The sequence below is a fragment of the Massilia sp. UBA6681 genome, from assembly GCF_002454935.1.
In the GTDB taxonomy this organism is placed as follows: domain Bacteria; phylum Pseudomonadota; class Gammaproteobacteria; order Burkholderiales; family Burkholderiaceae_D; genus Telluria; species Telluria varians.
This window is the reverse complement of record NZ_DKJX01000024.1, coordinates 1-57289: the sequence shown is the minus strand read 5'-3', so window position 1 is coordinate 57289 and position 57289 is coordinate 1. Positions and strand designations below refer to the sequence as shown.

Sequence of the window (57289 nt, the reverse complement as noted above, 5' to 3'; positions counted from 1 at the left end):
CCCGCATTCGGTACAATGCGCGGGATGACCATCCTGCTTTCCACGCTCAACGCGCGCTACACCCACGCTTCCCTCGGACTCCGTTACCTGCTGGCCAACATGGGTCCGCTGCAGGCGCAGACGCGCATCCACGAATTCGTCATCGGCGCCAAGACCAGCGACCTGGTCGAACGCATCCTGGCGCACCAGCCGCGTATCCTCGGCCTGGGCGTCTACATCTGGAACGTCGAAGAAACCACCCGGCTGGTGGCGCTGCTCAAGCGCGTCGCGCCGCAGCTGACGATCGTGCTGGGCGGCCCGGAAGTCTCGCACGAGACCGGCGAGCAGGAGATCGTGCGGCTGGCCGACTACGTCGTTACCGGCTGGGGCGACGTCACCTTCCCCAAGCTGTGCGGCGAGATCCTGAACGGCCCCAAGCCGCTGATGAAAGTGCACGCCGGCGTGCAGCCGCCGATGGCGGAGATCGCCCTGCCCTATTCTTTATATAGCGACGAGGACATCGCCCACCGCACCCTGTACGTGGAAGCTTCGCGCGGCTGTCCGTTCAAGTGCGAGTTCTGCCTGTCTTCGCTGGACAAGACCGCCTGGCCCTTCCCCCTGGACGCCTTTTTGGCCGAGATGGAGTCGCTGCATGCACGCGGCGCGCGCCTGTTCAAGTTCGTCGACCGCACCTTCAACCTGAACGTCAAGACCAGCCTGCGCATCATGCAGTTCTTCCTCGATAAACTCGAGGCGAACCCGCAGGATCCGGTCTACGCCCACTTCGAGCTGGTCCCGGACCACCTGCCCGAAGCCCTGAAGGAGACGATCGCCAGGTTCCCGCCCGGCGCGCTGCAGTTCGAGATCGGCATCCAGAGCTTCAACCCCGAGGTACAGGCCCTGGTGAGCCGGCGCCAGGACAATGCCAAGGCCGCCGACAACATCCGCTGGCTGACCGAACACTCGCAGACCCATCTGCACGTGGACCTGATCGCCGGCCTGCCCGGTGAGGACGTGGCCAGCTTCGCGCGCGGATTCGACCAGTTGGTAGGGCTGGGAGCCCAGGAGATCCAGTTCGGCATCCTCAAGCGCCTGCGCGGCACCCCGATCATCCGCCACACCGAGCCTTTCGGCATGGTCTACGATCCCTACCCGCCCTACACCGTGCTGGCGACGAAGCAGGTCGATTTCCCGACCATGCAGCGCCTGGTGCGCTTTGCCCGCTACTGGGACCTGGTGGCCAACTCGGGCCGCTTCGCCAACACCACCCGCGTGCTGCTGGGCGAGGCCCCGTTCGACAACTTCATGGCTTTCTCAAGCTGGATCTACACCAAGACCGATGCGACCCACCGCATCGCGCTCGAGAAGCTGGCCAAGCTGGTGCAGGAATGGCTGCAGCTGCGCGGCATGGCGCGCGAGGAAGCGGCTGCCCTGCTGGCCTCGGACTATGCGGGCAAGCTCGATACCGCCCCGGCGCACAAGCCCATGGCCGCCGCGCCCGAACGCCAGGTTCGCCACCTGGCTGCGTAGCGCACTATGTTAGGAACCGTGTAGCAGCGATAACGATTCTCTTTTACACTGGCGCAATGCAGATTGAAAATGCGCCAATATTAACCATCCAGCATCCAGACCAGGCCTCGGGTACCGGCGCGGCCCCATCTGTCATGGCAAGCGGCGTCTGGCAGGTACATACGCTGTCGCGCAAGGGCGTGCTCAAGGCGATCACCCGCACCCTGAACACGCTCAAGAAGAACAGGCAAAGCCTCGCCTGGGACCTCTCCGGCATCGAGCGCCTCGACCACGTCGGCGCCCAGATGTTCTGGAACGCCTGGGGCAAGCAGCGTCCCGCCAGCCTGAAACTCGATCCGCAGCACGAAGAACTGTTCGGCCGCATCGAGAAGGCCAGCGCCATCAAGCTGCCGCGTCATAAAGTCAGCCCGCTGAACTGGCTGATCGTGCTGGGCGGCGGCATCCTGTCCTTTTTCGAGCACCTGCGCGGCTTCATCAGCCTGATCGGCCAGCTGATCCTGGACTTCGGCCGCTTCATCCGCCGCCCGCAGGCCGGACCCTGGCGCGAGATCTCGGCCAATATCTACCATTCCGGCTTCCAGGCGCTCGGCATCACGGCGATGGTCGGCTTCCTGATCGGGATCGTGCTGTCCTTCCTGTCATCGCAGCAGCTGCGCATGTTCGGCGGCGACATCTACATCGTCAACATCCTGGGCATGGCCGTGATCCGCGAGCTGGGCCCGCTGCTGGCGGCGATCCTGGTGGCGGGCCGCTCCGGCTCCTCGATCACCGCGCAGCTGGGCGTGATGCGCGTGACCGAGGAACTCGACGCCATGCTGGTGATGGGCATCTCGCACGGCCAGCGCCTGATCATGCCCAAGGTGATCGCGCTTGCCATCTCGATGCCGCTGCTGGTGGTCTGGACCGACGCCATGGCGCTGATCGGCGGCATGGTCTCGGCCAAGATCGAGCTGGGCCTGTCGTTCCGCTACTTCATCCAGAAGCTGCCGGACGCGGTGCCGGTGGTGAACTACACGATCGGCCTGCTCAAGGGCTGCGTGTTCGGCATGCTGATCGCGCTGGTGTCGTGTCACTTCGGCCTGCGCATCAAGCCGAACACCGAAAGCCTGGGCCGCGGCACCACCACCGCGGTGGTCACGGCGATCACCGTCGTCATCCTGGCGGACGCGGTGTTCGCCATCATCTTCAACGACGTGGGGTTCTGATGGCAGACACGAACCAGCCCACTAAGCCACGCGAACCGCAGCGCCTGAACAAGCGCCCCGAGGAAGACGTCGGGCCGCCGGTGGTCGAGATCCGCAATCTGTGGACGCGCTTCGGGCGCACCGTGGTGCACCAGGACCTGAACCTCGACATCTATGCGGGCGAGATCCTCACCATCGTCGGCGGCTCCGGCACCGGCAAGACCGTGCTGCTGCGCCAGATGCTGGGCCTGGAGCGCCCCTCGGAAGGCTGCGTGAAGGTGTTCGGCGAGGACATCAGCCAGGCCGAACCGGAACAGCTGCAGCACATGCGCAACCACTGGGGCATGCTGTTCCAGCAGGGCGCGCTGTACTCGGCCCTGAGCGTGTTCGACAACATCGCCTTCCCGATGCGCGAGCTGCGCTCGCTGCCCGAGGACGTGATCCGCGACGCCGTGCTGCTCAAGATGGACATGGTCGGCCTCGGCCCCGAGCACGCCAACAAGATGCCGTCCGACCTGTCGGGCGGGATGGTCAAGCGCGCGGCCCTGGCGCGCGCCCTCGCGCTGGAACCGCGCTTATTGTTCCTGGACGAACCCACGGCGGGCCTCGACCCCGACCTGTCGGATGCCTTCGTGTCGCTGATCCAGACCCTGCACAGCGAACTGAAGCTCACCGTGGTCATGGTCACGCACGACCTCGACACGCTGTTCGCGCTGTCGTCGCGCATCGCGGTGCTGGCAGAGAAGCACGTGCTGGCGGTCGGACCGGCCTGTGACGTGCTGCGCGTCCAGCATCCCTTCATCAAACACTTTTTCCTGGGCCCGCGCGGCCAGCGGGCGCTGGAAGTGCTCGAAGAGCGCCAGGCCCAGAACGATTCGGAGAACTGAATATGGAAAACAGATCGTATGCCCTGATGACAGGCGTCTTCACGATCGCCCTGGTGGTCGCGGCCGTGCTGGCCGGGCTGTGGCTCAACCGCGACCGCACCGAGCTGGTGCCCTACGAGATCGTGACCACCCAGTCGATCCCGGGCCTGAACCCGGAAGCCGCGGTGCGCTACCGCGGCCTGGAAGTGGGGCGCGTGGACCAGATCATCTTCGACCCGCGCGTCACCGGCCAGATCCTGATCAAGCTGTCGGTCGACAAGAGTTCGCCGATCACCACCACCACCTTCGCCTCGCTCGGCTACCAGGGCGTGACCGGCATCGCCTTCATCCAGCTCGACGACGACCGCACCGGCTCGCCGCGCCTGGCGGTACGCGACGACCAGCCGGCCCGCATCCCGCTGCGCCCGGGCCTGCTCGACATCCTGGAAAAGCGCGGCCTGGCCATCCTCGAGAAGACCGAGCAGATCACCGACAGCCTGGCCAAGATGGTCACCGACGAGAACCAGCAGACCATCGTCGGTGCGTTCGACAGCATCGGCAAGGCGGCCGACGCCTATGCCGCCATTCCGCGCAAGCTCGAGCCGACCATCGACCGCCTGCCGGCGCTCACGGCAAAGATCGACCGCAGCCTGAGCTCCTTCGACGCGGCCGCCGCCAGCATCCAGGCCACCGCCGACAACTACGACCAGCTGGCCACGCGCCTGCAGGCCCCCGACGGCCCGCTCGAGCGCCTGAACGGCGCGGTCGGCTCGCTGCAGTCGGCCACCAGCGAACTCGAACTCGAAACCCTGCCGCACGTCGTCCAGATGACCGACGAGGCGCGCGGCGCGCTGCGCGCCGTGAAGCGCACCGCCACCTCGCTGTCCGACCGCCCGCAAAGCATCCTGTTCGGCGCCCCGAGCGCCCAGCCGGGTCCGGGCGAACCGGGCTTCGTGCCACCGACCAAATGAGGACCACCGTGACCGCCACTCCGATCCGCGCCCTGTTCGCCCTTGCCGCCTCGAGCCTCCTCCTCGCGGGCTGCGCCAGCAACAAGATCCAGGAAAGCATGACCTACGACTTCGGTCCGGCAGCGCCGCTGCAGCAGGGGGCGCCGGCCTCCGCACCTGCCAATATCGCCGCGCTGGTGGTGATGGACTTCACCGGCCCGTCGGCCCTGGAGAACGAGCGCATGTTCTACCGCCTGGCCTATGCCGACGCGCTGCAGGCCCGCACCTACGCCCATGCGCGCTGGGCCAACGAGCCGCTGCAGATGCTCACCCAGCGCGTCAAGGCGCGCCTGGCGCAGTCGGGCATGAAGGTGCTGTCGGCCACCGACGCCTCCACCGGGGTGCCGCTGCTGCGCGTGGAAGTGGACGACTTCGTCCACGCGTTTTCCGGCGTGAGCCAGAGCGAAGGCCAGATCACCCTGCGCGCCTCGCTGTTCAACGACCACCGCCTGCTCGACCAGCGCACGTTCACGCGCACGACGCCGGCCCCGAGCGCCGATGCGCCGGGCGGCGCGCGCGCCCTGGCGGCCAGCACCGACGCCGTCGCAAGCGACATCCTGGCCTGGCTGGCGACGGTCGATACCCGAAAACGATGACCAAGCCTACCGTCGCCGTCGAGCAGCGCGAACGCCCGCGCGAAGGACGCGGCTCGCCGATCGCACGCGCGGCGCTGCTGGCCTACCTGCTCTTGATCATCTACGCCAGCTGGTACCCGTTCACGGGCTGGCGCAACAGCGGGGTGCCGGTATTCACCTTCCTCAATACGGTCATGCCACGCTACTGGACCGGCTTCGACGTCGGCGTCAATATCGTCGGCTACATGCCGCTCGGGGTGCTGCTGGTGCTGTCGGTCTACCCGCGCGTGCGCGGCATCTGGGCGGTGCTGCTGGCGGCGCTTGCCGGCATCCTGGTGACGCTCACGATGGAAACGGTGCAGAACTTCCTGCCCAGCCGCGTGCCGTCCAACCTCGACCTGATCACCAATGCCGGCGGCTGCCTGGCCGGCGCGCTGCTCGGCGCCTGGTGGGCGCCCGGCCTGCTCGACCGCAGCCGCCTGTTCCAGCTGCGGCGCCGCTGGTTCGCGCCCTACGCCAGCCAGGGCCTGGTGCTGGTGGCCCTGTGGCCGCTGGCGCAGATCTACCCGCAAAGCTACCTGTTCGGCCACGGCCAGGTGCTGCCCATCCTCTCGGAATGGCTGTCGCGCTGGTTCGATACCGACATCGACCTGGTCAACATGCTGCGTCCGGGCGAAGCGATGAGCGTGGAGCAGTACTGGCTCTCGGAGACCATCATCACGGCTTGCGGCATGACCGGCGCCGTCCTGACGCTCATGTGCCTGGTGCGCCGCAGCGCGCCGCGCTTCCTGCTGATGGTGGTGTTCCTGGCCTCGGCCCTCCTGGTGAAGGCGCTGGCGAGCTCGCTGCTGTTCCGACCCGATAACGCGTTTGTCTGGGTGACGCCCGGCGCGGAAGGCGGTTTCATCATCGGCATCATCATGCTCACCGGCCTGGTGTTCGCGCCGCAGGTGGCGCAGCGCCGGCTGGCGGTGGTCACGCTGGTGCTGAGCCTCATCGTGGTCAATACGGTGCCGGTCAACCCGTACTTCGTCTCCACCCTGCAGGGCTGGGTGCAGGGGAAGTTCCTGAACTTTAACGGCGCGGCCCAGTTCCTCGCCTTGACCTGGCCCTTCCTGGCGCTGTGGTTCCTGCTGCTGCCCTCGCACCGGCTGAATCGCCCGGAGCCGCGGCCCGGGGCGGCGGACGGGGAGTCTTGAACATTTGCCGTATCATGAGGGCTGGCGACCATCTATGACGAGAACGACATGAGCGACACCAACGACGCACCCTTCTACAAGCACCACGTCTTCTTCTGCATGAACGAGCGCGACGGCAAGGATGCCCGCCAGAGCTGCGGCAAGTGCGGCGCCGAGAAGGCGCAGAAGCACGCCAAGAAACGCATCAAGGAACTCGGCCTGAACGGCCAGGGCAAGGTGCGCGTCAACCAGTCCGGCTGCCTCGACCGCTGCGAGGAAGGCCCGGTGCTCGTGGTCTACCCGGAAGGCACCTGGTACACCTACGTGGACAACGCCGACATCGACGACATCATCGACACCCACCTGGTGGGCGGCAAGGTCGTCGAACGCCTGAAAATCTGATCACCCCTGCAAGCGCTTTGGATTAATGAACAAGTATTCGCACAAGTTTACCCTCGACGGCCACGCCGGCAAGATGCAATGCATCCTCGACCTGCCGGAAGGCCAGCCGCGCGGCATCGCCCTGGTGGCGCACCCGCACCCGCTGTACGGCGGCACCATGGAGAACAAGGTGGCCCAGACGCTGGCGCGCACCTTCGTCACCCTCGGCTACGCCACCGCGCGCTTCAACTTCCGCGGCGTGGGCGAGTCGGAAGGCGTGCACGACGACGGCCGCGGCGAGGTGGACGACATGGACGTCATGTACAAGCACATGACCGAACAGTACCCGGGCCTGCCGGTGACCCTGTCCGGTTTCTCCTTCGGCACCTTCGTGCAGGCCCAGTTCCAGCAGCGCCTGATCGCAGAGGGCCGCCCGGCCGAGCGCCTGGTGCTGGTCGGCACCGCGGCCGGCAAGTGGCCGATGCCGCCGGTTCCGGCGGACACCATCCTGATCCACGGCGAACTTGACGATACGATCACGCTGCAGGAAGTGTTCGACTGGGCGCGCCCGCTCGACATCCCGGTGACCGTGATCCCGGGCGCCGACCACTTTTTCCACCGCAAGCTCGGTCACATTAAGAATCTTGTCGTCGAAATGTGGCGATGACGTGACATTTGACGCTGTCGCTGTGCAATAATTAGTCCCTTCTTTCGAGGCAATACTCTCGGGTGTTGCCTTGCGCACTTCTGCATTAGCATTTTTTTACAGCGAACACTCCCATGAAAAAACTGTTAGCGGCCGTGGCCGCCAGCCTGCTGATGGCTTCGGCCAGTGCACAGACCGTGCCCGCGCCGACCGTCGCAGCCAAGTCGTGGCTGCTGCTCGACGCGACGAGTGGCCAAGTCATCGCAGCCCAAGACCCCGACGCACGCATCGAACCGGCTTCGCTCACCAAGGTGATGACCGCCTACGTGACCTTTGCCGCGCTGCGCGACAAGCGCCTGACCCTGGACACCATGGTCAACGTCTCGGTGCGTGCCTGGAAAGTCGACGCGAGCAGCTCGAAGATGTTCATCGATCCGAAGGTCCCGGTGTCGGTCAACGACCTGCTGCACGGCCTGATGATCCAGTCGGGTAACGACGCCGCGGTGGCCCTGGCCGAAGCCGTGGCCGGCGACGAAGGCACCTTCGTGACCCTGATGAACCGCGAGTCCGAGCGCCTGGGCATGAAGAACACCCGCTGGGCCAACCCGCACGGCCTGCCGGACGCGAACAACTACTCGACCGCGCGCGACCTGTCGGTCATGGCCTCGAGCGTGATCCGCGACTTCCCCGAGTTCTACAAGATCGACTCGATCAAGCAGTTCACCTACAACAAGATCACGCAGCAGAACCGCAACCGCCTGCTGTGGCTGGACCCGTCCGTGGACGGCATGAAGACCGGCCATACCGCGTCCTCGGGCTACAGCATGATCGCCTCGGCGCGCCGCCCGAACGGCAACGCCGGCGAGCGCCGCCTGATCTCGGTGGTGCTGGGCACCAGCTCGGATTCGGTGCGCACCCAGGAAAGCCAGAAGCTGCTGAACTGGGGCTTCCAGAACTTCGACACGGTCAAGCTGTACTCGAAGGGCCAGGCCGTATCGACCGTGCCGGTTTGGAAAGGTTCGGAATCGAACGTGAAGCTCGGCTTCACCCGCGACGTGCTGGTGACCGTGCCGAAGGGCGTGGCGGGCAAGATGAAACCGGTCCTGGAGCGCAAGGACCCGCTGGTCGCCCCGCTGGCGCGCAATTCGCAGGTCGGCACCCTCAAGATGATGGTCGACGGCAAGCCGCTGATCGCGCTGCCGGTGGTGGCGCTGGACGAGGTGCAGGAAGCCAGCATCTTCGGCCGCGCCTGGGACTCGATGCGCCTGTGGATGCAGTGATCCTCGCCTGAGCCCATCCGAACAGCCCGTCCGTGCGCAAGCCGGGCGGGCTTTTTGTTTGGCCGCACCGCTATAATCGTGCCATCCTGTTCACACGAAAGCGCACGATGACCCACCCGCTCCCCGCCGACCTGCACTGCCCTCGCATCGCTACCCGTGAGGGTGGGCTCGCACTGTCCCGCATCGTGGCCGGCATGTGGCGCATGAACGACTGGGGCATGTCGGTCCAGCAGCGCGTGGCCTTCATCGAGCAGTGCATCGAACTGGGCGTCACCTCCTTCGACCACGCCGACATCTACGGCAACTACGGCGTCGAAGGCACGTTCGGCGAAGCCCTGCGCGCCCAGCCTTCGCTGCGCGAGCGCATCGAGCTGGTGAGCAAGTGCGGCATCAAGCTGGTCTCCGAAAAACGCCCGCAGCACGGCATCCAGCACTACGACACCACGGCCGCCCACATCGTCGCCTCCGCCGAGGAATCGCTGCGCCTGCTGGGCACCGATCGCCTCGACCTGCTGCTGATCCACCGCCCCGACCCGCTGATGGACTTCGACGAGGTCGCCGACGCCTTCACCCGCCTGCAGCAGGCCGGCAAGGTGCGCCACGTGGGCGTGTCGAACTTCACGCGCCACCAGTTCGAATGCCTGAACCGCCGCGTGCCGCTCGCCACCAACCAGGTCGAGTTCTCGCCGATGTTCGTCGCGCCGATGTTCGACGAGATCTTCGACGGCCTGCAGGACCTGGGCATCGCGCCGATGGTCTGGTCGCCGCTGGGCGGCGGGCGCCTGTTCACCTCAGGCGACGCACGCGCGGTGGAGGTCCGCTCGGTCATCCAGGAGATTGCGGAGCGCATGGCACAGCCTTTTGCCAGCGTGCTGTTCGCCTGGATCATGCAGCTGCCGAGCCGCCCGATCCCGCTCACCGGCACCGGGCGCTTCGAGGCGATCCGCGAAGCGGTGGCGGCTACCTCCTTCCAGCTCGAACGCGGCGACTGGTTCCGCATCCTGCGCGCGGCGCGCGGGCACGAAGTGGCATAAGGCCAAAGGCAGGCGACGATGGCCGAGAGCCCGCTGAAGATCGTCGAGGGCAGCGCCCTCACCGCGCAGCAGAAGAAGGACCTGCTGAACCGGCTGGCGCGCATCGAAGGCCAGCTGCGCGGGGTGCAGAAGCTGATCGCGCTGGCCGCGGAGCCGTCGGACGTCGACGCCGTGGCCCAGCAGATGGCGGCGGCGCGCAAGGCGCTCGACCGCTCCTTCGTGCAGCTGCTGGCGGGGTCGATCCAGACCCAGGCCGGCAACGCCGCCGACCTCGACGAAGCGCAGGCACGCGCCGCCCACCTTGCGGCGATGCTCGATAAATTCGCCTGATCAGTCTTCGTAGACCAGAGGAGGCGCAATGCCGCGCCACCCCATGCGCCAGGCGATGTTCAGCAGCAGGGTCGCGGACACGTACAGCAGGAAGAACAGCACGAAGAAGCGCGTCTGCAGGACCGCCAGCAGCACGGCGCACACCGCCAGCAGCACCAGCATCACCTTGCCGCGCGGATGCTTCGAGCTCGGGAAGCGGATGGTCGACACCATCAGCGTGCCGACCGCGATCATCAGCGCGATGATGGCGAAGCACTGCGCCATGGTGGTCGCGGGATCGGGCCAGGCCACCACCACCGAGGCCACGCAGGCCGCGCCGGCGGTGATCGGCATGCCGACGAAATAGCGCGGGTCGGTGCGGCCGACCATGACGTTGAAACGCGCCAGGCGCAGTGCGCCGCAGGTGACGAACACGAAGCAGGCCAGGCCGCCCATGCGCACCAGGGTCGGGTGCGCGGCGCCCATCTGGGCAAACCCGTAGCAATACAGCAGGAGCCCCGGGGCGCAGCCGAAGTTCATCACGTCGGCGATCGAATCGAGCTGCACGCCGAAGCTGGACTGGGTCTTGGTGAGACGGGCGACGAAACCGTCGAGGGCGTCGAACACGCCGGCCAGCACCAGCAGGATCGCCGCCAGTCGATAGTCGGCGGGGGAGCCGATGTGCGCATTGTCCACCGAGATCACGATGCTGCCGAAGCCGCAGGCGATCGACAGCAGGGTCACGAAACTGGGCAGGGCGAACTTGGCGCGCGCGAGGCGCTGCCGGCTGGTGGGCTTGGTCGACAATTGATGACTCGGCAATGAGATCGATAGCATATTCTACAGGGGAGTGAAATAAGCTGGACGTCGCGCAACGCCACGGGCGTCGTCTGCCTCTCTTTTGCTCTAGAATGTGATGTCGTTCCCCAGTATTGACAGGAGTTGCAACATGAGCTACGTGCCTCGCTGGCGTTCCCTCATCGCCGGACTGGTGGCCGCTTCGACCCTGGTCGCGTGCGGCGGCGGAGGCGGCGGCACGGACGCCGTGGCGACCCCGGTCGGCACGACACCTCCGGCCACCATCGTGCCGGATACCGCGGCGCCCACCGCGACCGGCAGCATCGCCGTCGATGGCCGCAACTGGATCAATTACCGCCGCACCCAGCTGGGCGTGCCGGTCGTGACCGAGAATGTGTTGATCAACAATGCGGCGCTGGGCCACTCCGAATACCTGCGCACCAACCGCGTGATGAGCCACGACCAGGCCGCGGGCAAGCCTGGCTTCACCGGCGCCACCCTGAAGGACCGCCTGAACGCGGCCGGCTACACCATTCCGGCCAACGGCTACGCCTATGGCGAAGTGATCTCCGGCGTCACCAACGGCACCGGTTTCTTCATGGCCGAAGAGCTGGTCACCGCGATCTACCACCGCTTCGTGATGTTCGAGCCGAAGTTCCGCGAGATCGGCACCGGCGCTGCCACCTCCTCCAGTGGCTACAGCTACTTCACCGCCGACTTCGCGAGCCGCGGCGGCTTCGGTCCCGGCATCGCCGCCAATGCCGTCGTCACCTGGCCGTTCAACGGCCAGACCGGCGTGGTGCCGAACTTCATGAGCGATACCGAAGAACCGGATCCGGTCCCGGACCGCAACGAGGTGGGCTACCCGATCAGCGTGCACGCGAACATCGACGCCCCGCTGACGATGCAGACCTTCACGGTGCGCCCGCGCGGCGGCGCCAACCTGCAGGTACTGATCGTGAACTCATCCAGCACCGCCTCGCAGCGCACCGCCGTTGCGATCATTCCGCTGGCGCGGCTGGCGGCGGCCACCACCTACGACGTCAGCTTCTCCGGCACGGTGAACGGCAGCCCGGTGAGCCGCGACTGGTCGTTTACTACCCGGTGAGCCTGTCCTCCTCCCCGGCCGGACCGGGCTCGCCGCCGGCGCCCGCACAGGTGTCCATGGCGGCGCTCGACTGCGCCGCCGGCCTCGACCGGATGATGGGCGACGAGGCCATGTACCTGCGCGTCCTCACCCGCTTCCATTCCGACTACGCCGACACCGCTCTGCGCCTGCGCGCCGCGCTGGCCGGCGGCGACGCCATGCTGGCGCACCGCATCGCCCACACGCTGAAAGGCGCGGCCGCGATGGTCGAGGCGCGCGGCCTGCGTGCGCTGGCGCTGGAGGTCGAACAGGTGCTGCGTGCCGGCGCGCCGGCCGATGCGCTGCTGCTCGACCGGCTGGACGCGGAACTGGCGCGGGTGATCGCGGAAGTGGCGCTGCTGCTTGCGCCGGCCGCCGGCATCCCGGCATCAGGCGAGGCGGCGCTGGCGGAGGCCGACCTGGCAAACCTGCGCGGCCTGCTCGATCTCGGCGACAGCGGCGCCCAGGATCTCATGGCGGAGAAGCGCGCCGGACTGCGCGCATGCCTGGGCGCGGCGCGCATGGCGCAACTGGAGTCGGCGGTGGCGGCCTTCGATTACGAACGGGCGCTCTCGGTGCTGGATGCCCTGTGAGGGCGCCGGCCGGGAGCGCCTAGCGTGTGAATTCCGCTTCCTCGTCGAAGGAAGCAGCGCAGCTCTTGCCGCAGAAACGGCGCACGCTGTCGAGCGGTTTCTCGCAATACCAGCATGAGCCTTTCGCAGGCAGGCTCGCTCGCGCGGGCATCCCTGGGGTAGCTACGGCGACCGCGGCCAGGGCCGGCTCGGCGGCCAGCCCATTGTCCGAAAAGCTTTCCTGTGTCGTTTCCAAGATCCACCCCCTACACGACAGACTGAAGTCCAACCAAGATTACTTCAGCAGAACATCGTGCCCATGAGAAACCTCAAGCGCGGACCGCGGCAAGGTCGCGCCACGGCAGTTCAGTGCAATTCCATCCGTCCCAGTGTGCGCCGAATGGACTGGCTCTGCAATCCTCACATGCCGATTAGGCTTGCGCACAACACACCTACAAGGACTTGCGCTCCTGCGCGCAAAAATAATAGCGTATTGCTAATTTTTTGTACGCACATACTCATATGCGTGGCGGAAATGCGACTTGGCGTGCGCTTAGCGCTGATTCGCGGGTTCCAGCGTTACCAGCAGACCAGAACGTGTGGTTTCGATCCGGGTCGGAATGAACTGGACGCCGGCATAGCGCAGGTCCTGCGGGTCGAAGGTGTAGACCGGCGTGTCGCGCACGACGGTATCGATGAGGGTGCTGGCGATGCGCGCAATCTGGCGCTCGGCCTCGGGGTTGGCGCCGATGGTCACGCGGTCGACGCGCGGTTCGGCCATCATCACGGCGGGGCGGCCCGGGTCGACATAGAGCCGGCCCGAGAAGGCCAGGCTGCCGCTCCAGGTGTCGCGCGCGAACGGCGGCGATACCGAGGCTTCCAGCGCCAGCGCGACCCGATCAAGCTCAGGCTGGATCGCCAGCTGCGGGCGCTGCAGGCGGATGTCGAACAGGCCCATCAGGGGATGGCTGAGCGGGAAGCGGCGCTCGAGGCCGGCCTGCAGCTTGTGCAGGGGGATTTCGACCGTGCGCGGGCCGGTCAGGCTGGCGCAGGAAGACAGCAGGGCGCAGGCGGCAAACAGCAGCCCTCCCCGCACGAACCGCCGCCGCTTGCTGCCGTCAATGTTTGTCATCAATCCTGCCCTCCTGTCCTGTCTGTCAGGCGAAGCCTAGCATGCGGCAATCCGGAGTGCAGTGACGATACGCGGCGTCCTCTTACTTCCCGATACAGAAGCGGCTGAAGATCACCCCCAGCAAATCATCCGGCGTGAACTGCCCGGTGATGCTGGACAGCTGGTCCTGCGCCAGGCGCAGCTCCTCGGCGAACAGGTCGAGCGACTGGTCGTCCTGCAGCGCGTGCTGGCGCGCCAGTTCGAGGTGCTTGCGGGCGGCGCGCAGCGCGATCAGGTGGCGTTCGCGCGCCAGGTACAGCGACTCGCCGGTCTGCTGCCAGCCGGCGATGCGCAGCAGTTCGGCGCGCAGCAGGTCGATCCCCAGCTTCTCGTGCGCCGACAGGTACAGGTGGGTGGCGTCGGGAGACACGTCCATCGAGGGCTTGTGGCCGGACAGGTCGATCTTGTTCCAGATGCGCACCACCGGCACGCCGGCCGGGAAAGCGGCCACGATCTTTTCGTCTTCCGCGCTCGGGCCCAGGTTGGCGTCCAGCAGGTGCAGGATCACGTCGGCCTTGCCGACCTCTCCCCAGGTGCGCTCGATGCCGATGCGTTCCACCACGTCGATGTCGTCGAGGGTGCGGATGCCGGCGGTGTCGATGATGTTGAGCGGGATGCCTTCGATCTGGATGGTCTCGGTGACCTTGTCGCGCGTGGTGCCGGCGATCGGGGTGACGATCGCGACGTCGGCGCCGGCCAGGGCGTTCAGCAGCGAGGACTTGCCGACGTTCGGCTGGCCCACCAGCACCACGTTCAGGCCTTCGCGCAGCAATGCGCCCTGCGCCGCCTGGCGGAACACGTTTTCCAGCGCCTCGACGATGCCGGCCAGCTGGCCGCGCGCGTTCGATTTTTCGAGGAAGTCGATTTCTTCTTCCGGGAAGTCCAGGGTCGCCTCGACCAGCATGCGCAGATTGATGGTCTGGTCGACCAGCTGGTGCACCACCTGGGAAAAAGCGCCCGACAGCGACTGCGAGGCGGACTTCGCCGCGGCTTCGGTGGAGGCGTCGATCAGGTCGGCCACCGCCTCGGCCTGGGCGAGGTCGAGCTTGTCGTTCAGGAAGGCGCGGCGGGTGAACTCGCCCGGCTCGGCCAGGCGCAGGCCGTGTCCGGCGCCGGCTTCGAGCACGCGGGCCAGCAGCATCTGCAGCACGACCGGGCCGCCATGGCCCTGCAGTTCGAGCACGTCTTCGCCGGTATAGGAATGCGGGCCTTTGAAGTACAGGGCCAGGCCCTCGTCGATCACGTCGCCGTTGGCGGCCTTGAACGGAATGTAGGTGGCGTGGCGCGGATTGAGCTTCACACCGGGGAACAAGGCGTCGATCAGGGCCTGCAGCGACTTGCCGGAGGCGCGCACGACGCCGATGCCGCCGCGGCCGGGGGCGGTGGCGATGGCGGCGATGGGGGAGGTGTCGAGTTTCATGGAGGGGATTGTAAGGGATACGGAAAAGAAAAAGCCCGCGCAAGCGCGGGCTTTCCACTGAAACCAGGCCGCTTACTTCGCCGCGCCGGTCTCGAACTTCTTGGTGATGACCCACTGCTGCGCGATCGACAGGATGTTGTTGACCACCCAGTACAGCACCAGTCCCGACGGGAAGAAGAAGAACACCACCGAGAATGCCAGCGGCATGAACAGCATCATCTTGGCCTGCACCGGGTCGGTCGGCTGCGGGTTCAGCTTGGTGGTGATGTACATCGACACCGCGTAGATGATCGGCAGGATGAAGTACGGGTCCGGGCGGGTCAGGTCGTCGATCCACAGGATCCACGGCGCGCCGCGCATCTCGACCGATGCCTGCAGCACCCAGTACAGGGCGAAGAAGACCGGCATCTGCACCAGGATCGGCAGGCAGCCGCCCAGCGGGTTGATCTTCTCGGTCTTGTACAGCTCCATGGTGGCCTGCTGCATCTTCTGCGGGTCGTTCTTGTAGCGCTCGCGGATCGCCTGCATCTTCGGCGTCACCACGCGCATCTTGGCCATGCTGCGGTAGCCGGCCGCCGACAGCGGGAAGAAGGCCAGCTTGATCAGCACGGTCAGCGCGACGATGGTCCAGCCCCAGTTACCCAGCAGCGAGTGCAGGTGGGTCATCACCCAGAAGATCGGCTTGGCGATGATGGTCAGCATGCCGTAGTCCTTGACCAGTTCGAGGCCAGGAGCGATGGTTTCCAGGGTCTGCTCGTCCTGCGGGCCCGAGTACAGGCGGGTGTCGTTCGACACGGTCGCGCCCGGCGCCACGGTGCCCAGCGGCTGGATGGTGCCGATGGCGTACAGGTTGGTCGCGATCTTCTTGGTGAAGATCTCGCGCTGCGCCTTGTCGGCCGGGATGAAGGCCGAGACGAAGAAGTGCTGCGAGATCGCGACCCAGCCGTTGTTGGCCTTGGTGGCGTGATCGGCCTTGCCCTTCTCGATGTCCTCGAAGGTCAGCTTCTGGTACTTGTCTTCCTCGGTGTACAGGGTCGGGCCGGTGTAGCTCGGCATGAACCAGGAATCGGTCGCCGGCTTGTTGCCGTCGTGCTGCAGCTGCAGGTACAGCGACGGCTGCACCGGCGCGGCGGTCAGGTTGGTGACGTCATGGCGGATGCCGATGACGTAGTCGCCCTTGCGGAAGGTGAAGGTCTTGGTCAGGCGCACGCCGCCCTGCTCCGCGTCCATCACCAGCTGCACGGTGCCGTCGGCGCCGCGCGTGAGCGGACGGGCCACGAACGGGGTCGCGTGGTTCGGCATCACGCCGGCCGGGGTCGAGCCGACCAGGCCGGTCTGACCCAGGTAGACGCTGTTGCCGCCCACGTTGAACAGCACCTTGTTCTTGGTCTTGTCGATTTCGTCGGCGAACTTCAGCAGCTCGAGGCGCTTGATGACGCCGCCGAGGGTGTCGATGTCGGCCTTCACCACGTCGGTGGTGATGGTGATGCGCTGGGTCGACGGCGCAGCTGCGGCCGGAGCGGCGCCCGGGACGCCGGCCGGCACGGCAGTGGCGCCCGGCTGCGGGGCGGCCGGCACGTCGCTCGGCTTGGTTTGCTGCTGCGCCACCTGGGCGGTCGGCGGCGCCGGCGAGAACAGCGACTGTTTACCGTTGGCCACCATCCAGTTGTTCCAGAGAACAATCAGGGAAATGGCGAACACGATCCACAGGACGGTACGTTTATTGAGTTCCATTGGAGTCTAGTCAGGAGTGGTTACAACCGCGAGCGGCTGGTGGAGGTTGCTGGTCCTTGCCCTCGCGCGCCGGCGGGACGAAGTCGACGCCGCCCGGATTCCACGGATGGCAGCGGCACACGCGGCGCGCGGCCAGCAGCGAGCCGCGGGCGGCGCCGTGCACGCGCAGCGCCTCGATCGCGTAATTGGAGCAGGTCGGGTAAAAACGGCACTTCTGCCCGAGCAACGGGGACAGCAGCAGCTGGTAGCCGCGAAGGAACCAGACCAGCAGCGTCTTCATGATGTCGGCGAGGGCGCCGGACGGCGCGGGCGCTGGGAGGCGAACAGGCGGGTGAGCTCGGCGCGCAGCTCGGCCTTCAGGGCGCGCGTGGTGGCCGGCCCGTCCTTGCTATTGACCGGCCGCGACAGGCGCACGATGCAGTCGAAGGGCTGCAGCTGGCTGGTGCGGAACAGCTCGCGCGTGACGCGCTTGATCGTATTGCGGGTGACGGCGCGCGGCGCGAAACGCTTGGCCGCAACGACGCCCAGCCGCGCATGCGGCAGCTTGTTGGGTCGGGTGTAGAGCACGAAATGCGCGGATTTTTGCGCCGGGCGCAAACGAAAAACGGATGAAAACTCATCCGTTTTAACGATACGCCGAACGCGCGCGAAGTCGTGCGAACCTTCGCCTGTCATCACCGACCGCGTCGATCTGGTCTAAAAAACTTAGACAGCCAGGCGCTTGCGGCCCTTGGCGCGGCGTGCGTTCAGGACTTGACGGCCACCACGGGTAGCCATACGTGCGCGGAAGCCGTGCGTGCGCTTGCGACGGACGACGGAAGGTTGGTAAGTACGTTTCATGGTGGTCTCGCTTAAAGCAAAAGTAAGTGCAAAATCGGGTCTGACGTCGTGTCAGGATTCGTCGCCAATGACAGTTCGCAGATGGTTAAGCCAGCGTCACGCCACAGCAGATACTCGTTTCGCCCGGGCAGCCGCCTGCTGAATTGTCAGCTTGATATGGCGCACGGACGGGGAACCCTGAATTAGACATGATTTCCAGTCCAGCTGTCAAGGCGACCGTTGTTTCCTGATGAGTCTTGCAAACTGTGTCATGCTTGAAAATTCTGGGCCCAACCTGTGGATAACTTCGGCCGAGACAGGTAAAATAGCGTGTTACGTATCAATTAGCGAAGTATGGAAAACTTTTGGCAGACCTGTTCCGCGCAGCTGGAACTCGAGCTGACGCCGCAGCAATACAGTGCGTGGATCAAATCGCTGGTCGTCCTCGATTACGAGGATGGCAAGCTGCGCATCGCCGCGCCGAACCGGTTCAAGCTCGACTGGGTCAAGACCCAGTTCGCCACGCGCATTACCGAACTCGCCTGCCAGTACTGGGAAGCGCCGGTGGAGGTGCAGTTCGTGCTCGACCCGAAGAACAGCCCGGCCAGGAAGCCGGCGGGTCCTGCCACTGCTGCCGGCGACGGCAGCGCGGCCGGCAATGGCGCCCCGCGCCCTGCCGACCCGGCGCCGAGCCAGGGCAACGTGAACATCGCCAACTCGCCCAAGCGCGAGCAGAGCCGCATCAACACCGACCTGACCTTCGACAGCTTCGTCACCGGTAAGGCCAACCAGCTGGCGCGCGCCGCCGCGATCCAGGTCGCCAACAACCCGGGCGTGTCGTACAACCCGCTGTTCTTCTACGGCGGCGTGGGCCTCGGTAAGACCCACCTGATCCATGCGATCGGCAACCAGGTCATGGCCGACAACCCGAACGCGCGCATCCGCTACATCCACGCCGAGCAGTACGTGCGCGACGTCGTCACCGCCTATCAACGCAAGGGCTTCGACGACTTCAAGCACTACTACCATTCGCTCGACATGCTGCTGATCGACGATATCCAGTTCTTCGGCGGCAAGAGCCGCACGCAGGAAGAGTTCTTCTATGCGTTCGAAGCGCTCATCGCGGCCAAGAAGCAGATCATCATCACCTCGGATACCTATCCGAAGGAGATCACGGGCATGGACGACCGCCTGATCTCGCGCTTCGACTCCGGCCTGACGGTGGCGATCGAGCCGCCGGAACTGGAAATGCGCGTGGCGATCCTGCTGAAGAAGGCGCAGTCCGAGAACGTGACCCTGTCGGACGACGTCGCCTTCTTCGTGGCCAAGCACCTGCGCTCCAACGTGCGCGAGCTGGAAGGCGCGCTGCGCAAGATCCTGGCCTATTCGCGCTTCCACGGCAAGGACATCACCATCGACGTGGTGAAGGAAGCCCTCAAGGATCTGCTGTCGGTGCAGAACCGCCAGATCTCGGTGGAGAACATCCAGAAGACAGTGGCGGACTTCTTCAACATCAAGGTGGCGGACATGTACTCCAAGCGCCGCCCGGCGAACATCGCCCGTCCGCGCCAGATCGCCATGTACCTGGCCAAGGAACTGACCCAGAAGAGCCTGCCGGAAATCGGCGAGCTGTTCGGCGGCCGCGACCACACCACCGTGCTGCACGCGGTGCGCAAGATCGCCCAGGACCGCCAGAAGAACGCCGAGTGCAACCACGAGCTGCACGTGCTGGAGCAAACCTTGAAAGGCTGATTTTGTAGGGTGGGCGGGTCTCCCGCCTACGCGTTCAGCAAGCAGGTGATTAGATGCGGTGCGATTGTTCACGGAATAGTTGACCGCGTGGGCGTTTGTAATTCCGGGCATTGCCCGAAATTACCCCGCCCACCCTACGAAAAACGGTCGCCGCCCCAATATTCGGAGAGGTTTGTGTTATCTCCCGGCAATTGGCAAAATAGTGTTAGAGCAATAAATAATTAATACTTAACTGAGGATATCTATGCAACTGGTCAAAACCACCCGAGACACGCTTCTCCGGCCACTGCAGATCGTGAGCGGTATTGTCGAGCGTCGGCACACCATGCCGATTCTGGCCAATATCCTCATTCGCAAGGAGGGCGAAAGCGTCTCGTTCCTCTCGACCGACACCGAAGTCCAGATCACCACGCTCGCCAACATCGGTTCGGGCGACGACGTGACCGGCACCACGGTGGCGGCGCGCAAGCTGCTGGACATCCTGCGCGCCCTGCCGGAGTCGGGCGACGTCACCATGACCCTGCAGAACAAGCGCCTGGCCGTCCAGAGCGGCAAGTCGCGCTTCGCCCTGCAGACCCTGGCCGCGGAAGAGTTCCCGACCGTGTCGGTGGCCGACAGCTACAACGCCAGCGTCACCCTGCCGCAGAAGACGCTGAAGCACCTGTTCAACATGGTGCACTTCGCGATGGCCCAGCAGGACATCCGCTACTACCTGAACGGCCTGCTGCTGGTGCTGGACGGGAATAACATCATCGCCGTGGCGACCGACGGCCACCGCCTGGCCTTCTGCCAGGTGGCCACCGAACAGGCCTTCGAGCGCCAGGAAGTGATCATCCCGCGCAAGACCATCATCGAACTGCAGCGCCTGCTGGAAGAAAGCGATGAGGAAGTGCGCCTGGATATCGCCGCCTCGCAGGTCAAGCTGACCTTCGCCGACATCGAGCTGGTCTCGAAACTGGTCGAGGGCAAGTTCCCTGACTACACCCGCGTGATCCCGAAGGGTTACAAGAACGAGTTCACGATCGGCCGTGACGAGCTGCTGCGTTCGCTGCAGCGCGCCGCGATCATGACCAGCGACAAGTTCAAGGGCGTGCGCTGCATCATCGAGCCGGGCGTCATGAAGATCAGCTCGACCAACGCCGACCAGGAAGAAGCGGTCGAAGAACTCGAGATCGACTACGGTGGCGACACCATCGACATCGGTTTCAACGTGACCTACCTGCTCGACGTGCTGAACAACCTGAAGTGCGACCAGGTGAACATCGCGCTGGGCGATTCGAACTCGTCGGCGCTGATCTCGATTCCCGACAATGGCGACTTCAAGTATGTCGTCATGCCGATGCGGATTTGATCAGTCAGCAAATCGTTGGCCCGCGATTAAGGAAGTAGCCTTAACCCGTCGTTCCGGCGCAGGCCGGAACCCAAGTTTGCGTGAACACTGGCGAACTTGGATCCCGGCCTGCGCCGGGATGACGATTCAAGCTGCAGCTCTTAAAAGAATGCAGCCTTGAATCACCCGTTTTATAGAAAGCAGTCCATGTCCGAGAATACCCAACCAGAAATGACTCCCGCCGCCAAGGCGGACGAATACGGCGCGTCCTCGATCCAGATCCTGGAAGGCCTGGAAGCGGTGCGCAAGCGCCCGGGCATGTACATTGGCGACACCTCGGACGGCACCGGCCTGCACCACCTGGTGTTCGAGGTGCTCGACAACTCGATCGACGAAGCCCTGGCCGGCTACTGCACCGAGATCCATGTCACCATCCACTCCGACAATTCGATCTCGATCACCGACAACGGCCGCGGCATCCCGACCGGCGTCAAGATGGACGACAAGCACGAGCCAAAGCGCTCGGCGACCGAGATCGCCCTGACGGAACTGCACGCCGGCGGCAAGTTCAACCAGAACTCGTACAAGGTCTCCGGCGGCCTGCACGGCGTCGGCGTCTCGTGCGTGAACGCGCTGTCGAAGCTGCTGCGCGTGACCGTGCGCCAGAAAGGCAAGATCCACCAGCTGGAATTCTCGCGCGGCGTCCCGATGGACCGCATCATCGAAGTCGTCGACGGCGTGGAAGTCTCGCCGATGAAGGTCCTGGGCGACACCGACAAGCGCGGCACCGAAGTGCACTTCTGGGCAGACGAGGAAATCTTCACCACCGTCGAGTTCCACTACGAGATCCTGAGCAAGCGCATCCGCGAACTCTCGTTCCTGAACAACGGCGTCAACATCAAGCTGAGCGACCAGCGCACCGGCAAGGAAGAAGTGTTCGCCTTCGAGGGCGGCACCCGCGGCTTCGTGGAGTACATCAACAAGGCCAAGACCGTCCTGCACCCGACCGTGTTCCAGGCCACCGGCGACCGCATGTCGGACCAGGGCACCAACATCTCGGTGGACGTGTCGATGCAGTGGAACGACGCCTACAACGAGCAGGTGCTGTGCTTCACCAACAACATCCCGCAGCGCGACGGCGGCACCCACCTGACCGGCCTGCGCGCGGCGATGACCCGCGTGATCAACAAGTACATCGACGAGAACGAATTCGCCAAGAAGGCGAAGGTCGAGATCTCGGGCGACGACATGCGCGAAGGCCTGACCTGCGTGCTGTCGGTGAAGGTGCCGGAGCCGAAGTTCTCGTCGCAGACCAAGGACAAGCTGGTGTCCTCGGAAGTGCGTGGCCCGGTGGAAGAGATCGTGGCCAAGACCCTGACCGACTTCCTGATGGAGAAGCCGAACGACGCCAAGATCATCTGCGGCAAGATCGTGGAAGCGGCGCGTGCGCGCGAAGCGGCGCGCAAGGCGCGCGACCTGACCCGCCGCAAGGGCGTGATGGACGGGCTGGGCTTGTCGTCCAAACTGGCCGACTGCCAGGAACGCGACCCGGCGCTGGCCGAGCTGTACATCGTCGAGGGTGACTCGGCAGGCGGCTCCGCCAAGCAGGGCCGCGACCGCAAGTTCCAGGCCATCCTGCCGCTGCGCGGCAAGGTGCTGAACGTGGAAAAGGCGCGCTTCGAAAAGATGCTGTCGTCGGAGCAGATCACCACCCTGATCGCGACCCTGGGCACCTCGATCGGCCCGGACGAATTCAACGTCGACAAGCTGCGCTACCACCGCATCATCATCATGACCGACGCGGACGTCGACGGCGCCCACATCCGCACCCTGCTGCTGACGCTGTTCTATCGCCAGATGCCGCAGCTGGTGGAGCGCGGCCACATCTACATCGCCCAGCCGCCGCTGTACAAGGTAAAGGCCGGCCGCGACGAGCGCTACCTGAAGGACGACGTCGAGGAAGCGAGCTACATGATGACGTTCGCGCTGAATGCCGCTTCGCTGATCCCGCGCGAAGGCGCCGAGCCGATCAGCGGCGAAGCCCTGAGCGAGCTGGTGCGCCAGTACAACCTGTCGAACGCCATCATGATGCGCCTGACCCGTGTGATCGACCGCGCGGCGCTGACCGCGATCACGGCCGGCGTGACGCTGGACATGAGCACGCTGGAGAAGGCCGAAGCCTCGGCCAAGGCGATGGAAGCGGCGATCAAGGATCCGGCCGTGAAGGTGGTCGTGCGTTCGGACGAGCTGTCCGAGAAGCACGCGCTGCGCATCGAGCGCATGCGCCACGGTAACGTGAACGTCACCTCGATCGACGCCGACTTCGTGCAGAGCAACGACTACGCCGTGCTGGCCAATGCGGCCGCCACCTTCCAGGGCCTGATCGGCGAAGGCGCCATCATCCGCCGCGGCGAAGGCGAGAAGATGAAGGAGTTCGCGGTGCGCGGCTTCCACGAAGCCATGATCTGGCTGCGCGAGGAAGCGGAGCGCGGTGTTTCGAAACAGCGTTACAAGGGGCTGGGCGAGATGAATCCGGAGCAGCTGTGGGAAACCACGATGGATCCGACCGTGCGCCGCCTGCTGAAGGTGCAGATCGAGGATGCGATTGCGGCGGACCAGATCTTCACCACGCTGATGGGGGATGAGGTCGAGCCGCGTCGTAACTTCATTGAGACGAATGCGCTGCAGGCGGGGAATATCGACGTTTAAGCGTTCTGCGCTCTAAGCCAAAAAGGCCTCGTATTCGTACGAGGCCTTTTTCATTCTGCCGTCAGTTGGTGACGGCGACTACTCGATCTTTTCTTCGAACTCATTCAGACGCTTCATGTCCGCCCGGTTCTTGGCGTACTTGCGCTTCAGCTGCGTAAGCTTTTTATCTGTGCCAGTACAGAGCTTGCGGATTTCACGCTCCATTTCCTTCATGCGCTGCTTGTCTGGCGGGTCCGGGATCTCTCCCCGGAAATGATCGCAGCCTTCACGCTGTTCCACATATCTGACGACGTCAGAAGGAAGCCTGGCTTCCGCTGCGATCGCTGAGCCGAGGCTAAAGCAAAGCATAACAAGTACAGTCTTCGTCGTTAGACGCATCTCTACGCTCCGGTATCTGAATCCTGCTCGGGAATCGGTCGCACAACAAGGAACTGGTACAACATCGCGCTGACGAAGGCGATGCCGGCGCCGGCCAGCAAGGCCGGCACGAAGGACCAGGCCTGCGCCATGTAGCCGGTAAAGATCGGCGCCAATGCACTGCCGATGAACCCGCCAAAATTCTGGATCGCTCCGAGCGAGGCAATACGGCTGCGCGGCGCCACGACCGTGACCAGTGACCAGGAGCAGGCCGACGCGGCATTCGCCAGGAAGATGACCACCGAGATGCAGGCAATGGCCAAAGTATTGCTCTCGACCAGTGCAGCCGGGATCGTGAACGCTACCATGCCCAGCATGGCGATCACCACCGCCGTACGACGACCCGCCAGGACCGATGACGCACGCCGTGTGATCTGGTCAGACGCCCAGCCGGCCACCAGGGCGCCGGCGAAGCCGCACAGGAAGGGAATCGTTGCCGCCACACCGACGTAGGCGACGTCCATGTTGCGCTCTGCACGCAGGTAGCCCGGCAGCCAGGTCAGGTAGACCCAATTGAGATAGACCGATCCGAAGAAGCCGAGCAGCATGCCCCAGGTCGCGCGGTGCCGGAACAGGGCGAGCCAGGAGGCGAAGCCTGCTTTCGGCGCCTCTTCCACCGTTTGGCCTTCATCGAGATACGCCAACTCCTCCGCGGACATCTGCTCGCGCACCGGGTCGCGATACAGCATCACCCAGACAACCGCCGCCACGATGCCGAGCGCGCCGGTGACGAAGAATGCCCAGTGCCAGCTGGTGGCGGCAATCAGGGGCGACAGGCACAGCGGTGCGAGCGCAAAGCCCAATGGGGACGCCGAGTTGTAAATGCCTGTCGGCGTACCACGTGCCTTGATTGGGAACCAATTGCTCACGACCCGCGCCGCCGCCGGGAATTGTGGCGCCTCGCCGATACCAAGCACGACGCGGGCAAGCACGAACCAGCCGAAGGTCGAGACGAGGCCACCTGCGGCTTGTGCCAGCGACCACAATACCAAGCCTGCGCCGAGCAACCAGCGCGGTCCGATCTTGTCGACCAGGGCGCCAACCGGCAGCTGGCACAGGGCATAGCTCCAGGAAAAGGCCGACAGCAGTAAACCCATCTGGCCAAGCGACAGACCGAGATCGGCGCGGATGAATTCATTGGCGACGGCAAGCGTTGCGCGGTCGAGGTAGTTAATGACGCCAGTAACGACCAGCAGAACCAGTGCGATGGTCTGGCGGCGACGGATGCGTGGAGGCGTAACTCCATAGGAAGGGGATGCGTTCATCCCGTGATGCTACCAACGAATATTGATCAAACGAAAGGAATTTTCATTCAGCAAAATTTTGACCGTGGTTTGCCAACGCAATGACGCCAGAACGCAAAGCAATATTGTTGATGAGATATTGAACAAGATTTAGACTATGTGGATCAATGATCCGACCAGTTTCAAGTCCACGTGCCATCCCGATCAAAAGACGCGACTCCATGGAGCGATGCTGAGCTAGGAGCTGCCATCAAGGCATACCTAGGCATGCTTCACAAGGAGCTCAGTGGGATTGCCTACAACAAGGCTGCGGTGAATCGTGATCTCCGTGCCGGTGCATTGGCTGCCCGCACTGAAGGCTCGGTCGAGTTCCGAATGCAGAACATCTCTGCCGCGTTGTACGAGCTGAAAATGCCCTATATCGCCGGCTATAAGCCAGCTCGTAATATCGGCTCGGATGTCAAAGAAAAGATGAGCGCCTTGCTGAGTGCCTACGGCGTCGAATCGCTGGAGCCATACGTGCCAACGGCCGATGGCCATTCGCTTGAGGCGCGTGTTTCCCAATTACGACAGCGACACTTGGGTGCCATTCCACGTGGATCGATCGCTCCTGGCGTGAGTACCTCGACCGTCACGACATTCGTGCGCGATCCGGCAGTCAAAGCATGGGTTCTACAAGCCGCTAACGGCAGCTGCGAAGCTTGCGGCAGTCCAGCCCCGTTTATCGGAACCGATGGCTTGCCATATCTCGAAGTCCATCACGTCATGCCATTGTCGAGTCACGGTTCGGATAGGACGACAAACGCTGCTGCCCTTTGTCCAAACTGCCACCGCCGCTGTCACCATTCGAAAGACCGGGACGAATTCAAGATCATGCTATACGAGCGAATTCCACGCCTGATTCTCGAGGTCCCAGAGCCTCATGGCCATGCCGCTGCAGAGCCAATGAATTCGGAAGTCAATTCGGCTCCATTGCCAGCAGGGTCCTGGATCTCCGGCTGACCACCTTCCCCGCCACCATGAACACGCCCTCGCCGGTGTAATGAACGGTCTCGGGATGCCTAGGCGTCCTCGCCGCCCGCGCCGCGACCACTTCCCAAATGAAGAAGTTGTACTTGTCCACCAGGCTGTCGTCATGCAGCCGGCAGGCAAAGTGGGCATGGCATTCGCGAATGGCGGGCGCCGCGACACCCTCCACCGCTTCCGGCGTCAAACCGAAGCGTTCGAACTTGTCCACTTCACTGCCGGACGTGGTGCCAATCCCCACCACCGCATCCAGCAGCGCCATGGTCGGCAGGTTGATCACGCACTCGCGGCTTTGCCGCACCATATCGAAGCTGTGGTTGCTCGATGCGATCACGCAGCCCACCAGCGAGGGCGAGAATTCCATCACCGTGTGCCAGCCCATGGTCATGATGTTGCGCTCGCCTTCCCAGCTCGAGCTGACGAGCACGATCGGCCCTGGTTCCAGGTAGCGGCGGATCTTTTCGAGCGGGACATCCTGCTTCGTATAAGCGCGTGCCATGCCTTCCCTCCCTCGCGTACGTTTGCCTGAGGCAACCCGGCATTTCAGGGCTGAGTTGCTATAGTAAGACGTATAGCAATCAGCCGGAGTACGACCCATGCGACTTCTTCGCCAAGCCGCCATCATCCTCGGAGGTACCTTGCTTTCTTCAATCGCCATCGCCGCGCCTGAACAGCAGGCCGCGGCCTTCATGAATATCTATTCGACGCACTGCCTGAAGTACCTGCACGACTTCGACGGCCTGCGCAAGCAGCTCTCCAGCTTCCCCCAGCTGCCTGCCGAGGCCGCGGCCGTGTTCCTGCAGGGCGCCAAGGGCAATGCCTGGTCGGTGCCGAGCCAGCACGGCCAGTTCATCATGGTCGTCCATTCGGACAAGAACCTGTGCGCGCTGTACGCCAAGACGGTGCCGGCCGCGACGGTCCAGGCGATGTTCGAAAAGACGGTGGGCAAGGCGCCCGAGCCTTTCCGCAGCGAGCGCAAGCGCAATACCTCGGAAAAGGGGCCGGACGGCGTCAAGAGCACCGTCGCCTATGAATGGAGCACGGACAAGTCGCCGCGCAAGCCGCTGTTCGCGCTCACCACCACCACCAGCAAGAACAGCGTGGCGCAGGGCGTCGCCACCGCGGCGATCGGCCACTGAAGCCACCGCCGCGGCCTTGCCCGCTTACGGCTGCCTGATCTTGATGACGGCGTTGCCCGAGGTGAGGTAGAAGTTGCCCTTGCCGTCGTTGGTGATGCCCCGGATCGGCGCCAGGCTGCCCGGCAGGTTCCCCGGCTGCAGCGTGTCCTTGCGTGTGGTGCCGGCAAGCGTCGTCACCACGCCCTCCGGCGTGATCTTGCGCACCAGGTTGTTGACCGCGTCGGCCGCGTAGACATTGCCCTGCGGGTCGACCGTCAGCGCCACCACCTGTTCGAAAGTCGCCGCGGCGCCGGTGCCGTTGGCCGCGCCGCTCGCATTTGGCGCGCCCGCCAGCGGATTCAGGACGTTCGCGTTGACGGTAGTCGGATTGAACGTGCGGCTGATCCTGCGCTGCAGGTCGAACACGTAGACGTTGTTGTTGCTGTCGATCGCCACGCCGCGCGCATCGGCGATGCGCGTGCCCCACAGGTCCTGGGCCACCTCGACACCCTCCAGCATGCCCGTCGCCCCGGCCACGATGCGCCGGGTGCTGAGTCCGTTCGTCACCAGCAGGTGGCCGCGCGCATCGGCTGCGATCGCTCTCGGAACGATGGCCCCATTACTGCGGCTGTCGACGTTGTTACCGACCGGGATAGTCGCCACCGTACTCACCTGGCCGGTGCTGCTCACGCTGCGGATTCGCATGTCGTCCGTAACGAACAGGGTGCCGCTGCTGTCGATTGCCAGCGCCAGCGGCTGGACGAAACGGGCGCGGTCGCCCGGGCCTTCGATGTATTCGCTCGACCCCGGCGCGCCGGCCAGGGTGCTCACCACGCCCGTCGGCGTGATCTTGCGGATAGCGTCGTTGCCGGTGTCGGCCACGTACAGGTTGCCGGCGGCGTCGATGGCGATGCCCGTGGGGCCATTGAAGCGCGCGGCCTCGCCGGTGGCGTTGGTGCTGCCCGATTCGGTGGCGCTGCCGGCGACAATGCTGATGGCGGCCTGCGCGGGCGGCTGCTCGTCGTCATCGTCGTCCTTGGGCGGATGGTCGCCGCAAGCGGCCAGCAGGAGCATCAGTGCCGACGCTCCCAGTACCTTCACGCGCATGCGCACAGTCGTCTTTGCCACCGCCGGTCGCTTCATCGTCTTCTCCAGGATTCGATGAGCAAAATGCTAGCACGGGACGTGCGCGGGGACGGAATGGATTTCAATGCCGTCGGCATGAATCAAGCGTCGGGCAGGCCCCCGCTCATGCGATCAAGGAACTGCACCGAGGCACGCTCGCTCATCACCAGCACCAGCTTCAGGCGCGCCCGTGTCATGCCGACGAACAGTTTTCTCAGCGTGAGTTCGTCCATCTCCTCGAAGTCGATCTCGGTGAAGATCAGCGCCGGCGCCGACTGGCCCTTGAAGCGGTACACCGACTCCGCCAGCAGCCCGCCCTCGCGGAACACCGGGTTGCCGAACAGGTCGTAGGCGCCGGTGAAGGAGCGCAGCGTGTGCGCGTCGCTCAGTTTATCGAGCTTGAGGATGGCCGACTTCTCCCGCCCGCGGAAGGAGCAGATCGCGATGTCCTGGCGCCCGAAGCCCGCGGCCAGGCACAGGGTCACGGCGCGCCGGGTCTGCGACAGCATGGCCTCGACGTCGCCTTCCGGGTAGGTGAGCTCCTCGATGTCGGCGCCCTTGAACGGGCTGCCCGCCTCCACCGGCTGGCTGACGGCGCCGATCGAGCCGAGCATCTGCACGACTTCGCGCGGGCTGCGGTAGTTGGTGTTCGAGTGCAGCACCACCCAGCCGGGCAGCGGCACCATCTCCTTGCCGTACAGGTTCTGGTCCGGGTCTTCCAGCCAGATGGCGCGGCCGCCCTCCTTCAGCATACGCAGCACGATGTCGCGCCAGGTACTGGAAAAATCCTGGCCCTCGTCGACGATGACGACGTCGTACTGCCAGGTCTCGGGCAGGTCGGCTTCCACCAGCGCGCCTTCGATCTCGGCCCAGACGGTGGGCGCGCCGTAGTCAGGCGTCTTGCCCTGGGCGCGCAGCCAGGCGTCGCACAGTTCGTGGAAGTTGGCGACCCGTCCGCCCGCGGGCACCAGGCGCTCGATGTGGTCGGCCAGCGGACGGTTGAAGCAGACGTAGAGCGGGCGCAGGCCGGCATCTAACGCGGCGGTGTATTCGGCCAGCGCCAGCTGGGTCTTGCCGCTGCCGGCGGTGCCCACCACGCGCAGGCGGAAGGGCGAGAATTCGAGCCGGCGCGCCCAGGTGGCCAGGCCGCCCGACAGGCGCGTGACCATGCTGGTGGCGCAACCGATCATCGAGCTCGGGTCCGGGCGCAGGCTCAGGGTGTCGCCCAGGTAGCGGGTGACCCGGTCGAAGTCCTCGGTGCGGGCGGTAATCGGCAGGATTTCGCGGATCTTCGCGCCCAGGCGGCCCTTGGTGGTGGCGTCGATGATGTGGCTGGGGTCGATGCCCGCCTGCTGCGGGTCCTTCACGATGTAGTCGGGGCAGTACAGCAGGTAGTCGATCGACAGCTCGCCCTGGTAGCGCTTGGCGAAGCCTTCGATGGTGTGCAGGATCTGGTGGCGGATCTTGCGCGGCTTGCCCTGGTAGTTCTTGACCAGGCCATCCTTGCTCTCGTTCAGGAAACCGGCGATCTGCTCGATCAGCAGCAGCCTGCCGTTCGGCGCGACGATGATGAAGTCGATGTCGCCGTAGGCCGAGAAGCCGTGCTCGACGTTGGTCCAGTGGACCCCATGGTAGATCTCGTAGGGCGTATCCGAGAGGCGCTTCTCGAGGAGCGTCAGGGTTTCGATTTCACGCGCGGCGGAACCGGTGACGGACATCTCGCGCCAGCCGGCAGGATGGATATGGGCCATGGGTCGTCGGGTGCCTGTTTTTTAGATAGAAACATTGTAAAGCCGATCATGTTTGTTGCCAGCACCGTTGAAACCTAGGCATACCCGCGCAGATCGGCCGCAAACGAGCGCACCTGCGCGCAGCTGTCCGCCGCCGCCTTCGCGCACCAGCTGCTGAGCGCATCCATCAGCTGCTCCTCGCTTGCCAGCGAGCGCTGCCACAGCTGCGCCAGCTGTTCGCGCAGCGCCTGCACCCGCCCTAGGCACTCGCTGGCCGCCAGCAGCCGGCCCAGCCTGCCCTGCTCGTCGCCATTCAGGTAACCGGGGTCGCGGCTCAGCAGTCGCAACGCCGCCTTCCGGTCCAGGCCGGCGCCCAGCGCGAGGCCGCGCAATTCGCGCCGCCACACCGGCCTGAGCCGTGCATTCAGTGCCGCCATCACCCGCGCGCGGTTGGCCAGCACGGCGCGCAGGGTGGCCGCATCGACCTTCGCATGGCGGCAGCGGACGCCGGGCGGCGTCGGCAGCGGCCGCGCCTTCGCCAGCCGCAGCCACTCCAGCAGCCGGATGTACATCCAGCCGATGTCGAATTCGTACCATTTCACCGACAGCTTGGCCGAGGTGGCGAAGGTGTGGTGGTTGTTGTGCAGCTCTTCGCCGCCGATCAGCACGCCAAACGGGACGATGTTGGTCGCCGCTTCCTGGCAGTCGAAATTGCGGTAGCCGACGGCGTGGCCGGCGCCGTTGATCACGCCCGCCGCCAGCACCGGAATCCACAGCATCTGGATGCCCCAGACCGACAGGCCGATCACGCCGAACAGCAGCACGTCGATCACCAGGAGCAGGCCCACGCCCTGCCAGGTGAAGCGGCTGTACAGGCGGCGTTCGATGGCGTCGTCCGGGCAGCCTGCCGCATAGCGTGCGATGGCTTCCCGGTCATGGCTGGCGGTGCGGTAGAGTTCGGCGCCGCGCAGCAGCACCGTGCGCAGGCCCGCCTGGCGCGGGCTGTGCGGGTCGCCCTCGCGTTCGCAGTGCGCATGGTGGCGGCGATGGATGGCCACCCATTCGCGCGTGACCATGCCGGTGGTGAGCCACAGCCAGAAGCGAAAAAAATGGGCAACCAGGGGATGCAGGGACAGGGCGCGGTGCGCCTGGTGGCGGTGCAGGTAGGCGGTGACGGCCACGATGGTGACGTGCGTGGCCAGCAGGGTGTAGGCGACGATGGCAAGGGGCGTTGCCCCGGTCAGTCCATCGGCCAGGAAAAGCAGGAATGCTTCCATTGCGTGCTCCCGTGGTCAGCTACGGAAGCGAAGTATGCGCGCTTCCCGTCCCCGGGAAGCGCACGCCTGCCTTGCACAGGCTTGAGCGGGATCAGCGGCGGCGCGGCGCCGGACGCGGACCCGAAGGACCGCGGTTTTCGATGTGGCGGAAAGTGATCCGTGCCTTGTTCAGGTCGTACGGAGACATTTCCAGCGTGACACGGTCGCCTGCCAGGATGCGGATGTGGTTCTTCTTCATGCGGCCCGAGGTGTACGCGATCAGCTTGTGGCCGTTGTCGAGTTCAACGCGGAAACGCATTTCAGGCAGGATTTCGGACACCAGTCCGTTCATTTCGATCAGTTCTTCTTTTGCCATGCTAGCTCCTTATGCTGTTGACGGCCCGCGCGGCGCACGGGTCGATGAAACGTCGGTCGCGCCGACCAGCGAAGTGCGGCGGCGTTGGTGCTGATGCTGGCCAGACCGGGGCCAGGGTGGAGAGAGGGAAGCGCGCAGCCTGCACATGGAAACGCAGGAGCGGAGGCTTGGGCGGCGGCGTAGCGCGATGTTGCAGATACGAAACCGAGGGAAGTCGGAAGCGCTGCTTCGACGACAGACAACCAGTATACCAGCGATGGCGCTACGCTGCAGAAAAGTGCCCTGTTCAAATATTGCCCGGTTGCTATACTGCCCACTTTGATGGAGGCGCAACAAACATGAGATACCTGATGGCGCTGGCCCTGATGGCCGGTGTGGTGCTGCCGGGCGCAGGCCAGGCGGCGATCAGTTGCACGCTTCTGGTCGATGCCGCGACCGGCAAGGCCCTGGTGCGCGAAGGCCAGTGCGAGCAGCGCGTGACGCCCGCCTCGACCTTCAAGGTGGCGATCAGCCTGATGGGCTACGACAGCGGCATCCTGGTCGATACGGCCACGCCGCAGCTGCCCTTCCGCGAAGGCTACGTCGACTGGCTGCCGGAATGGCGCACCACGACAAGCCCGGCGGCATGGATGAAGCATTCGGTGGTCTGGTATTCGCAGCAGGTCACGACCCGGCTCGGCGCGGAGCGCTTCCAGTCCTATATCGACCGCTTCGACTACGGCAACCGCGACGCCTCCGGCAACCCGGGCAGGAACGACGGGCTGACCCAGGCCTGGCTGGGCAGCTCGCTGAAGATCTCGGCCGACGAGCAGGCGGTGCTCCTGCGCAAGCTGGTCAACCGCACGCTGCCGGTGTCCGCCAGGGCCTTCGACATGACGGCGGCCCTCATGCGCCATGCGCGGCTGCGCAACGGCTGGGACGTGTATGCGAAGACCGGCACCGGGTCGGAGCCGGGCTCGCCGCCGCATGGCTGGCTGGTGGGCTGGGCCGTCGACGGCGGACGCACGGTCGTGTTCGCGCGCCTGGTGCAGGATGCGCAGGGCGAGAGCGGCCCCCGTGCCGGCCTGCGCGTGCGCGACGCCTTCATGAAGGAACTGCCGGCGCTGCTCGAAAAACTGTAAACGCTTCCGCAACGCAGCATTTTTTGCTTGACATGCGATCCATTCCTCTCGTAGAGTGGATCGCATGTCCTTCCACCTGCATCTGTCGACTTCCCTACCTGCCGCCGGCGCGCTATCGCTGGCAGCCCTGCTACTACGCGCGTAATCCACGCCGTACGTCCCGGCGCCTCCGCCGGCCTGCAAGCAGTCAAGGAAAGTTGTACCGATGTCCAAGATTCCGTTCCACACCCCGTCGTTCTCCGCCACCGGCATCTCGCTGGCAGTCGGCTCGCGCGCACAGTTTCGTCTCCTGCTAAAGCTACTGACCGGTTGCCGGGCCTAGCGTTCGTGGCCCGTCCGGCAGCCTGCCGCCACACCACCGCCCCCACGGGCTCGTCGTGTCACCGCATCAGGAGCAAACGAAATGCTGAAGAACCCCGCCGCCAAATACCGTCCTTTCCCCGCCGTCCAGCTGGCCGACCGCCAGTGGCCCAGCCGCTCCATCACCCGCCCGCCGGTCTGGATGAGCACCGACCTGCGCGACGGTAACCAGGCTCTGATCGAGCCGATGAGCCCGGAGAAGAAGCTGCGCTTCTTCGAGATGCTCGTCAAAATCGGCATCAAGGAGATCGAGGTCGGCTTCCCTTCCGCATCGCAGACCGACTTCGACTTCGTGCGCATGCTGGTCGAGGAAAAGCGCATCCCGGACGACGTGACCATCATCGTGCTGACCCAGGCGCGCGAAGAGCTGATCCGCCGCACGGTGGAATCCGCCGCCGGCGCCAAGCGCGCCATCGTCCACGTCTACAACTCGGTGGCGCCGGTGTTCCGCCGCGTGGTGTTCGGCATGGAACGCGAGGAGATCGTGCAGATCGCCGTCAAGGGCACGCAGCTGATCAAGGAACTGGTGGCCGAGCATCCGCAGACCCGGTGGGGCCTCGAGTATTCGCCGGAATCCTTCTCCACCACCGAGCTGGACTTTGCCAAGCAGATCGTGGATGCCGTCAGCGACGTGTGGCAGCCGACGATCGAGAACAAGATGATCGTCAACCTGCCCTCTACCGTGGAAGCGAGCACGCCCAACGTCTATGCCGACCAGATCGAATGGATGTGCCGCCACCTGGAGCGCCGCGAAGCCCTGGTCATCAGCGTGCACCCGCATAACGACCGCGGCACCGCCGTGGCGGCGGCCGAGCTGGCCGTGATGGCCGGCGCCGACCGCGTCGAGGGCTGCCTGTTCGGCAACGGCGAGCGCACCGGCAACGTCGACCTGGTGACGCTGGCGATGAACCTCTACACCCAGGGCATCGACCCGGGCCTGGATTTCTCCGACATCGACGCGGTGCGCCAGCTGGTGGAGGAATGCAACCAGCTGCCGGTGCACCCGCGCCATCCGTATGCGGGCGACCTGGTCTTCACCGCCTTCTCCGGCTCGCACCAGGACGCCATCAAGAAGGGCTTCGCCGTGCAGAAGGCCGATGCGATCTGGGAAGTGCCCTACCTGCCGATCGACCCGGCCGACCTGGGACGCAGCTACGACGCCGTCATCCGCGTCAACAGCCAGTCCGGCAAGGGCGGCATGGCCTACCTGCTGCAGCAGGAATACGGCCTGGAGCTGCCGCGCCGCCTGCAGATCGAGTTCTCGCGCGCGGTGCAGCGCGTGGCCGATTCGACCGGCCGCGAAATCGCCGCAGCAAGCATCCACGCGCTGTTCGCAAGCGAATACCTGGAACAGGACAGCCCCTGGCAGTACGTGGCGCACCGCATGACCGAGGACAGCGCGCACGGCGTCGAGATCGCGCTGGACCTGACGCGCCACCATGCGCCGCAGGCCCTGCAGGGCAAGGGCAACGGCCCGATCGACGCCTTCGTGAATGCGCTGGGCCTGGACATCCGCGTGATGGACTACCACGAGCATGCGATCGGCCACGGCGCCGATGCGCGCGCCGCCTGCTACGTCGAACTGCGCGTGGGCAGCGGCCAGACCCTGTTCGGCGTGGGCATCGACAGCAATATCGTGACGGCCTCGTTCCGCGCGGTGCTGTCGGCGGTGAACCGCCACCTGGCGATCGCGGGCACGGACGAGACGGCGATCGCCGCCTGACGGCCTGGCGCGGAGGGTGGCGGCGCCCGCTGTTGCGTCCATGCATACACGGTTGTTTCCGTAAGGGAAAAATACGTTGTTGCAAGCAGCCATTCTGGTGCACACTTGGGATTCCATGCTTCAGTGCAGGTCCAACCGTGTACATCCCATCCCTTTTCGCCACGCTGTTTGCCGGCCAGGCGCCGCAGGCCTGCCACGCCTTGCGGCGCTGGCTGCCGGCGCTCGCGTTCGCGCTGGCGGGGCTGCTCGGCAGCGGGGCCACCCAGGCCGCCGTCTTCAACTTCGACGGCAAGCCGGCCGGCGACTGCACCTTGACCGGCAAGGAATACAGCTGTCCCGCGAGTTTCGCCGTCAAAGGCAATGACGAAATCAACATCGCCAGTGGCTATACGCTCAAGCTCAACAGCAGCTTCGCCTTCGGCTGGAACCAGCGCCTGGTCATGCGCGCCGGCTCGCGGCTGGTCTGCACTGGCAGTTTCAGCCTTGCGGACCTGAATCCCACCAGGCTCGACGTGACCGGCGGCAGCTTCGTCGTCGGCGGCACCTTCTACATGGGCAGCTCGGCGCAGTCGATGACGGCCGATGTCAGCGCCAACGCCATCCAGCTCGGCGGCGCACAGGTGACGATAACGGGCAACCTGACGGCGCAAGGGACGATCTCCATCAGTTCCGGATCGAAAATCACGGGCAACATCAGCGGCGCATCGATTACCACCTCGTCGTCGACGACCATTACCGGCAATGTGAGCGCCGGCAGCAGGTTCACGCTCGCGTCGGGCAGTACGGTTTCCGGCAGCGTGACGGCTCCGGTGTTCGACATGCTCTCAACAAAAAGTACCGTGAACGGCAACATCAGCGCCACCACCTCATTCACGATGGGCTCCGAGAATACCGTGATCGGCAACGTCGCGACCGGCGTCTTCGATATGCAAGCCTCGGGCAGCAGGATCAAGGGGAACGTTACCGCCGCCACCAGAATAACCATGGCATCCGGGAACACCGTCGATGGCAACGTCGATACCGGCGACCTGTTGCTGCAGTCTTCGAATGCCCTCATCACCGGCAACGCCAGCGTCAACTGGGCCACGCTGGAGTGGGCTGGACGGGTCGCCGGCACCATCTTCTGCAAGAAGGGCACCGCCACCGGCAAGTGCGACTGCGTGACCAACAACAGCGGCTTCCCGGTCAATACCGCCAATGGCCCGCGTTGCGAAGCCGTCGCAGCCGAGGGACCGCACCACTTCCAGATCGCCCATGACGGCAGCGGCGATACCTGCATACCCGAACAGGTGACCGTGACCGCTTGCGCCAACGCGGCCTGCACCGCGTACTACACGGGAGGGGCGAGCGGAAAGCTCGATCCGCTCGGGGCCGACTTCACGATCGCGCCGGGACAGTCGGCGGTTCAGCTGAGCGTCAACCGGACCGGCGCCGGCACCGTCGTGCTGGGCGTCAGCCAGCAGGACGGCACCACCTGCTACAACACCACGACGCGAGCGGCAAGTTGCGCCATCGTCTTCACCGGCGGCGTCAAGCTGCGCATGACGGTGCCGCACCACCTGGCCGGCAACGAGGTGCTGGCGGCCATCGCCGCGGTCAAGGCCAATCCGCAGGAAACCGCCTGCGTGCCGGCGTTCGCGGACGCGATCCGCAATGTGTACTATGCGTGCAGCTACAGCAAGCCCGCCTCCGGCACCGAGGACCTGACGCTCGGCGGCTTGCCCCTTGCCTGCGGCGGCGCGAAACCCGTCACGACCCGGTTCACAAACGGGGTGGCAAGCCTGACCCTGCGCTACCCGGATGCCGGCGAAGTCGCGCTGACGGCGACGATGGAGGACGGCACCATTACCGGCAGCACCCGCTTCACCGTCGCGCCGGCCGGATTCAGGCTGAGCGCGCCCGCGGCGCCGCTGCGCGCCGGCGCCAACGTCGATATCGTGGTGGAGGCGCTGAACGCGGCCGGGGCGCCCACGCGCAATTTCGATACCGCGAAGCTGAACCTCGCCGGGGCCACCCAGCATGCGGTCACGGTCGACATCGACTGCCGCGCCCAGGCCGGCATGCCCGGCGCCTTCGCCGTGCAGGGGGGCAGTTTCACGAACGGGGCGGCAAGCTTCGCCACCAGCTGGTCCGAGGTGGGCAGGATCGATATCCGGGCGAGCCTGAAGGACTTCCTGGGCATCGAGGACCTGGATGCCTCGGGGTCGACCAATACGTCTTCCTTGCCCTGCGCCGGCAAGGTCGGGCCTTTCATTCCGCACTACTTCAAGGTGGAGCTGGCGGACAAGGAACGCGCTTTCTATTATGCGAAAGAACCGTTCACGCTCAAGGTCAGCGCCATGAACAAGAATGGCGAACTGACCTGGAACTACGGCGCGGGCCTGAGCGAAGACTTCACGCTGGCCGCCAACGATGGCGCCGGGACTGCCTTCGCCACGGCGCCGGGCAGCCTGTCCGGCGGCGCCATCGCGGCAAGCCAGTTCAGCAACGGCGTCGCCACGGTCGCGCCGAGCTACGCCTTCGCCGCCATGCTGACCAGGCCGACCAGGATCCGCCTGCGCGCCACCAACGGCAAGGCCGGCGCCAGCCTGGTGAGCTCGAACCACGCCGCCGCCGCCGATGCCGAGACCGGCGCCGTTCCGGAAATCCGCAGCGGCCGCCTGCGCATCGCGAATGCCTTCGGCAGCCGCGGCAGCAAGCTGTCGCTGCCGGTGATGGCCGAATACTGGACGGGCAACAGCTGGATGCTCAATACCGACGACAACTACACCAGCATCCCGCTCGATGCATTCTCGATCAGGTCTACCGAGCAGGCGTCCGCGCCCGCCACCGCGGCGCCCTTCAAGGTGAGCGCGGCCGGCAGCGGCAGCCTGCAGCTGGCGAAGGGCATGAAGCCGCTGCACGTGCAGGAGGCCAGCGGCCGCGCGGGCTGGGGTGACGTCACGGTGAACCTGGGCACGGCCGCCGCCGCGCTCTCCTGCCTCGGCAACGTGCCGGGCTCGAAGGCGGCCGCCCTGGAATGGCTGCGCGTGCCCAACGCCTGCAGGACCGACCAGCCCTTGCTCGATCCGTCGGCGCGCGCCACCTTCGGCGTGTTCGCGCCCGAAACCAGGCGCATCATCCACGTACGCGAGGTGTTCCGGTGAGGATGGCAAAGCGGCGCCAGGGCGGTTTCACGATGGTGGAACTGGTGACGGTCATCGTCCTGATCGGGGCGCTGGCGGCCATCGGCATCCCCCGGCTGCTGGGCGGGGATACGATCGGGCCGCAGGTCTTCGGCGACCAGCTCACCAGCGCGCTGCGCCTGGCGCAAAAAACGGCGGTGGCGCGCCGGCGGCTGGTGTGCGCGACCCTCGAGGGCCAGACGGTGGCGCTGCGCATCCGCCAGGCTTCCGGGCTGCCGGATGCGGGGCAGGCCGCGTGCACGCTGGGGATCGGCGTCGACGATGCCGACCATACCGGCAGCGGCGGCAGCACCGTGGCCGGCGGCGGCGGCTTTGCGGGAGCGGGCGCCATTGCGCTCTACTTTCACCCCGACGGCACGGTGACCCGCGATGCCGCCGGCACGCTTCCGGTCGGGCCCGCGGACGAGATTCGCGTGGTCGAAGGCGGCGCCGTGCGCCGCACCCTCAGGATCGAAGGGAGCACCGGCCTTGTCCAGTAAATTGTCAGGCAAGCCAAGCAGGCGCATGGCGGGCGTCACGCTCGTCGAACTCATCATCGCGATCGTGATCGTGGCCGCGGTCGTCGGCGGACTGGCGAGCGTCCTCGCCGGCGTCACCCGCGCCAGCGCCGATCCGGTCGTCCAGCGGCAGATGCTGGCGATCGCCGAAAGCATGATGGAAGAGGTGATGCTCAAGCCGTATGCCGAAGGCTCCGGACAAGGCGGCCGCGCGCAGTTCGACGACATCTGGGACTTCAACGGCTACAGCGCCAAGCCGGTGACCGACATCGAGGGCACCCCGCTGCCCGGCCTCGATCGCTATGCCGTCAGCGTGAGCGTCGATGCGCTGGAGGCGGGCGGCCTGACAGGCATCGGGACGGCCGGCGACGCCGCGCGCATCCGGGTGACGGTGCGCAATGGCGACGACAGCCTTACGCTCACCGGCTGGAGGACGCGCCTGTGAGAACCCATGCATGGCGCCAGGACGGTTTCACCCTGGTCGAACTGGTGGTCGTGATCGTGCTGGTCGGAATCGTCGGCGCCTTCGTGTCGATGCAGCTGGGGCCGAGCATCCAGGCCTACCGGGCGATTGCCCAGCGCGCGGCCCTCACCGACCGGGCCGAGACCGCGCTGCGGCGCATCGCGACCGAGGTGCGCAGCGCAGTGCCGAACTCGTTGCGCCAGATCTCGCCGCAGTGCGTGGAACTGGTGCCCACCATCGACGGCGGGCGCTTGCGCGGCGGTCCCGACGTCGCCAATCCGGCCGCGCCGGGGGTGTTCCTTGACCAGTTCACGGCCAGCACGCAGTTCGACGTGCTGACCAGCTTCACCAATCCGGTCTCCGCCGGCGACCTGGTCGTCATCGGCAACCAGAATACCGATGACCTGTACAACGGTCTCACCGTAGCGACCATCGGGGCGGTCGAGAAGACCCCCGGCGCCGGCACGGGCGAGCACCGCATCACGCTCACCCAAGCCCGTACCCTGCCGCAGGGCTACGATGGCGGCCGTTTCGTCGTGGTCCCGGCCGCCCAGCAGTCGGTGGCCTTCGTCTGCACCGGCGTCGAGAGCGGCGTCGGCAGGCTGCTGCGCATTACCCGCAATGCACTGTCGTCTGCACCCAGCTGTCCCGCCGACACCCTGGCAACTGCCGCGGTCCTGGCCACCGGCGTTTCGCACTGCGCGTTCAGCTATGCGCCCAACCTGGGCGCAACCCAGGAAAGCGGTTTCCTGCAGCTCCAGCTGACCCTGCGCGAAGGCGGCGAAAGCGTGCCGCTGACCCTCGGCGCCCACGTGGACAACCTGCCATGAGACCAATCAGGCAACAGGGTTTCGCCTATATCGCGGCGATCGTCCTGCTGGTCGTGGCGGCCGGGTTGACGGCCGCCATGCTACGGCTGACCTCGACCCAGCAGAGCACCGTCAACCAGGCGCTGCTCGGCGCGCGCGCCAGCTTGGCGGCGCGATCCGGGGTCGAATGGATGATCTACCAGATCGTCAACGACGGCAAGACCGCCTGCCCCGACAGCACGACGCTGTCCGACTTCCATGGGGAGACCGGCTTCCGGGTGCAGGTGTCGTGCAGCTCGCGCGCGTTCAACGAAGGCGAGTCCGCTCCGGGCGTGGCGGTCGAAAAGCACATCTACCAGATCGATGCCGTGGCCTGCAACGGCGCGGCGGCGTCCTGCCCGGACGACGCGGCGGTGTCGTCGCCGGACTACGTGGAGCGCAAGCGCAGGGCAACGATCTGCATGACCAAGGACGGCAAGGACTGCTACTGAGCGCGGTTGTTGGAGGAGGGAGAATGGTCCATCATGGCAGCCTCCATTCAAGGTTGCGACGCTGCCTCCGCTCGCGCGGCTGGGCGAGCCGGGCGATATCGCGCGCATCGTGTGCTTCCTGGTGGGCGAGGAATCGGGATGGGTCAACGGCCAGGTGCTGCGCGCCAATGGCGGCACCGCCTGAACAGCGGGCGCTATAATCGGCAGCACCGATACCGCTACCGGCCTGTTCCCATGTCCTACCGTCTCGCCATCTTCGACTTCGACGGCACGCTGGCCGATTCCTTCCCCTTCTTCATCAGCGTGTTCAACCAGATCGCCGACGAGCTCGGCTTTCGCCGCATCGCCGCGGAGGAAGCCCAGCGGCTGCGCCACCACGATACCCGCACGATCATGCGCCACGTCGGCATGCCGGCATGGAAGCTGCCGCTGGCCTCGCGCAGCTTCATCGGGCTGATGCGCGAGAACGCGGCGCGCATCCCGCTGTTCGATGGCATCGGCGAGGTGCTGCACACGCTGGACCGCGAAGGCGTGCGGCTGGCGATCGTGTCCTCGAACTCGGAGCAGAACGTGCGCCTGGTGCTGGGCCCGCGCCTGAGCGCCTTGTTCGGCCACTACGAATGCGGGATGTCGATGTTCGGCAAGGCCGGGCGCATCCGCAAGGTGGTGAAGCGCGCGGCGGTGCCGGCGGCGCATGCGCTCTATGTGGGCGACCAGGCGCTGGACGCCGACGCCGCGCGCCGGGCCGGGGTGGCCTTCGGCGCGGTGAGCTGGGGCTATGCGCCGATCGAGGCGCTGCGGCGGGTGGCGCCGGACCGTGAGTTCGGTACGCCGGCCGAGCTGCTGCACATCGCCAGAAGCGTCAACCCTTGACGCACACCACCTGTTTCAGGGTGTGCACCACCTCGACCAGGTCGCGCTGCGCATGCATGACGGCGTCGATGTCCTTGTAGGCCATCGGAATCTCGTCGATCACGCCTTCGTCCTTGCGCGATTCCACCCCTTGCGTGGCGCGCTCCATGTCGGCCCGCGTGAAGCGGCGCTTGGCCTCGGTGCGGCTCATGACACGCCCGGCGCCATGGCTGCAGCTGTTGAAACTTTCCGGGTTGCCCTTGCCGCGCACAATGAAACTCTTGGCGCCCATCGAACCGGGAATGATGCCGAGCTCGCCTTCGCGCGCCGACACCGCGCCCTTGCGGGTGACGAACACGTCCTTGCCGAAGTGCTTCTCCTTCTGCACATAGTTGTGGTGACAATTAACTGCCTCCACATGCGTCTCGAATGGTTTCGGGATCACCTCGCGCATCGCGCGGATCACGTTGTGCATCATCACTTCGCGGTTAATGCGCGCGAACTTCTGGGCCCAGCCGACCGCCTCTACGTAGTCGTCGTAGTACTGGGTACCTTCCTTGAGGTAGGCCAGGTCCTGGTCGGGCAGGTTGACCATGTGGCGCCGCATGTCCTGGCGCGCCAGCTCGATGAAGTGGGTGCCGATGGCATTGCCGACCCCGCGCGAACCGGAGTGCAGCATCACCCACACGGCGCCTTCCTCGTCCAGACAGACCTCGACGAAGTGGTTGCCCCCGCTTTTCCTGATTGACAATCCATTGTCAGTTCTCGACAATGTCTTTTAATTTGTTGATTTCAAAGGAAGAAATTATGACTGCGACTCATGACGGTTGCATCTCGGGACTGACAATTGTCAGTAAAAGTCTCCTGCGGATGACCACTGAACAATGGAAGTCTCCCGCCTCTCAGTTTCAACGCCTCACGGGTCGCGTGTTGGAACTACTGTTAGATGCAGCTAGCGTCGGGTCGTCGCACAGTCATACCAAGCGCGTCGTCTTACTTTTTGATTGCTTTTTGAGGGTTATCGATGAGCTACCGATAGCTTCGGCGATCAATTTCACCACCGAGCGCTTCCAAACACTGCAGATTTTATTCTACGGAGCCTTAGGTTCGAAGAAGTTCATAGACGTTTCGCCAGCGACTCGAGTTACTTGGGCATACCACTTCTACCAGGTCATGAAGCACTTGAATTCTAAGACCCCCGTTAATCTAGCCGACCATCACCAAAAAGCGGCCCAAGCTGTACCGGAAGACTTCGTTCAAGCTTTTGAGCAGCTGAAATTAGATGACGAGCAGTGCCAAAATTTGCAGCCTTATCTGCTTATATCTAGTTCTGGAATCGAGTACAACGTTCTGCTACGAGAAATGGTTCCTATTCTCGGTGAACGCTTCACAAATCAGTTTCACGATGGATTACGTTCAATAGCGCGCCGAAAGGCCAAAGATACTGCACTCAGGGACTTTGGAACTACGTTCGCGCGGTTTGTCTGTCATCAAAAAGAACTCAATAAGCCAGTCTCCCCACGCCTCCTTGCAGACCGCTATTATGTTCAAACTTTTCTACTTGAATTCATGGAATACCATTTCAAGAAATATATACGCCGCACGACTGTGGCTCAAGAAGGGACGCTCAGCTCTCTTCAAAAATTATGGTCACGTTATGAAAAATATTGGGCATCTCTCGTCAAAGAGGAGATTGTAGCTGCCCCATTGAGCGCCTTCCCTGCTGGTAACCCAAGCCTTCTATCCGGCACATCAGTCGGCCACTTAAAGGTTAAGATCGATACATCTGGCGAATCAACTCTTGTCACTCAAAAACTGATTACAACTGTTCCGCTAAAATTTACTGACGAAGAAGCTACGCAGCTCCTTTTCAGACAGATGAAGGCTGACTTTTCTAAAGTTCAAGGTTGGCTTCGCGATCACATTGATGAGTTTTTCCATGACCATCATTTAGGAACCATTATGGAAGAGGAAATTGAAATCCTCCCTCCGAAGGAGGAAATTGAATTAGCCACCCGGTCAACCTCAAACGAGCCAGGTTTTGCGCTTGCAATAAAATACTTCAAGGAGGTTCATGGAGGCTACACCGACACTTCCCGCCACCCGACCGTTGTCTATCCGGACCTTGCTGCACGTAGTCGTATTTCGAAAGAACGACTTGCTCGATACTTGGGCATCCCAAGTCGACGAGAAGCTTTGGCTCTAATTGGGCTTCTTGCATCCTACGACGGTCGCTTTTCTGAGTCTGCTCTAGCTACCGCGAAATTGCTCAGCACCAGCGGCAGACGAACAAATGCTGTTGAAACGGACGGTGGACTCACGCTTAGCGTGCTAAAACAACGCGACGCTAAAGACGGCTGGCAGCATGTTACCTTAAAGCATGAAGCGGCAGAGCTAGTCCGCAAATGGATTGAAGTAACAACCCCCTTACGTAATTACATGAAGCGTAACGGCGTTGCAGGCTGGCAGAATCTTATTCTATATACTGGCAACCCGTTGGGGGCTCCCGCACACTTTACCCGCAGTAGCAACATTAATTCCGCCTTTCGGCATTTTGCGCTAACCTACGAAGCAGTGCTCGGGCAACTGGCCAGTTACGTCACTATTCCTAGGATCAAGTCAACTCGCGGCGTTTTGGTTTTCCTCGAAACTTTGGATATCACGAAAATGGCAAGTGAGCTAGGCAATACTAACGAAACTTCGCTAAGACATTATCTCCCTGATGCCATCTGGAACTATTTTTCTACCCGTTGGTTGCGAATTTTCCAGAATCTGCTTATTGTCGAGGCTACCAAGGATACGCCTTACATGCAGCGTGCTTTGCACTTCAGCACCGCTGATGAAATGGACGAGTTTTTGCGCAACCACGCTGTATCTCCACTTATACCTAATTTAGACAAAGTTTCTGAAAAACCAGACCGGGATCCAGAAGTACAGGCGGCGAGCGAACTGATGGTCGTTGCAAGCCCGGGATTATTCGCTGTCCTTTTATCAATATCGGAGGCAGTCGCACGAGCAGAAACACTAGAACGTGAGATTACTCCACAAGCACTCTACTGGACAGAGTTTACCAATCGACTCAAGGCGCACGTCGAGAGCGCGGCATTCCACGACCGAAACATTAAAAGAATGATGGCTGCTGCAGCAAACTCCTCGAACCCGGATAATTTTATGAAGGTGGTTTGTGCATAGCCCTCTGCCACGCGAATTGGATTTCCTTAGCAAGTTCCGCGTTACAACTGGATCTCTTGATTACGCTGTCTGGCGCATTAGTGCGTTCGAAGCGGAAGTTTGGGAATGTTCTTTCGGAGGCAATCCCTTGCACATTGACTTCCGAAAAACCATCAATGATGGCTCTTTGCTAACACATCCGAAAAATAGTGCGCTGCTAAAAAACATTAAGCGGTTTCTTTGCCTGCAAACCCATCCAGCACTTACCGGGAGCATCACGGTCAACCTTACTTCTGCACGTATGCTTGTCAGCATAGCGCTGCATGTAGTGGACTATTTTCTTCTTAAAAGTGCTGAGATTAATTTAGCGAAAAAAGGCTTCAGTTTGGTTACGGCGGATGATGTCATGCTGTTTGTTGACGTCCTCACGTCGAATCGTTCTATCAAATCTAGCATATATGCACCGATGGAACGGATCAAGTCGCTTCTCGATAGTGTTGATGTATCTGCCGAGGACTTAACCAAGGCTTATAAGAATTGGCCAGACCTATTTGAACTGAGCGACACTCATTCAGATGGATCGATCCATTGCAAAGAAAAAATTTTAAAGATCAGAGTATGGCTTAAACTTAACGACGTTTACTCTCCAGGCAATTATTCAGGATTAAACGAGTTCAAATATCGAGTAAATCGCACGCGACTACTTAGCCTTGCCATAGGCGACCGGGTTCTTTCAAAATTAAAATTTGATGGACTAAATCTGGCCGATCTTGATGTTGCCCCTTCACGCAGGTTCCACCAAGAATTGCTGGCCGTTCCGGTAAATAACCTTGATGAAGATGAGCGAGCGAGTGATGAGTACGTCGGATGCTATATTGCAGCGCTCAACAGCATGCGCGTCGCGCGACAGCATGGTGTCGATCTTATTTCAGAGCGAGCGCTCACTGTGTTGGACGAGTCCGCAATTTTGCGTAATGAGAAAACGAAGGAAAGGGCACGGTTCACAACCCTGCCTTTTGAGGTTGCTAATTCTTTGTTCGGCCACGCAATCGAATTCTACCTTGAATATGGCACAGAGTTAGTCGACTATTATTTAGCACTGGCGGCAATTCGTCTTGATATTCGCGAACTCTCGATCCCTGTTCCTGAAAAGCTGCAAGCACTTGGGATTACCAACTGGAGAACCTCAGCTAAGACACCTGCAGAGTTCTTTGCTGAGCTTAGAGATGGACAGAACCTCTACAATATGCTCGAGGTCCTATACGGAGCCATTGCAATTATAGTTAACACATTGATGGCGCGGCGGGCGTCAGAACTTGAGAGCCTTACTCGAGAAAGTGTCGTCGAAGACAATGGATGGTATTTCCTAGCATTTGATCTAAGAAAGGCAAATATTATGGAGCACCGTGAGCGTTCAATCCGGCCGCTGCCCTACATTGGAGCTGAAGCACTTAGATTGTTGGGGAAGATGTCGGACAAATTAGAGGCAATGGGATACAAGTCCAGCAAATACCTTTTTGGCTTTCCTTTCAGCGCTTGGCATAGCAACCCGCCGTTCTATGGCTTATGCCAGCCTGATTTACGCCGATGTTTCGACCGCTTCTGTGATTTTTATCAGGCCCCAACAGATGAAAAAGGTCGGCGCTATTATATTAGGGCACATCAACTCCGCCGCAACTTCGCGATGCTTTTCTTTTGGCAAGGATCGTTTGGAGGTATTGAAGTCCTGCGCCATTTCCTTGGGCATAAGAAGCCGTCGTTCACCTACCGCTACGTTACGGAAGCAATCCCCGGGCGGGCCTTGAGACGTGTTAAGGCGACGGTAGCTAAAGACATGATCAAAGTAGACCATTCAGCTACCGAAGCTCTTGCCGAGTTGATTTGTCAACGATATGGATTAACTCTTGATGATTTGCACATCCTGCCGGAAAGAGATGTAGTTGACTATGTTGAAGACCTGTTAGCCTCCGGAGAAGCGGAAGTTGAGCCTGAGTTCTTCGAAGGCCAGCACGGAGAGGAGTACCGCATCTTGTACAAGGTCATCAAAAACCCAAACATCGGCATGTGAGATGATTAAAACAGCACATGAAATGGTGTCTCCGAAGTCTGCATCAGTAAAGGCAGAGTTTGAACTCCTCAAAGAGATTGTCAGAAGTCCTCATTCGGTTGATGAGAAGCTTCGGGAAGCCGTTGTTCCGGCTCTGGCAACCCAAGGGGCCTTAGCTGCATTCGAATATGCCGAGCGCGGGATAGTCTCGATGTCGCTCAATACGCATAAGGCGATTGCCAATACCGTTGTTGAAGGAGGATATCAGGTAGTAAATGATTGCAGGAAAGCAGCCCTTGAGAAACTAAAGGAGCATCAAGAAGTAGGCAGCCGCATAACCCGCGGAACAATTGATTGGTACAAGAAAGAACTTGCCATGAAAAATAGACAACTCGACCGAATTGTTGACGATATCGCATTTATGAGCACGCGCCTCGACGAGGTTATGGCCTTGGCACAGGAAATGGCTATAGCAGCCGGCAAGCTGGACGAATTCATGAAAAGGCATGGTCAATTACTGCGAAAGTTCCGATAACCGCGGCAATTAATAATGATCAATCAGAATAAACTGTATTCGCTCACAACAGCAGACCTCAAACTCCCACTACACGCCGGGCGCGGATACCCTGCGAATGATGTTCCCCAACTGTTCTGGCCTGATGGAACAGTGTGCTGGTTGGCGAATATGTACCTCTTAAGCGGATACAAGAAAGGGAGATCTAGAAGAAATAACGGAGGAACACTTTTGACTTGGGCAAAAAATCTGAGTCATATTATTCGGTGGTGCCATTTAAATAAGGTAGACTTTATAGATCTTACTGACAGTCACTTTGCAATGTTTGTTAATAGTCTAAAAATCGAAAAGGACAGCGAGGATCCCACACAAAAAAAACGCCAAGACACGCAAGTCGCTACCATCTGCTCGACCATCTTAAGCTTTTTGGAATTCTTAGACAAGCGAATAGTGGGCTTGAATCTCATCGGCCCGACCTCGAAAATTAGAGCTGAAAAGAAAACATTTCAGGTAGTGTCGAAAAGTGGTAGACGTATCAATCGCTCCGGCTGGGTACACGAATCCATTCCATCAGCCAGAAAAACTAGGCGGCGCCAGCCAATATCGACTTCTGCGGTAAATCGGCTCTACGAAGCAAATGCTGCCATGGATGCGAGTCCGTTTATATCGCGCCGAAGGTATATTATGCTTCGGCTTCTCGAAATTACAGGTGGTCGGCGAATGGAAGTGGCGCTTTTAACTGTAAAGGATATTGAGAACGCGACCAAAACCGGTGAACTTCAACTGTTTAATGCAAAAAAACCGGGAGATACCTATCGCGTGGTACCTGTCACGCAGGCCGACCTAAAAGAAATTCTATCGTTCATCAAACATTATCGACACCGAGTCATTCGAAGCACTATTGGCCTCTCTAATGACCATGGCTCTCTCTTCATTGGCGCGGAATCAGGCCAGCCTTTAGAAATCAATACGCTCACTACAGAATTATATTTAATTAGAAAGGCGGCGGGAATTGAAGACGAGGAAGCCTGCCTTCACTCTTTCAGACATCGTTTTATCACAAATGTTTTCAGAAATCTGATTAAAACACATCATTATCAAAATGAAAGTGAACTACGCCGCGCCCTTCTTTCGAGTGAAACACTAAAGCTTCAAGTGATGGAGTGGACTGGCCATAGTAGCATTGAGTCCCTTGACCATTATATCCATCTAGCATTTGAAGCAGAATCGAATTTTCAAATGACTCTCGACTTACTGCAAGCAAAGAAGGTCGTTGATTCTTTATATGTAATACTCGTGGATTACAATAAAAGGTTTCAGAGCACAAAGTCTAACCCCGACTTGCTACGGTCGTTAAAAGAGACAATCGCTGCTGCAGCGTCAGAATTACACGTCTTGCTTAGTCAGCCGGAATTAGACGAAGAATAGATGCGGGTGTCGCTAATTCGTTGGCACTATGATGGCACCCTTGTGCCACTCCGTCATATTTATGTGATCGCACTATCGCTGTGGCTATTAATTAGCCGATCAGGTCACACTGCCCGCAGATTCGCACGCCGCAACGGCGATGCAGCTCATCGGCATTTTCATACAAGCTCGCCCGTACGCGCTTTGTCACGATTCGTACAAAGCTACGATATGCTCAGCCTTCAGTGCTGACCGTCTAGCGCCAAGGTTCGCCAGCGGCTGAGATTCGGATCGCTGTTTCAATACCATGGTATGCCGGACGACATCCGTGGGTGGCATGCAATAACTATTTCTGCGGTTATGTCTGCATCTTTTCAGCAGCACAGCCTTGTGCCGTTGCTTCTGGCTTGCGACGGCTTTGTTGCACAAATCGGGCTCGGTCAGCGTGGAGCCTGGAGCTCGAGCCGCGTAAGCACAGCTGTAGACGTTCTCTAAGAAGTATCCGAACCACGATTGCATGACAAGCCGCATGATGGCCAACAGGTTGAACCGGCGGTGACAAAACCCGATAATGTCTGAGGCCTTCGAGCCCGTCAAAGCGATAGGGAGTCAGCGCGCGAATAGCCCATCAGGGGCCAGTACCTGAAGCAGGTGCAGCAGTACGAGACCGGATATACGTGAGCAGTCGTACCTCACGGCCTGAAGACGGATTGTGATATGTAGATATCGTAAAAAATAGTCTTAAGTCAATGGAGGCTGCGCGGACTATTGACAACATAATGTCTGCTTTTGGCCGAACCCAGCCGTTAAGCTCAGCATAGCAGCTCGCTAGGGGCAAAAAGTCGTAGACTGTCATGATCGACCGTTACCGACCCGTAGCAGACATTGTTACCTATTGCTGAACGCTCGTCGAAGATCCCGCAAAGTTGACTAGTTGCAGCTTCTTACCATGAAGCAAGGCCAAGCTTGCTAATATTTGGATAAGGGAGTCAAACGCCGCTGGTTTAAGCAGATACTGAGTAAAACCAGCGTTTGCTGCCTCAGCTTCAATCCCAGTCCAGTAAAAACTCGTCAAGGCAACGATATGTGCGTCCTTTACTTGCGGTATTGACTTCAACTGATGAGCAATCTCAAGACCATCTACCTCGGCAAGTTCAGTGAGAATCATGTCAGGCTTGAACGTCGCAGCAATCGCTAACGCAGTCGTGCTGTTGCTCACGGATCTAACTTCACAACCAGCCAGCTCAAGGAGGACAGTCATGATGCTACGGAAATCGTCGCAAGGCTCAATGAGCAGAAGCTTGAAGCCTGTTGCTGTAGACATTTGCGCTCACCGTTAGCATAAGATGCGCTGAATTGTAGGGGAACTCCTACATATTGTAAGTATTTTTTACTTACAATCTTCTCTAAAGGGATAGAAATTGCGTCTGTTGAGTATGCTTTGCACCACATTGAGCTAACGAGGCAGCTGGTGAAGTTTGTACGTATGTATGGTCGCGCAGGGGCGCTTACATATCCGCTCTTGGCAAATCTCGACCGTTCAACTCGGCATACCAGGTCGTCGTGGCAGAAAAATCGCAGACTGTCACGAAGGACCGGATCCCACCCGAAGCGGACGTTCGAGATACCTAAATAGCGGAGAGGATAGCGAGCAATCTAGCAGTGGCTACAGGTTTGACAAGGTGATGGTCGAATCCAGAAGACAGAGCGCTGATCCGATCACTTTCCTAACCATACCCAGCAACCGCAGTAAGCACTGTACTCTGGTTTTCGGGCTGCCCCCGTAGTCGACGGGCCAGTTCATTGCCATCTATCTCAGGCAATCCGATGTCGAGCAGGCATACTTGTAGTCGGTCGACCTTGGCGCGCTCCAAGGCGTGAATCGCACCGTGTTCGACCCGCACATCGTGCCCCATCGCTTCAGGAAGCATTTTGAGCATTGCTGCGGCATCTGCATTGTCATCAACGACCAAGATGGGCCGCTGCTGGGCAGGATATATGCGACGAAGCCCATGAACGACTTAGAGCGCCTAACGAAACCTCTTATCCGAACTGGCAGCAACAACCTCGTACGATGAGCCGAGGTCCGCAATCAAGAGCAGACGTATGCCGGATCTGGGTATTGATTTGCCTACCGCAATCGAGGAAAAAGGTGGCCGTGCCTGTGGCCCTAAGCCATCTACTTCTTCATCTTGATCAATTGTCGATTCCTTCGAGCTGGCTAGTCTGAATCAACCAGCAGCCGACAAGGTACAGTGGTCAGCTGACGGGCCGGATGTGCGAGCCGTGCGTAGTCAGCGCCAGGTCCGGTACAACAAGCCCAGCTTTTGTGAAAATTGGTTAGATTCCAGCCGGAAACTGGTGCGACAATCATAACTTTGTGCGCAACCGATGCAGGCCTGGGGTAGTCCTGAGCCGATCGTGCGAGCGTCGACGACCCACTAAAGAAGGCCTGAAATCATGCAACGCTTTACCAACGCGACTATGCTCGCCTCGCTCCTTCTCCTGGCTGGCTGTGGCGACACCCTCGACTTCCGCAATGCCGAAGTATCGAACGGTGCAATCTACGCAGCGGGATCGAACACCCCTTTCAGCGGAAACCTGACCAACATTCCATATGCCCGCCTGCCAGTCGCTCCGCTAGGCCGGGTGATCAAAATGACCGCCACCGCTGGCGGCGACCAGGCGCTGTCTGAGGCAGTGCTCGGTAACGCAGTTGCGGCAATGCTCGGAAGCGGCAACCCGTTCGTATGTGACGTCAAGGTTTCGGACGGCGCGCTAGACGGTGCCGCAAAGTGCAAGATCAATGGCAGCAAGTCGGTGGTCTTCGACCTGGCATTCAAGCAGAACCAGGTCGACGGCGACGTAGTCATGTTCCATCCCGACGGGAAAGGGGCCAAACGGGCAGAAGCGACGTTCGTAGACGGCAAGCTTCACGGCGCGCTGAAGATCTATAGTGCTGACGGCAAGATTGTTGTGAACTCGGCGAACTTCGAGCATGGCCTCGGCGAGGGAACAGAGGAGATCCGTCACCCTCGCTCCGGCAGCCTCATCAGGCAGGTGAACTGGTCTGGCGGCAAACAAATCGGGAAAGAGAAGTCGTGGTCGGAGGATGGCACCCTGCTTACGGACTTAGAGTGGAACGACGGCAAGCAGAACGGCATCCAGAAGCAGTACGACGACACCGGCAAGCTTATGCTCGCTGACCTGACCTGGAAGAATGGCAAAGCGACCGGCATGCAGGTGACCGGATACCACGGTCCGAAGTCGGGGTATCACGTCTACCATCTCAAAGATGGCATCAACCACGGGGAGCACCGCGCCTATCTGGAAAAGCGCGACGCTAGCGGCATCTATCTGGACAAGCTCGAAACCTTTGTCGACGGAAAGGTTGATGGCACCGTGACTTACTACAAGGAGGACGGCAGCGTCTCGTCCACGGAGACGTATGCGCATGGAAACTGGGTGTCGAATCAGGGAGAGCAACGGCAGGCTGCGGAAAGCGGCGCCAATGACGCTCCAGCATGCCTGGATAAGAAGATCGCAGCCTACCGCGGCGAGTTCGGCGAGGATGCCATGATCAAGGCCGACGTCCTGAGCGAATGGGAAGCCGACTGCAAGGCGAAGCAATGACGGCGGTCAATACTACCAATGGCTGCGGGTCAGCCGTATGCTACGGCAGGTCCGGAAGCTAAAGATCTTTCCTCTGTTCGTGGCGCAGGCCGAGCTTGGTCGGAACTATTGTCACACCCGCGGCACTCGGCGCTGCGGGTGATGCGACTGGACATTTGTAGAAGCGTTCGCGTTAGGTCGGTTGCAGACGTCCAGATAGATTTGCAATCGGCCAGAAGCAGACATTTGTCAATGGTCAAAAGATTCATCACTGGATGAAAACAACTCTCCCTAGAAAAATAAAAATGTCACTGGTGCTGTTGGTAATTCGTTCTTGCACTGTCTGATGAATGACTTCCGCTATCGGCCCAGCAGTAGGCGCGCTCATTTAACGAATGCTCAACCAAGAAAAACTTTAAAGAATTACTTTGCCAAAGGTGTCACGTTCGCCAGTTCAATATTGCAATGGCCGTCTTGCAAGCCTGCTGGAATCCAGCTGCGCCGCATTTCGTCCCAACTGGCACCGGCGGTCCGCTCGCGGTTACAAGGACACCCAGGGTGTTCCTGAAATCGGCAGACAAGAAAACAAAGGCAGCTAGACGGTTGCATTTCTTGCCAGTACCATTGCATGATGATTGACGTCGCATGTATGGCGTCCACGCCGGATCGAAAGGTTCGGCAATTGCCAATTGAAAGTTCGTAGATGAAGAAGATAATACTGATGACGGCGTTCTCGCTGCTGATGAATGCCGGTCTCGCTTGCGCAAGCACTTTTGACGATGCGAAGGAGGCATACAGGCGGGGCGATTACAAGCAGGGGATATCGATACTGAATCAGCTTGCCACGCAAGGCAATCCGGATGCGCAAGAGGCGCTCGGCCAGATCTACCAGCGCGGGCAAGGCGTCAAGGTGGATTTCTCTAAATCGGAGAAATGGTACCGCTTGGCGGCTGGGCAGGGCAATGTGCGTGCCCAGCAAAGCATAGGGTGGATGTATACGTTTGGAATCGGCGTCCGGAAGGATGTGGCAGAGGGCATCAAGTGGTCGCGCCTGGCAGCGACTCAGGGAAATGCCAAGGCACAGTACGTACTCGCGACGATTTATTCCGACAGCAGTAGCGACGCGCACGATGCCGCGGAGGCGGTCAAATGGTATCGGCTCGCCGCCGCACAGGGCGATGTAGCGTCACAGGTTGAGCTTGGAGACATGTATTCGCAAGGAAAGTCGGTGTTGCAGGATTACGCCGAGGCACTCAAGTGGTATCGGGCGGCAGCAGCGCAAGGCAATGCCCCGGCTCAGGTGTTCCTCGGGTACATGTACGGACTGGGACGCGGCACAGCGAGGGACTTAGTCCGCGCCCATATGTGGGCCAATCTCGCAGCGGCCACCGGCAGCAGGCCGGGTATCGAACTGCGCGATGAACTGGCGAAAACGATGTCGTCCCAACAGGTGGCAAGCGCTCAAAAGATGTCCCGCGACTGCCAGGCGCGCAAGTTCAAGAACTGTGACTGAACAAACCAACAGAGCGCGACCGCAGGCGCGGCGTGCTGTGTGAATCCAGGCCTAAACATCATGCTAGAGCGCGACAACGAGTACGGTGCCCACCGCTGATGGCGGTGAAAAATGCGCCGCGGCCGTTGCCGCGGGGCCAAGCACAGCCCGGCCGGGAACTGGCTTTGGGGTCAGAAGTGGACGATATCACCATGTCTGATAAAACGTCTATAGCTCAGCTTCAGCAGGTATAGTTTGTACTTAATTTCAGGAACGAGTCTAGCGCCGTCATTCTTGCACGCGAGTTTTTCAACACAATAGACCGAAAGCGGACTCAAGCAGATCTCCCATCGATGCACATCGTCGCAGTCTGCAGTGCAATTGCTGGATCCATATCATGGTCGGAACACATAGGCTCCTACAATGCACTGATGACTACTCAGCTTAAACCCGACCTCCACCGCAAGGCTAAGTTGCTCGTTGCGGCTGTTCAGTTAAGGAAGACGCATGGGTTGCTGTACGCCATGCGGCTTCTCGAGGACCATGGCTTCGCCAACGTGGTTATTTGGGAGGTACTCAATCTCATCCCGCCGGAGACAACCAAAGAACCCTCACAGTCGTAAAAAGGTGTGAAACCGCGTTGCTCTAGCGATGGAAGCCAGGTCAACGCCTGCTGCTAGATGCGGAAGTCATCCATCGATTTTCCGCTAGCAAGCCCTTCTGAAATCCACTTTGGCTGGCGCCCACGACCAGTCCAGGTCTGACCATTGTCACTAGGGTTTTGATAGCGCGCCTGAACCTTCTGCCCCTTGCTGCCCTTCGGTTTTTTGCTACCTGCAGCAAGCAGTTCCTCTACTGAGACCCCTGCCTCCTGAGCGATTGCCAGGATTTGTTCCCGCGCCTTCTGCAAGTCTTGGTGCTGCCGACTCTTGATTTCCCTTTCAATGTCATGCTGCAGGCCCTTCAGTTCGCCAAGGTTGTAGCCTGACAGATCAATATTTGCCATTTACGATATCCCTTCAATTTGGTTGAATGTGTTGCGCACTTTGTCGATTCTACTACGCGTCATGGGCAAGCTCGACAGCGATTGAACTGACTTCACTCAGCTAACGTACCAAAATTAGGCCTTGCTCACTGAGGAGGTCGACATGAACACAATTAGTGATACCGCTAGCCGGAGTATTCCCTGGAACAGAGGACGTCTGGTCGGTCAAAAGTTGCCTTTGAAGCTGAAGGAAATCTGGGCGATAAGGATCAGACTGCAGATTGCTGAACGCTCAAGAGATCTAGCGCTTTTCAATCTCGCAATTGATAGCAAGCTCCGCGGTTGCGACCTGGTTAGTTTAAAAGTAAAAGACGTCGCTCAAGGTGGCAGCATATTTCATCGTGCGATTGTTATGCAACGGAAGACTCACCGGCCTGTTCAGTTCGAAATTACGGAGCAGACTCGCCAGTCAGTTCAAGGCTGGATCGCAGCCGGTGAGCTAACATCGAACCAGTATCTGTTCCCGAGCAGAGCAAAGAACTCGCGTCATCTCTCGACTCGTCAGTATGCGCGCATCGTCGCCAGATGGGTACGATCCATCGGCTTGGATCCAGCGGCGTATGGAACCCACACCATGCGGCGGACGAAGGCGACATTGATCTACCGTCGTACGAAAAATCTTCGTGCTGTACAGCTGCTTCTCGGCCATACTAAGCTAGAGAGCACAGTACGCTATCTCGGCATTGAGGTCGACGATGCACTCGAGATCGCTGAGCAGACCGAAGTCTGACGTACGAAACAGAATCTGTCGCTTGAAAAAGCTCGTAAGTGGCCTTGTCGCCAAGGCCGCTTACGGCCAAGAGCGGACCTAAGCTGTTTCAACTGCTAGGAATAGGGCCACCTGAGGATCCCGACATCGAACATTACAGGACCTGACGCGGGGCTCGACAGCCCCGTCAAGCATCTTGGTTTATCAATGGTGTCGAGATGGAAAGTCGGCGACCTTATATTTGGGACGAAAACGCACGACAATTCGGGTATTGAATTCGATTTTGAAAATCTGCAGACGTCAGATGAGTTAGTACTAGCAGCTCGCAATTTTTGCGCTCTTGGTCAACTAAAAATCTGTCTTTAGCAATGTATGGCCTGGACGGCTGGCTCTCGGTAGGCGTAACGGTAGGTGATGCCAAGCAATTTACTATACATATTAAATTCTCTGCTGATGACATGCTGCTTCTTGACAGGTTGGGGATTGACTTACGCTTGACTGCTTACCCGACTTCGGACGAGGCAAACGAGTCGGATAGCTAGAGCACCTGGAGGTCGCCGGTACGCATGCCCTGATGACCGTCAACGTTATCGCGGCTGATGCGGAGGGCAAAGAACGCAAACTCTGCGAGCTGGTGCTGGCTTAAAGTAGCCTAGCTGGGCGCCCGGCCCAGTTGACGAACCGGCATCCACGCCGTGTTTTGGCACCACGACCTTGTCGAATAGGCCAGCAGCGCGTTCGGCCAGCTCGCAGCGCTGGCCGAACGGGGGAGCGAAATCGAGTTCTCGCTTCTATACTACTGCCCCGAGCGGGTCGGATGCAGGTCGAATCAGATCGAGCGCTAGTCTACAGACAGGCGCGTACTGCCCGAGACCGCCGGTCACATTGCGGTCGCAACGCGCGATTTCACGCGGCCAACCAGTGTGCTTCAATCAAATGTACACATTCGCCGCAAGGCTTTGGCAATGAACCTGCTTAAATTCAAATGTGTCATGCTCAGTGACAAAGCGTGACTATTGGAGAAATTCGAGCATGATAGACTGCCATTCAGATGCTCAGCAACATCCGTCATGACTCCAGTTAGGTACTTAAAGTGAGGCAAGAAATGCATTTCAGCCACGTTCGATATTTTGCTTGTGCGATTATAGGCTTGCTATTCGTCTTTTCAACGAAGTCTTCAATTGGAGCGGAACCGATTCCTGCGACGAATTCAGTACTTTGGGCTAACTCTTATGTCGGAAAATCTACAAATGAATTTTTCGCAGACAGGCGAAGCATGGCGCTAATCACATTCAGCGTTCCTAGCAACATAATCGAAAATGTAACCGAATCCCTGGGCGGACCTCCGAATCCCGTCATCAGACCAAAACATGGCCAGTTGTTTGCATCTGCATGTGCGCCGAGAAATTGCTTACAAAAAGGATTTGTTTGGTTAGATATCGAAAAAAAAGTAGGTCTAGGGGGATATGTTTCAAATGGCACTTTGAATGTGGGGTCCAAACAACTGAACGCATCGGAACTTCCTCCAGACGCGCTTCGCGCAATCCATAATTGGGTAGGCGAAAACGACGTCCCGTTTGAATCCGTATTATTCTATTTTGATAAGCAGAAGGCCAAAACGTTACAGGCCAAGGATTTCAAAAACTCGCTGGCATATATACCCAAACCTTCGGGGCCGTCATTCGAATGCAAGCGAGCTTTGACACCAGTCGAGAAAGAAATATGCGCGTCGAAGTCTTTATCTACTGCCGACCTCGAGCTGTCAAATCTTGCAAAAATGATAAGGCAGAGCCACAGCACCAGTAGTGCTCGTCAACAATTAAAATCAGTACAAAAAAATTGGCTGATCGCGAGAGACGCCAAATGCATTAAGCAAACCGATGTAACGGATTGCTTGTCAAAAATGTACGAGCAGCAGAATGAATTCCTCAGAAACTGGACGCCGAGTCAACAAACGCGGTTTTAATCAAAACCCGGGGCGAGTGTGCTAACCAAGTGGAATATCTAGTGGCCGACTGATGCTGAACACAGGTCCAGTCTATTTTAAAAACGTCAAGCTTTGTGTTCCTGAGCAGGCTTTGTTGAGCAAATCGAGT

51 protein-coding genes and 2 pseudogenes are annotated in these 57289 nt (G+C 61.4%); 35 read left to right on the top strand and 18 right to left on the bottom strand.

Going from position 1 to position 57289, the window contains the following annotated elements; all coding sequences use genetic code 11:
- The first annotated feature begins 24 nt into the window (after positions 1-24).
- The 11 genes from B2R83_RS02970 to B2R83_RS02920 all read left to right on the top strand — a co-directional run bounded on the left by B2R83_RS02970 (position 25) and on the right by B2R83_RS02920 (position 9993).
- Positions 25-1509 carry a B12-binding domain-containing radical SAM protein gene (locus tag B2R83_RS02970; RefSeq protein WP_292038205.1) on the top strand — a complete coding sequence of 495 codons (1485 nt, stop codon included), beginning with the start codon at positions 25-27 and terminating at the stop codon, positions 1507-1509.
- A 56-nt stretch (positions 1510-1565) separates the two neighbouring features.
- Positions 1566-2714 (top strand): MlaE family ABC transporter permease, encoded by a 1149-nt coding sequence (locus tag B2R83_RS02965; RefSeq protein ID WP_292038204.1) that lies wholly within the window; start codon positions 1566-1568, stop codon positions 2712-2714.
- Positions 2714-3580: an ABC transporter ATP-binding protein gene (locus B2R83_RS02960; protein WP_081925744.1), complete on the top strand. Its 867-nt coding sequence runs from the start codon at positions 2714-2716 to the stop codon at positions 3578-3580. The genes B2R83_RS02965 and B2R83_RS02960 overlap by 1 nt, the downstream gene beginning before the upstream one ends.
- A gap of 2 nt (positions 3581-3582) precedes the next feature.
- Positions 3583-4530 (top strand): MlaD family protein, encoded by a 948-nt coding sequence (locus tag B2R83_RS02955; protein ID WP_292038202.1) that lies wholly within the window; start codon positions 3583-3585, stop codon positions 4528-4530.
- 8 nt (positions 4531-4538) lie between these two features.
- Positions 4539-5165, top strand: a complete 627-nt coding sequence (locus B2R83_RS02950) for an ABC-type transport auxiliary lipoprotein family protein (RefSeq protein WP_349681040.1) — start codon at positions 4539-4541, stop codon at positions 5163-5165.
- Positions 5162-6343, top strand: coding sequence for a VanZ family protein (locus B2R83_RS02945; RefSeq protein ID WP_292038200.1), 1182 nt, complete (start codon positions 5162-5164; stop codon positions 6341-6343). Before B2R83_RS02950 ends, B2R83_RS02945 begins: the two co-directional genes overlap by 4 nt.
- 48 nt (positions 6344-6391) lie before the next feature.
- On the top strand, positions 6392-6724 hold the full coding sequence (locus tag B2R83_RS02940; protein ID WP_027867055.1) for a (2Fe-2S) ferredoxin domain-containing protein: 333 nt from the start codon (positions 6392-6394) through the stop codon (positions 6722-6724).
- Between the two features lie 25 nt (positions 6725-6749).
- A complete protein-coding gene (locus tag B2R83_RS02935; RefSeq protein ID WP_036206714.1) occupies positions 6750-7370 on the top strand; it encodes an alpha/beta hydrolase in 621 nt (206 codons plus the stop codon).
- Positions 7371-7483: 113 nt separating this feature from the next.
- Positions 7484-8629, top strand: a complete 1146-nt coding sequence (locus tag B2R83_RS02930; protein ID WP_292038197.1) for a D-alanyl-D-alanine carboxypeptidase family protein — start codon at positions 7484-7486, stop codon at positions 8627-8629.
- 107 nt (positions 8630-8736) lie between these two features.
- Positions 8737-9663 carry an aldo/keto reductase gene (locus tag B2R83_RS02925; RefSeq protein ID WP_292038196.1) on the top strand — a complete coding sequence of 309 codons (927 nt, stop codon included), beginning with the start codon at positions 8737-8739 and terminating at the stop codon, positions 9661-9663.
- 18 nt (positions 9664-9681) lie between these two features.
- Positions 9682-9993, top strand: coding sequence for a metal-sensitive transcriptional regulator (locus B2R83_RS02920; protein ID WP_027867059.1), 312 nt, complete (start codon positions 9682-9684; stop codon positions 9991-9993).
- On the opposite strand, the gene pssA is transcribed toward B2R83_RS02920, so the two are convergent.
- Positions 9994-10779, bottom strand: a complete 786-nt coding sequence (gene pssA, locus B2R83_RS02915; protein ID WP_414674344.1) for a CDP-diacylglycerol--serine O-phosphatidyltransferase — start codon at positions 10777-10779, stop codon at positions 9994-9996. It lies immediately after the preceding gene.
- Between the two features lie 142 nt (positions 10780-10921).
- On the opposite strand from pssA, the gene B2R83_RS02910 reads away from it, so the two are divergent.
- Entirely contained in the window at positions 10922-11878 is a 957-nt protein-coding gene (locus tag B2R83_RS02910; protein ID WP_292038194.1) for a CAP domain-containing protein, read from the top strand.
- On the top strand, positions 11875-12489 hold the full coding sequence (locus B2R83_RS02905) for an Hpt domain-containing protein (protein WP_292038193.1): 615 nt from the start codon (positions 11875-11877) through the stop codon (positions 12487-12489). Before B2R83_RS02910 ends, B2R83_RS02905 begins: the two co-directional genes overlap by 4 nt.
- A gap of 532 nt (positions 12490-13021) precedes the next feature.
- On the opposite strand, the gene B2R83_RS02900 is transcribed toward B2R83_RS02905, so the two are convergent.
- The 6 genes from B2R83_RS02900 to rpmH form a co-directional block, all read right to left on the bottom strand.
- Positions 13022-13600, bottom strand: coding sequence for a DUF1439 domain-containing protein (locus B2R83_RS02900; RefSeq protein WP_292038192.1), 579 nt, complete (start codon positions 13598-13600; stop codon positions 13022-13024).
- Between the two features lie 82 nt (positions 13601-13682).
- Positions 13683-15059, bottom strand: coding sequence for a tRNA uridine-5-carboxymethylaminomethyl(34) synthesis GTPase MnmE (gene mnmE / locus B2R83_RS02895; RefSeq protein WP_292038191.1), 1377 nt, complete (start codon positions 15057-15059; stop codon positions 13683-13685).
- A gap of 72 nt (positions 15060-15131) precedes the next feature.
- On the bottom strand, positions 15132-16793 hold the full coding sequence (yidC, locus tag B2R83_RS02890; RefSeq protein ID WP_292038190.1) for a membrane protein insertase YidC: 1662 nt from the start codon (positions 16791-16793) through the stop codon (positions 15132-15134).
- A gap of 10 nt (positions 16794-16803) precedes the next feature.
- Positions 16804-17073: a membrane protein insertion efficiency factor YidD gene (gene yidD, locus B2R83_RS02885; protein ID WP_036206697.1), complete on the bottom strand. Its 270-nt coding sequence runs from the start codon at positions 17071-17073 to the stop codon at positions 16804-16806.
- Positions 17070-17468 (bottom strand): ribonuclease P protein component, encoded by a 399-nt coding sequence (gene rnpA, locus B2R83_RS02880; RefSeq protein WP_292038189.1) that lies wholly within the window; start codon positions 17466-17468, stop codon positions 17070-17072. The genes yidD and rnpA overlap by 4 nt, the downstream gene beginning before the upstream one ends.
- A 30-nt stretch (positions 17469-17498) precedes the next feature.
- The gene (gene rpmH, locus B2R83_RS02875) at positions 17499-17633 is read right to left on the bottom strand and encodes a 50S ribosomal protein L34 (RefSeq protein ID WP_040378179.1); all 135 of its coding nucleotides are present in this window, start codon (positions 17631-17633) and stop codon (positions 17499-17501) included.
- Between the two features lie 333 nt (positions 17634-17966).
- Between rpmH and dnaA the strand changes: the two genes are divergently transcribed.
- From dnaA to gyrB, 3 genes are all read left to right on the top strand, one after another.
- Positions 17967-19364 (top strand): chromosomal replication initiator protein DnaA, encoded by a 1398-nt coding sequence (gene dnaA / locus B2R83_RS02870; protein ID WP_292038188.1) that lies wholly within the window; start codon positions 17967-17969, stop codon positions 19362-19364.
- A 244-nt stretch (positions 19365-19608) separates the two neighbouring features.
- Positions 19609-20715, top strand: a complete 1107-nt coding sequence (dnaN, locus tag B2R83_RS02865; RefSeq protein ID WP_292038187.1) for a DNA polymerase III subunit beta — start codon at positions 19609-19611, stop codon at positions 20713-20715.
- 186 nt (positions 20716-20901) lie between these two features.
- On the top strand, positions 20902-23403 hold the full coding sequence (gene gyrB / locus B2R83_RS02860) for a DNA topoisomerase (ATP-hydrolyzing) subunit B (RefSeq protein ID WP_292038186.1): 2502 nt from the start codon (positions 20902-20904) through the stop codon (positions 23401-23403).
- A 78-nt stretch (positions 23404-23481) separates the two neighbouring features.
- On the opposite strand, the gene B2R83_RS02855 is transcribed toward gyrB, so the two are convergent.
- Entirely contained in the window at positions 23482-23781 is a 300-nt protein-coding gene (locus tag B2R83_RS02855; RefSeq protein WP_292038185.1) for a hypothetical protein, read from the bottom strand.
- A gap of 2 nt (positions 23782-23783) precedes the next feature.
- Positions 23784-25085 carry an MFS transporter gene (locus tag B2R83_RS02850; RefSeq protein ID WP_292038184.1) on the bottom strand — a complete coding sequence of 434 codons (1302 nt, stop codon included), beginning with the start codon at positions 25083-25085 and terminating at the stop codon, positions 23784-23786.
- 246 nt (positions 25086-25331) lie between these two features.
- Here B2R83_RS02850 and B2R83_RS02845 point away from each other — a divergent pair, with 246 nt between their 5' ends.
- Positions 25332-26066 carry an HNH endonuclease gene (locus tag B2R83_RS02845; RefSeq protein ID WP_292038183.1) on the top strand — a complete coding sequence of 245 codons (735 nt, stop codon included), beginning with the start codon at positions 25332-25334 and terminating at the stop codon, positions 26064-26066.
- Here B2R83_RS02845 and B2R83_RS02840 read toward each other — a convergent pair.
- Entirely contained in the window at positions 26023-26589 is a 567-nt protein-coding gene (locus tag B2R83_RS02840) for a flavin reductase family protein (protein ID WP_292038182.1), read from the bottom strand. The genes B2R83_RS02845 and B2R83_RS02840 overlap by 44 nt on opposite strands.
- 97 nt (positions 26590-26686) lie before the next feature.
- Between B2R83_RS02840 and B2R83_RS02835 the strand changes: the two genes are divergently transcribed.
- On the top strand, positions 26687-27229 hold the full coding sequence (locus B2R83_RS02835; protein ID WP_152570827.1) for an NMCC_0638 family (lipo)protein: 543 nt from the start codon (positions 26687-26689) through the stop codon (positions 27227-27229).
- A 24-nt stretch (positions 27230-27253) separates the two neighbouring features.
- Here B2R83_RS02835 and B2R83_RS02830 read toward each other — a convergent pair whose 3' ends face one another.
- From B2R83_RS02830 to infA, 4 genes are all read right to left on the bottom strand, one after another.
- A complete protein-coding gene (locus B2R83_RS02830; protein WP_292038181.1) occupies positions 27254-28351 on the bottom strand; it encodes a hypothetical protein in 1098 nt (365 codons plus the stop codon).
- 83 nt (positions 28352-28434) lie between these two features.
- Positions 28435-30084 carry an ATP-binding domain-containing protein gene (locus B2R83_RS02825; protein ID WP_292038180.1) on the bottom strand — a complete coding sequence of 550 codons (1650 nt, stop codon included), beginning with the start codon at positions 30082-30084 and terminating at the stop codon, positions 28435-28437.
- 74 nt (positions 30085-30158) lie between these two features.
- A complete protein-coding gene (locus B2R83_RS02820; protein WP_292038179.1) occupies positions 30159-31340 on the bottom strand; it encodes a DesA family fatty acid desaturase in 1182 nt (393 codons plus the stop codon).
- A gap of 91 nt (positions 31341-31431) precedes the next feature.
- Positions 31432-31695: a translation initiation factor IF-1 gene (gene infA, locus B2R83_RS02815; RefSeq protein WP_027867080.1), complete on the bottom strand. Its 264-nt coding sequence runs from the start codon at positions 31693-31695 to the stop codon at positions 31432-31434.
- Between the two features lie 338 nt (positions 31696-32033).
- Between infA and blaOXA the strand changes: the two genes are divergently transcribed.
- From blaOXA to B2R83_RS02770, 9 genes and pseudogenes are all read left to right on the top strand, one after another.
- Positions 32034-32816, top strand: coding sequence for a class D beta-lactamase (gene blaOXA, locus B2R83_RS02810; RefSeq protein WP_292038178.1), 783 nt, complete (start codon positions 32034-32036; stop codon positions 32814-32816).
- Positions 32817-33219: 403 nt separating this feature from the next.
- Positions 33220-34899, top strand: a complete 1680-nt coding sequence (leuA, locus tag B2R83_RS02805) for a 2-isopropylmalate synthase (RefSeq protein ID WP_292038177.1) — start codon at positions 33220-33222, stop codon at positions 34897-34899.
- 137 nt (positions 34900-35036) lie between these two features.
- The gene (locus B2R83_RS02800; RefSeq protein ID WP_292038176.1) at positions 35037-38045 is read left to right on the top strand and encodes a polymer-forming cytoskeletal protein; all 3009 of its coding nucleotides are present in this window, start codon (positions 35037-35039) and stop codon (positions 38043-38045) included.
- Positions 38046-38047: 2 nt separating this feature from the next.
- A complete protein-coding gene (locus B2R83_RS02795; RefSeq protein ID WP_292038207.1) occupies positions 38048-38563 on the top strand; it encodes a pilus assembly FimT family protein in 516 nt (171 codons plus the stop codon).
- A gap of 25 nt (positions 38564-38588) precedes the next feature.
- A complete protein-coding gene (locus tag B2R83_RS02790) occupies positions 38589-39026 on the top strand; it encodes a prepilin-type cleavage/methylation domain-containing protein (RefSeq protein WP_292038175.1) in 438 nt (145 codons plus the stop codon).
- Entirely contained in the window at positions 39023-39874 is an 852-nt protein-coding gene (locus B2R83_RS02785; protein WP_292038174.1) for a prepilin-type N-terminal cleavage/methylation domain-containing protein, read from the top strand. Before B2R83_RS02790 ends, B2R83_RS02785 begins: the two co-directional genes overlap by 4 nt.
- Positions 39871-40344 (top strand): MSHA biogenesis protein MshP, encoded by a 474-nt coding sequence (locus B2R83_RS02780; RefSeq protein WP_292038173.1) that lies wholly within the window; start codon positions 39871-39873, stop codon positions 40342-40344. Before B2R83_RS02785 ends, B2R83_RS02780 begins: the two co-directional genes overlap by 4 nt.
- Before the next feature lie 55 nt (positions 40345-40399).
- Positions 40400-40528: pseudogene (locus B2R83_RS02775) on the top strand (SDR family oxidoreductase); the annotation flags it as partial.
- A gap of 50 nt (positions 40529-40578) precedes the next feature.
- Positions 40579-41217: an HAD hydrolase-like protein gene (locus B2R83_RS02770; RefSeq protein WP_292038172.1), complete on the top strand. Its 639-nt coding sequence runs from the start codon at positions 40579-40581 to the stop codon at positions 41215-41217.
- Here the strand turns inward: B2R83_RS02770 and B2R83_RS02765 are convergent.
- Positions 41207-41929, bottom strand: a pseudogene (locus B2R83_RS02765) (RtcB family protein); the annotation flags it as partial. The gene B2R83_RS02770 and the pseudogene B2R83_RS02765 overlap by 11 nt on opposite strands.
- Positions 41930-42003: 74 nt before the next feature.
- On the opposite strand from B2R83_RS02765, the gene B2R83_RS02760 reads away from it, so the two are divergent.
- The 4 genes from B2R83_RS02760 (at position 42004) to B2R83_RS02745 (ending at position 48356) form a co-directional block, all read left to right on the top strand.
- Complete coding sequence (locus B2R83_RS02760; RefSeq protein WP_292038171.1) at positions 42004-44388, top strand: hypothetical protein; 2385 nt, start codon at positions 42004-42006, stop codon at positions 44386-44388.
- 127 nt (positions 44389-44515) lie between these two features.
- Positions 44516-46435, top strand: a complete 1920-nt coding sequence (locus B2R83_RS02755; protein ID WP_292038170.1) for a hypothetical protein — start codon at positions 44516-44518, stop codon at positions 46433-46435.
- Position 46436: 1 nt separating this feature from the next.
- On the top strand, positions 46437-46949 hold the full coding sequence (locus B2R83_RS02750) for a hypothetical protein (protein WP_292038169.1): 513 nt from the start codon (positions 46437-46439) through the stop codon (positions 46947-46949).
- 15 nt (positions 46950-46964) lie between these two features.
- The gene (locus B2R83_RS02745; RefSeq protein ID WP_292038168.1) at positions 46965-48356 is read left to right on the top strand and encodes a tyrosine-type recombinase/integrase; all 1392 of its coding nucleotides are present in this window, start codon (positions 46965-46967) and stop codon (positions 48354-48356) included.
- Between the two features lie 871 nt (positions 48357-49227).
- Here the strand turns inward: B2R83_RS02745 and B2R83_RS02740 are convergent.
- Together B2R83_RS02740 and B2R83_RS02735 are read right to left on the bottom strand one after the other, a co-directional pair.
- Positions 49228-49659 (bottom strand): response regulator, encoded by a 432-nt coding sequence (locus B2R83_RS02740; RefSeq protein WP_292038167.1) that lies wholly within the window; start codon positions 49657-49659, stop codon positions 49228-49230.
- Between the two features lie 403 nt (positions 49660-50062).
- Positions 50063-50308, bottom strand: coding sequence for a response regulator (locus B2R83_RS02735; RefSeq protein ID WP_292038166.1), 246 nt, complete (start codon positions 50306-50308; stop codon positions 50063-50065).
- A gap of 487 nt (positions 50309-50795) precedes the next feature.
- Between B2R83_RS02735 and B2R83_RS02730 the strand changes: the two genes are divergently transcribed.
- Positions 50796-51968, top strand: a complete 1173-nt coding sequence (locus B2R83_RS02730; RefSeq protein WP_292038165.1) for a hypothetical protein — start codon at positions 50796-50798, stop codon at positions 51966-51968.
- A gap of 682 nt (positions 51969-52650) precedes the next feature.
- Entirely contained in the window at positions 52651-53460 is an 810-nt protein-coding gene (locus tag B2R83_RS02725) for a tetratricopeptide repeat protein (RefSeq protein WP_051933726.1), read from the top strand.
- Positions 53461-54115: 655 nt separating this feature from the next.
- On the opposite strand, the gene B2R83_RS02720 is transcribed toward B2R83_RS02725, so the two are convergent.
- Positions 54116-54445 carry an H-NS histone family protein gene (locus B2R83_RS02720; protein ID WP_292038164.1) on the bottom strand — a complete coding sequence of 110 codons (330 nt, stop codon included), beginning with the start codon at positions 54443-54445 and terminating at the stop codon, positions 54116-54118.
- Between the two features lie 142 nt (positions 54446-54587).
- Here B2R83_RS02720 and B2R83_RS02715 point away from each other — a divergent pair, with 142 nt between their 5' ends.
- Together B2R83_RS02715 and B2R83_RS02710 are read left to right on the top strand one after the other, a co-directional pair.
- Complete coding sequence (locus tag B2R83_RS02715; RefSeq protein ID WP_292038163.1) at positions 54588-55214, top strand: tyrosine-type recombinase/integrase; 627 nt, start codon at positions 54588-54590, stop codon at positions 55212-55214.
- A 1084-nt stretch (positions 55215-56298) separates the two neighbouring features.
- On the top strand, positions 56299-57159 hold the full coding sequence (locus B2R83_RS02710; RefSeq protein WP_292038162.1) for a lysozyme inhibitor LprI family protein: 861 nt from the start codon (positions 56299-56301) through the stop codon (positions 57157-57159).
- The last annotated feature ends 130 nt before the right edge of the window (positions 57160-57289 follow it).

What these genes read in the sequence shown, in the direction of transcription:
- B2R83_RS02850 (WP_292038184.1), bottom strand. Translation starts at nt 25,085, where the DNA reads ATGAACGCATCCCCTTCCTATGGAGTTACGCCTCCACGCATCCGTCGC.
- dnaN (WP_292038187.1), top strand. Translation starts at nt 19,609, where the DNA reads ATGCAACTGGTCAAAACCACCCGAGACACGCTTCTCCGGCCACTGCAG.
- blaOXA (WP_292038178.1), top strand. Translation starts at nt 32,034, where the DNA reads ATGAGATACCTGATGGCGCTGGCCCTGATGGCCGGTGTGGTGCTGCCG.
- B2R83_RS02710 (WP_292038162.1), top strand. Translation starts at nt 56,299, where the DNA reads ATGCATTTCAGCCACGTTCGATATTTTGCTTGTGCGATTATAGGCTTG.
- yidD (WP_036206697.1), bottom strand. Translation starts at nt 17,073, where the DNA reads ATGAAGACGCTGCTGGTCTGGTTCCTTCGCGGCTACCAGCTGCTGCTG.
- B2R83_RS02925 (WP_292038196.1), top strand. Translation starts at nt 8,737, where the DNA reads ATGACCCACCCGCTCCCCGCCGACCTGCACTGCCCTCGCATCGCTACC.
- B2R83_RS02840 (WP_292038182.1), bottom strand. Translation starts at nt 26,589, where the DNA reads ATGGCACGCGCTTATACGAAGCAGGATGTCCCGCTCGAAAAGATCCGC.
- B2R83_RS02960 (WP_081925744.1), top strand. Translation starts at nt 2,714, where the DNA reads ATGGCAGACACGAACCAGCCCACTAAGCCACGCGAACCGCAGCGCCTG.
- B2R83_RS02820 (WP_292038179.1), bottom strand. Translation starts at nt 31,340, where the DNA reads ATGGAAGCATTCCTGCTTTTCCTGGCCGATGGACTGACCGGGGCAACG.
- B2R83_RS02750 (WP_292038169.1), top strand. Translation starts at nt 46,437, where the DNA reads ATGATTAAAACAGCACATGAAATGGTGTCTCCGAAGTCTGCATCAGTA.
- B2R83_RS02730 (WP_292038165.1), top strand. Translation starts at nt 50,796, where the DNA reads ATGCAACGCTTTACCAACGCGACTATGCTCGCCTCGCTCCTTCTCCTG.
- B2R83_RS02965 (WP_292038204.1), top strand. Translation starts at nt 1,566, where the DNA reads ATGCAGATTGAAAATGCGCCAATATTAACCATCCAGCATCCAGACCAG.
- B2R83_RS02835 (WP_152570827.1), top strand. Translation starts at nt 26,687, where the DNA reads ATGCGACTTCTTCGCCAAGCCGCCATCATCCTCGGAGGTACCTTGCTT.
- B2R83_RS02900 (WP_292038192.1), bottom strand. Translation starts at nt 13,600, where the DNA reads ATGACAAACATTGACGGCAGCAAGCGGCGGCGGTTCGTGCGGGGAGGG.
- B2R83_RS02940 (WP_027867055.1), top strand. Translation starts at nt 6,392, where the DNA reads ATGAGCGACACCAACGACGCACCCTTCTACAAGCACCACGTCTTCTTC.
- B2R83_RS02825 (WP_292038180.1), bottom strand. Translation starts at nt 30,084, where the DNA reads ATGGCCCATATCCATCCTGCCGGCTGGCGCGAGATGTCCGTCACCGGT.
- B2R83_RS02920 (WP_027867059.1), top strand. Translation starts at nt 9,682, where the DNA reads ATGGCCGAGAGCCCGCTGAAGATCGTCGAGGGCAGCGCCCTCACCGCG.
- B2R83_RS02970 (WP_292038205.1), top strand. Translation starts at nt 25, where the DNA reads ATGACCATCCTGCTTTCCACGCTCAACGCGCGCTACACCCACGCTTCC.
- B2R83_RS02855 (WP_292038185.1), bottom strand. Translation starts at nt 23,781, where the DNA reads ATGCGTCTAACGACGAAGACTGTACTTGTTATGCTTTGCTTTAGCCTC.
- B2R83_RS02760 (WP_292038171.1), top strand. Translation starts at nt 42,004, where the DNA reads ATGACTGCGACTCATGACGGTTGCATCTCGGGACTGACAATTGTCAGT.
- leuA (WP_292038177.1), top strand. Translation starts at nt 33,220, where the DNA reads ATGCTGAAGAACCCCGCCGCCAAATACCGTCCTTTCCCCGCCGTCCAG.
- B2R83_RS02795 (WP_292038207.1), top strand. Translation starts at nt 38,048, where the DNA reads ATGGCAAAGCGGCGCCAGGGCGGTTTCACGATGGTGGAACTGGTGACG.
- B2R83_RS02910 (WP_292038194.1), top strand. Translation starts at nt 10,922, where the DNA reads ATGAGCTACGTGCCTCGCTGGCGTTCCCTCATCGCCGGACTGGTGGCC.
- B2R83_RS02955 (WP_292038202.1), top strand. Translation starts at nt 3,583, where the DNA reads ATGGAAAACAGATCGTATGCCCTGATGACAGGCGTCTTCACGATCGCC.
- mnmE (WP_292038191.1), bottom strand. Translation starts at nt 15,059, where the DNA reads ATGAAACTCGACACCTCCCCCATCGCCGCCATCGCCACCGCCCCCGGC.
- B2R83_RS02720 (WP_292038164.1), bottom strand. Translation starts at nt 54,445, where the DNA reads ATGGCAAATATTGATCTGTCAGGCTACAACCTTGGCGAACTGAAGGGC.
- B2R83_RS02845 (WP_292038183.1), top strand. Translation starts at nt 25,332, where the DNA reads ATGCTTCACAAGGAGCTCAGTGGGATTGCCTACAACAAGGCTGCGGTG.
- B2R83_RS02790 (WP_292038175.1), top strand. Translation starts at nt 38,589, where the DNA reads ATGGCGGGCGTCACGCTCGTCGAACTCATCATCGCGATCGTGATCGTG.
- B2R83_RS02930 (WP_292038197.1), top strand. Translation starts at nt 7,484, where the DNA reads ATGAAAAAACTGTTAGCGGCCGTGGCCGCCAGCCTGCTGATGGCTTCG.
- B2R83_RS02945 (WP_292038200.1), top strand. Translation starts at nt 5,162, where the DNA reads ATGACCAAGCCTACCGTCGCCGTCGAGCAGCGCGAACGCCCGCGCGAA.
- infA (WP_027867080.1), bottom strand. Translation starts at nt 31,695, where the DNA reads ATGGCAAAAGAAGAACTGATCGAAATGAACGGACTGGTGTCCGAAATC.
- yidC (WP_292038190.1), bottom strand. Translation starts at nt 16,793, where the DNA reads ATGGAACTCAATAAACGTACCGTCCTGTGGATCGTGTTCGCCATTTCC.
- B2R83_RS02745 (WP_292038168.1), top strand. Translation starts at nt 46,965, where the DNA reads ATGATCAATCAGAATAAACTGTATTCGCTCACAACAGCAGACCTCAAA.
- rpmH (WP_040378179.1), bottom strand. Translation starts at nt 17,633, where the DNA reads ATGAAACGTACTTACCAACCTTCCGTCGTCCGTCGCAAGCGCACGCAC.
- B2R83_RS02780 (WP_292038173.1), top strand. Translation starts at nt 39,871, where the DNA reads ATGAGACCAATCAGGCAACAGGGTTTCGCCTATATCGCGGCGATCGTC.
- rnpA (WP_292038189.1), bottom strand. Translation starts at nt 17,468, where the DNA reads ATGACAGGCGAAGGTTCGCACGACTTCGCGCGCGTTCGGCGTATCGTT.
- gyrB (WP_292038186.1), top strand. Translation starts at nt 20,902, where the DNA reads ATGTCCGAGAATACCCAACCAGAAATGACTCCCGCCGCCAAGGCGGAC.
- B2R83_RS02830 (WP_292038181.1), bottom strand. Translation starts at nt 28,351, where the DNA reads ATGAAGCGACCGGCGGTGGCAAAGACGACTGTGCGCATGCGCGTGAAG.
- dnaA (WP_292038188.1), top strand. Translation starts at nt 17,967, where the DNA reads ATGGAAAACTTTTGGCAGACCTGTTCCGCGCAGCTGGAACTCGAGCTG.
- B2R83_RS02740 (WP_292038167.1), bottom strand. Translation starts at nt 49,659, where the DNA reads ATGTCTACAGCAACAGGCTTCAAGCTTCTGCTCATTGAGCCTTGCGAC.
- B2R83_RS02770 (WP_292038172.1), top strand. Translation starts at nt 40,579, where the DNA reads ATGTCCTACCGTCTCGCCATCTTCGACTTCGACGGCACGCTGGCCGAT.
- B2R83_RS02715 (WP_292038163.1), top strand. Translation starts at nt 54,588, where the DNA reads ATGAACACAATTAGTGATACCGCTAGCCGGAGTATTCCCTGGAACAGA.
- B2R83_RS02725 (WP_051933726.1), top strand. Translation starts at nt 52,651, where the DNA reads ATGAAGAAGATAATACTGATGACGGCGTTCTCGCTGCTGATGAATGCC.
- B2R83_RS02935 (WP_036206714.1), top strand. Translation starts at nt 6,750, where the DNA reads ATGAACAAGTATTCGCACAAGTTTACCCTCGACGGCCACGCCGGCAAG.